This window comes from Enterococcus devriesei (genome assembly GCF_001885905.1).
Classification (GTDB): Bacteria; Bacillota; Bacilli; order Lactobacillales; family Enterococcaceae; genus Enterococcus_A; species Enterococcus_A devriesei.
Map to the genome: position 1 here is coordinate 1 of NZ_JXKM01000001.1, position 57671 is coordinate 57671.

At 38.7% G+C, this 57671-nt stretch carries 46 protein-coding genes and 1 other annotated feature (1 of these 47 running past the window's edge); of the genes, 39 read left to right on the plus strand and 7 right to left on the minus strand.

Features of this window, described 5'->3' with window-relative positions; genetic code table 11:
• Positions 1-372: 372 nt before the first annotated feature.
• The 9 genes from RV00_RS00005 (at position 373) to RV00_RS00045 (ending at position 19271) form a co-directional block, all read left to right on the plus strand.
• Positions 373-3618, plus strand: coding sequence for a SpaA isopeptide-forming pilin-related protein (locus RV00_RS00005; protein ID WP_071860557.1), 3246 nt, complete (start codon positions 373-375; stop codon positions 3616-3618).
• Positions 3619-4314: 696 nt separating this feature from the next.
• Positions 4315-5808: an AcpB/EbpR/MafR family transcriptional regulator gene (locus tag RV00_RS00010; protein ID WP_071860558.1), complete on the plus strand. Its 1494-nt coding sequence runs from the start codon at positions 4315-4317 to the stop codon at positions 5806-5808.
• A gap of 545 nt (positions 5809-6353) precedes the next feature.
• Positions 6354-7046 (plus strand): pilin N-terminal domain-containing protein, encoded by a 693-nt coding sequence (locus tag RV00_RS00015; protein ID WP_071860559.1) that lies wholly within the window; start codon positions 6354-6356, stop codon positions 7044-7046.
• Positions 7047-7057: 11 nt separating this feature from the next.
• Positions 7058-8713, plus strand: coding sequence for a SpaH/EbpB family LPXTG-anchored major pilin (locus RV00_RS00020; RefSeq protein WP_071860560.1), 1656 nt, complete (start codon positions 7058-7060; stop codon positions 8711-8713).
• Between the two features lie 474 nt (positions 8714-9187).
• Positions 9188-13063: a VWA domain-containing protein gene (locus RV00_RS00025; protein ID WP_071860561.1), complete on the plus strand. Its 3876-nt coding sequence runs from the start codon at positions 9188-9190 to the stop codon at positions 13061-13063.
• Positions 13063-13821 (plus strand): hypothetical protein, encoded by a 759-nt coding sequence (locus RV00_RS00030; protein WP_071860562.1) that lies wholly within the window; start codon positions 13063-13065, stop codon positions 13819-13821. The genes RV00_RS00025 and RV00_RS00030 overlap by 1 nt, the downstream gene beginning before the upstream one ends.
• A complete protein-coding gene (locus RV00_RS00035; RefSeq protein WP_071860563.1) occupies positions 13805-15394 on the plus strand; it encodes a SpaH/EbpB family LPXTG-anchored major pilin in 1590 nt (529 codons plus the stop codon). The genes RV00_RS00030 and RV00_RS00035 overlap by 17 nt, the downstream gene beginning before the upstream one ends.
• A 276-nt stretch (positions 15395-15670) precedes the next feature.
• Complete coding sequence (locus tag RV00_RS00040) at positions 15671-17128, plus strand: NAD-dependent succinate-semialdehyde dehydrogenase (protein WP_071860564.1); 1458 nt, start codon at positions 15671-15673, stop codon at positions 17126-17128.
• Positions 17129-17777: 649 nt separating this feature from the next.
• Positions 17778-19271 carry an AcpB/EbpR/MafR family transcriptional regulator gene (locus RV00_RS00045; RefSeq protein ID WP_071860565.1) on the plus strand — a complete coding sequence of 498 codons (1494 nt, stop codon included), beginning with the start codon at positions 17778-17780 and terminating at the stop codon, positions 19269-19271.
• Between the two features lie 413 nt (positions 19272-19684).
• Here RV00_RS00045 and RV00_RS00055 read toward each other — a convergent pair whose 3' ends face one another.
• Positions 19685-20284 (minus strand): hypothetical protein, encoded by a 600-nt coding sequence (locus RV00_RS00055; RefSeq protein ID WP_071860567.1) that lies wholly within the window; start codon positions 20282-20284, stop codon positions 19685-19687.
• A gap of 236 nt (positions 20285-20520) precedes the next feature.
• Here RV00_RS00055 and RV00_RS00060 point away from each other — a divergent pair, with 236 nt between their 5' ends.
• The 10 genes from RV00_RS00060 to RV00_RS00105 all read left to right on the plus strand — a co-directional run bounded on the left by RV00_RS00060 (position 20521) and on the right by RV00_RS00105 (position 30873).
• Positions 20521-21297 (plus strand): TatD family hydrolase, encoded by a 777-nt coding sequence (locus tag RV00_RS00060; protein ID WP_071860568.1) that lies wholly within the window; start codon positions 20521-20523, stop codon positions 21295-21297.
• Positions 21290-21856, plus strand: a complete 567-nt coding sequence (gene rnmV, locus RV00_RS00065) for a ribonuclease M5 (protein WP_071860569.1) — start codon at positions 21290-21292, stop codon at positions 21854-21856. The genes RV00_RS00060 and rnmV overlap by 8 nt, the downstream gene beginning before the upstream one ends.
• Positions 21853-22737: a 16S rRNA (adenine(1518)-N(6)/adenine(1519)-N(6))-dimethyltransferase RsmA gene (gene rsmA, locus RV00_RS00070; protein ID WP_071860570.1), complete on the plus strand. Its 885-nt coding sequence runs from the start codon at positions 21853-21855 to the stop codon at positions 22735-22737. The genes rnmV and rsmA overlap by 4 nt, the downstream gene beginning before the upstream one ends.
• Before the next feature lie 108 nt (positions 22738-22845).
• Positions 22846-24012, plus strand: a complete 1167-nt coding sequence (locus RV00_RS00075) for a DUF3089 domain-containing protein (RefSeq protein WP_071860571.1) — start codon at positions 22846-22848, stop codon at positions 24010-24012.
• 157 nt (positions 24013-24169) lie between these two features.
• Positions 24170-24409 (plus strand) — a binding site (T-box leader).
• A gap of 88 nt (positions 24410-24497) precedes the next feature.
• Positions 24498-25619 (plus strand): 5-methyltetrahydropteroyltriglutamate--homocysteine S-methyltransferase, encoded by a 1122-nt coding sequence (locus RV00_RS00080; RefSeq protein ID WP_071860572.1) that lies wholly within the window; start codon positions 24498-24500, stop codon positions 25617-25619.
• A gap of 108 nt (positions 25620-25727) precedes the next feature.
• The gene (trhO, locus tag RV00_RS00085) at positions 25728-26672 is read left to right on the plus strand and encodes an oxygen-dependent tRNA uridine(34) hydroxylase TrhO (protein ID WP_071860573.1); all 945 of its coding nucleotides are present in this window, start codon (positions 25728-25730) and stop codon (positions 26670-26672) included.
• A gap of 101 nt (positions 26673-26773) precedes the next feature.
• Positions 26774-27385 (plus strand): hypothetical protein, encoded by a 612-nt coding sequence (locus RV00_RS00090; protein ID WP_071860574.1) that lies wholly within the window; start codon positions 26774-26776, stop codon positions 27383-27385.
• Between the two features lie 169 nt (positions 27386-27554).
• Complete coding sequence (locus tag RV00_RS00095; protein ID WP_071860575.1) at positions 27555-28250, plus strand: winged helix-turn-helix domain-containing protein; 696 nt, start codon at positions 27555-27557, stop codon at positions 28248-28250.
• 109 nt (positions 28251-28359) lie between these two features.
• Positions 28360-29526: a glycoside hydrolase family 3 protein gene (locus RV00_RS00100; RefSeq protein WP_211272357.1), complete on the plus strand. Its 1167-nt coding sequence runs from the start codon at positions 28360-28362 to the stop codon at positions 29524-29526.
• Positions 29527-29664: 138 nt separating this feature from the next.
• Positions 29665-30873, plus strand: coding sequence for an MFS transporter (locus RV00_RS00105; protein ID WP_071860576.1), 1209 nt, complete (start codon positions 29665-29667; stop codon positions 30871-30873).
• Between the two features lie 90 nt (positions 30874-30963).
• Here the strand turns inward: RV00_RS00105 and RV00_RS00110 are convergent, their stop codons facing one another.
• Together RV00_RS00110 and RV00_RS00115 are read right to left on the minus strand one after the other, a co-directional pair.
• Entirely contained in the window at positions 30964-32721 is a 1758-nt protein-coding gene (locus RV00_RS00110) for an ABC transporter ATP-binding protein (RefSeq protein ID WP_071860577.1), read from the minus strand.
• Positions 32714-34438 carry an ABC transporter ATP-binding protein gene (locus RV00_RS00115; protein ID WP_071860578.1) on the minus strand — a complete coding sequence of 575 codons (1725 nt, stop codon included), beginning with the start codon at positions 34436-34438 and terminating at the stop codon, positions 32714-32716. Before RV00_RS00115 ends, RV00_RS00110 begins: the two co-directional genes overlap by 8 nt.
• A gap of 194 nt (positions 34439-34632) precedes the next feature.
• On the opposite strand from RV00_RS00115, the gene RV00_RS00120 reads away from it, so the two are divergent.
• Entirely contained in the window at positions 34633-35421 is a 789-nt protein-coding gene (locus RV00_RS00120; RefSeq protein WP_071860579.1) for a putative ABC transporter permease, read from the plus strand.
• Between the two features lie 195 nt (positions 35422-35616).
• Positions 35617-36837: a 3D domain-containing protein gene (locus RV00_RS00125; protein WP_071860580.1), complete on the plus strand. Its 1221-nt coding sequence runs from the start codon at positions 35617-35619 to the stop codon at positions 36835-36837.
• A gap of 89 nt (positions 36838-36926) precedes the next feature.
• Here the strand turns inward: RV00_RS00125 and RV00_RS00130 are convergent, their stop codons facing one another.
• The 4 genes from RV00_RS00130 to ahpC all read right to left on the minus strand — a co-directional run bounded on the left by RV00_RS00130 (position 36927) and on the right by ahpC (position 40827).
• A complete protein-coding gene (locus RV00_RS00130; RefSeq protein WP_071860581.1) occupies positions 36927-37427 on the minus strand; it encodes a DUF2922 family protein in 501 nt (166 codons plus the stop codon).
• Between the two features lie 31 nt (positions 37428-37458).
• The gene (locus RV00_RS00135; protein ID WP_071860582.1) at positions 37459-37842 is read right to left on the minus strand and encodes a hypothetical protein; all 384 of its coding nucleotides are present in this window, start codon (positions 37840-37842) and stop codon (positions 37459-37461) included.
• A gap of 771 nt (positions 37843-38613) precedes the next feature.
• Positions 38614-40149 carry an alkyl hydroperoxide reductase subunit F gene (gene ahpF / locus RV00_RS00140; RefSeq protein WP_071860583.1) on the minus strand — a complete coding sequence of 512 codons (1536 nt, stop codon included), beginning with the start codon at positions 40147-40149 and terminating at the stop codon, positions 38614-38616.
• Between the two features lie 114 nt (positions 40150-40263).
• Entirely contained in the window at positions 40264-40827 is a 564-nt protein-coding gene (gene ahpC / locus RV00_RS00145; RefSeq protein WP_071860584.1) for an alkyl hydroperoxide reductase subunit C, read from the minus strand.
• 248 nt (positions 40828-41075) lie between these two features.
• On the opposite strand from ahpC, the gene RV00_RS16855 reads away from it, so the two are divergent.
• The 18 genes from RV00_RS16855 to RV00_RS00230 form a co-directional block, all read left to right on the plus strand.
• Complete coding sequence (locus RV00_RS16855) at positions 41076-41255, plus strand: LPXTG cell wall anchor domain-containing protein (RefSeq protein ID WP_071860585.1); 180 nt, start codon at positions 41076-41078, stop codon at positions 41253-41255.
• A gap of 751 nt (positions 41256-42006) precedes the next feature.
• Complete coding sequence (locus RV00_RS00155) at positions 42007-42801, plus strand: YveK family protein (protein WP_071860586.1); 795 nt, start codon at positions 42007-42009, stop codon at positions 42799-42801.
• Positions 42802-42810: 9 nt separating this feature from the next.
• Positions 42811-43521 carry a CpsD/CapB family tyrosine-protein kinase gene (locus RV00_RS00160; RefSeq protein ID WP_071860587.1) on the plus strand — a complete coding sequence of 237 codons (711 nt, stop codon included), beginning with the start codon at positions 42811-42813 and terminating at the stop codon, positions 43519-43521.
• Between the two features lie 24 nt (positions 43522-43545).
• Positions 43546-44313, plus strand: a complete 768-nt coding sequence (locus RV00_RS00165) for a tyrosine-protein phosphatase (RefSeq protein WP_071860588.1) — start codon at positions 43546-43548, stop codon at positions 44311-44313.
• 31 nt (positions 44314-44344) lie between these two features.
• Positions 44345-45043: a sugar transferase gene (locus RV00_RS00170; protein ID WP_071861028.1), complete on the plus strand. Its 699-nt coding sequence runs from the start codon at positions 44345-44347 to the stop codon at positions 45041-45043.
• Positions 45044-45057: 14 nt separating this feature from the next.
• Entirely contained in the window at positions 45058-46248 is a 1191-nt protein-coding gene (cps2T, locus tag RV00_RS00175; protein ID WP_379924903.1) for a beta 1-4 rhamnosyltransferase Cps2T, read from the plus strand.
• A gap of 13 nt (positions 46249-46261) precedes the next feature.
• Positions 46262-47347: a glycosyltransferase family 4 protein gene (locus tag RV00_RS00180; RefSeq protein ID WP_071860590.1), complete on the plus strand. Its 1086-nt coding sequence runs from the start codon at positions 46262-46264 to the stop codon at positions 47345-47347.
• Complete coding sequence (locus RV00_RS00185) at positions 47348-48565, plus strand: hypothetical protein (RefSeq protein ID WP_249024038.1); 1218 nt, start codon at positions 47348-47350, stop codon at positions 48563-48565.
• Positions 48566-49690, plus strand: a complete 1125-nt coding sequence (locus tag RV00_RS00190; RefSeq protein ID WP_071860591.1) for a polysaccharide pyruvyl transferase family protein — start codon at positions 48566-48568, stop codon at positions 49688-49690. It abuts the gene before it with no gap.
• On the plus strand, positions 49683-51194 hold the full coding sequence (locus RV00_RS00195; RefSeq protein WP_071860592.1) for a lipopolysaccharide biosynthesis protein: 1512 nt from the start codon (positions 49683-49685) through the stop codon (positions 51192-51194). Before RV00_RS00190 ends, RV00_RS00195 begins: the two co-directional genes overlap by 8 nt.
• A 20-nt stretch (positions 51195-51214) precedes the next feature.
• The gene (locus RV00_RS00200; RefSeq protein WP_071860593.1) at positions 51215-53002 is read left to right on the plus strand and encodes a thiamine pyrophosphate-binding protein; all 1788 of its coding nucleotides are present in this window, start codon (positions 51215-51217) and stop codon (positions 53000-53002) included.
• Positions 53003-53014: 12 nt separating this feature from the next.
• Positions 53015-53842: an SDR family NAD(P)-dependent oxidoreductase gene (locus tag RV00_RS00205; RefSeq protein ID WP_071860594.1), complete on the plus strand. Its 828-nt coding sequence runs from the start codon at positions 53015-53017 to the stop codon at positions 53840-53842.
• A 190-nt stretch (positions 53843-54032) separates the two neighbouring features.
• Positions 54033-54992, plus strand: coding sequence for an LCP family glycopolymer transferase (locus RV00_RS00210; protein WP_071860595.1), 960 nt, complete (start codon positions 54033-54035; stop codon positions 54990-54992).
• A 115-nt stretch (positions 54993-55107) separates the two neighbouring features.
• On the plus strand, positions 55108-55671 hold the full coding sequence (locus RV00_RS00215) for a VanZ family protein (RefSeq protein ID WP_071860596.1): 564 nt from the start codon (positions 55108-55110) through the stop codon (positions 55669-55671).
• 145 nt (positions 55672-55816) lie between these two features.
• Entirely contained in the window at positions 55817-56419 is a 603-nt protein-coding gene (locus RV00_RS00220) for an alpha/beta hydrolase (protein WP_071860597.1), read from the plus strand.
• A 124-nt stretch (positions 56420-56543) separates the two neighbouring features.
• Positions 56544-56864, plus strand: coding sequence for a hypothetical protein (locus tag RV00_RS00225; protein ID WP_071860598.1), 321 nt, complete (start codon positions 56544-56546; stop codon positions 56862-56864).
• A 115-nt stretch (positions 56865-56979) separates the two neighbouring features.
• Entirely contained in the window at positions 56980-57111 is a 132-nt protein-coding gene (locus RV00_RS16920; protein WP_446681999.1) for a DUF2922 family protein, read from the plus strand.
• A gap of 135 nt (positions 57112-57246) precedes the next feature.
• Positions 57247-57671 carry the start of a magnesium transporter CorA family protein gene (locus RV00_RS00230; RefSeq protein ID WP_071860599.1) on the plus strand. It continues 481 nt past the right edge of the window, so 425 of the gene's 906 nt are visible here — the first part of the coding sequence; it begins with the start codon at positions 57247-57249; its stop codon lies off the right edge, out of view.

The following is a 57671-nucleotide window of genomic DNA, read 5'->3' on the forward strand; positions in this document are numbered from 1 at the left end:
TCACACGGGTGGTTTTGATTTGATTTTAATTCATTGTAGAAGGGGGGGCTATGTTCTCAAAGTGTTTAAAAATTATTTCGTATAAAAAAATCAAAGAAAAAGAATACTATTTTGTTTAACAGTCGAAAAGAAATATGAGAACGAATAACGCTTTTGCTTGAATTTGCCTTTTAATATCACTATTTATTCAAATTTCAATAACTTAGCAATACTTTTTAAGTGAAAATGAGTAAAAAATAATATCTGCTATGCTGTCATTATTAATAGATGGTTCAAGAACTTATTCAGATAAAGCAGGTTTTCATTATTTTTTAGTTTCTCAATCATTTACTACAATACTAAGTCAAATTGAATAGTGAGGAGGCTCATGTAATGCGTAAAACCAGTTTGTTGTTGTTTTTAGTATTAGTTCTTTCATTCTTCACAGATGTAGCTCTGCCAACAATGAGTGCTCAAGCAACAACGCTAGAAAAAGAAATTATCAATGAAAAATTTTTGACTCTATCCTATACTTGTGAGTCTAAAAAAGGTTCCAATCGCTGGGAAATAAAAATCGACCGGCAAAGCGAAGAAAAGCTGATGAAGCAACGATTGAAGTTAAAAATAGTAGATGAAAAAAATGAACCGATCGCCTATCCCACAAGTAAAAAAATGATCGAGCAGGATAGTTGGCTAATTGAAAAGGATTATTCTGGCGAGCTGAAAACTCAGCTCTTATTTGAATTGCCTAAGTCAGTTAAAAAGCTGCAACTATTTCTACAGATCGACCAGAAAAGCTCGTTAGATACTGAAGCGAAGATTCAGGAAAACATTTTAGAAAATGAACAACCCTACCTTCTTACAGTTAATCTGAAAGACACAACAGAAGCTAATAGAGTCACTTCTGAAGATCTGAAAACTCCGGTTACTGTCGAATCAAAAGAATTTGTCGGTCCTAAGCGGCTACCTCAGCCAGACGAATCTGTCCAACGTGGGAGAATTACACAAGAAAGTTCAATTTATCGTTCTTTGTATGAGAACAAAGAAACACAATATACAACCGATGCGACAGGAACGTATCCGACAGTGGCTTGGCAGCCGGAAGGACAAACAAATGTCATCAATCATCAAGGCGGATATGAAACACAAGCTGGTTGGGACAATCAAACGAGCTGGAACGTAGAACAAGACACCTATCAGAATTCCTATATAAAATATGGGGATGAGTCCGCCAATCCGAATATCCAATTACGAAAATATGCCCAACAAACCTCAAAACCAGATGAATTCAAGATTAAGTTGAACGTACGGGGAAATCGTCGGCAGAAACCGGGAATCGATATCCTTTTGTTATTAGATAATTCAGGATCGATGTCCCATTCAGTCAATAATACTGGAAAAAGTAAAAAGAAAAGTGCCTCTGATGCAATCGGAAGTTTGATTACAGAGCTCAAGAAAAAGCAGTCTGGTAGCAATATTCGGATTGGTGCGCATATTTTCAGTAGTTATGAAAAGAAGAATATCTATGATGGAGGCCAGTGGCCTGAGAATATGACAACCAAACAATTAACTAGTGATACCTCTGTTTGGGATCAAATCACATCAGATTATGACTCACTTCCGCCAGAGGGAGAAACTTTCACGCAGCGAGCTTTGATGGAAGCTGATAAAATATTTGGCTCAGGAGAGAGCGGCGAACGAGAAAAATTTTTATTTATTTTAACCGATGGATCGCCGAATTTAAGCTATTTGCCGGCCAATCCAGCAGAAGCCAAAAAGTCTAGTGATATCTATATTGATAATGTCTATATTAAAAATTGGAACGCTACTGATGTGGATGATAATTTTAAAAAGGGTGATAGCATTCGTGCGAGTGGATCGAAAACCAATTTTATCGGACCTTGGCAAATTCCTGGAACGAGCTATTATTTAAACAGCCACCTAACACCGGCTAATTCGACTGCATATGATTTGAAAAATAAAGGGATCGAGATTCATACGTTGGCTGTGGATATCAAGCCGATGGTATCAGGAAATTATAGCGATCATACTAAAGCAGAGCTGGCGAGAGGGTTAGCCAAGATGTCTAGCAAGAAGGCCGATGATTCATCTGATGAAAATAGCAACTACTTTTTCTACCATGCTGATAATGTAGACGAGTTAGCTGCAGAGATGCAATCTTGGTATGAGACGATTACTTTGGCTGTAGAAAAAGGGAAAATAAACGATCCTTTAGGAGAGATGGTTGAATTAGTCAAGGAGTCGCCACCCACGGTACGAGTGCTTGAAAACGGTGCTCCAGCGATTCCAGAGAAGCAGCGACCAACTATTGCAGTGACAAATAATCATCGTGAAATCGAAGTGACCAATATCAATTTGACGGATAACCAAGAAATCGAAGTAGAATATACAGTCAGGTTAAAAACGACGGATAAATCATTTGTTTCTGGTCAGTGGTATCCAGCTAACAACACCACAACCTTGGCACCAACACCTGAGCGAACAACGGATCAGCTTGAGTTCGGTATCCCTTCAGTAAAATGGTCAAAAGCAGATTTTGTCATCCCGGTCAAAAAAATATGGGAAGATACTTTCGATGGAACAGCAGATTATTGGAAACTAAGACCAAGTGATCTTACTGTGGCCTTGCAAGAGCAGGTAAACGGTAAATGGCAAACCATTGAAGAAAAAGTATTAAATGAAGCGAATGGTTGGACCAAAAAATTTTCAGCAGTTGCAGGTGGACCGGATAATCATTACCGTGTGATTGAACCAAACCATACGGCTGGCTACAAAGCACCTAAAATTAATCAAATGGACTTCACTTCCGAGACAATCGCGAAGGACGGCATCGAAATCACCAATACGCTGCTGCGAAGCAATCACTCCTTCTGGAAATTCAAAGAGGATGGTCAGACTGTATTTGTCGCCGATCTACCGAAATTCCAAGTGAAACGCAAGGATGGCACGATTTTGGCAACGGATCTTACGCCGGATAAATTTGGAAAGGTTGTGATCAATGATTTCGCCATTGGTGATTACGTTGTGGAGGAGACCTATGTCCCAGTGGGATTTCTGCCGATAGCGGATTTTGAGATCAGCGTCAGGGAAAAGGATTCTTTAGATGCGCTGGTCTTTAAGGTAAATGATAGCAGCGAGGATTTCCATGCATTGAATACGTTAAAGGATTTTACGCTGAGAGTCGAAAAAGTAGGACCAGACGGTAAGCAGCTTTCGGGTGCGACTTTTCGCTTAATAGGTTCTGAATATGACGTGACTAAAAAGGATGGACCGATATTTGACTTTTCTGCTCTTCGTCCGGGTGTATATACCTTGACTGAGGTAGAGAATCCAGAAGGTTACGAAAGAATCGAAGAGCCTATCCAATTTCGAATCACGGTTAGTGGTCTAGTTGAGATCTCGCCTCACGCTCACGTTGCTGGCTCCGGTGGAATCAGCAAAGCGGGTAACACCATTGAACTGACGGTTACGAATAAGAAGATACAAACAGGAACTCTGCCATATACCGGTGAAGGAGGAGTTCGAAAGTTTTTCTTAACCGCTGGTGTTATGATGCTTCTAGGAATGATTTTGAGTCTTGTTTATCTATACGTAAATAGAAGACAGCCACATAATTAAAAAGAACAAGTCAAAAAATAATATGAGAATTTGAAAAGAGCGAAGAGTGAAAACTTTTGGCTCTTTTTGTTTGTAAAAACCAAATGATTTATTCAGCTTTTCCAAAATGAATATTAATAATGTTTACACGCTATAAAAAAAACGAATTGAATAACCTTATATTAGCTTAAGATGCACTGATATTAATATTTTTATGTGAATTTAAATAACCTAAAATAAAAGAATTGTAAAAAAACAAATAAAAATCAGTTTCGATATCATATACATATAGAAGAAAAATAGTAAAAATAAAGGGTTAAAGTTTTTCTAAGCCTATTATTAGATTTCATTTTTATTATATTTTATTCATTGTTTTTCGACCGCATAATCTTTAATAAAAAACGATAAAAATGAAAACGCGATTTAATGATAAATGATTAAAAACCATTTATATTAATGAAATAAAAAAACAGAGAGGTGAAGGATACGACGGGAATAATTAAGCAGCGATGTTTTTCTTTCATTTGAGGATTGTTTTTTGAATCGCCCTTTATAAAGAAATAGACAGCTAGGCAGCTGTCACTGTATTAAGTGTTTTTGAGAGGGAAACCTTAATACAGGTGGTTTGTTGGGAGCTTTATCAAGGGAGATTTTGTCTATTGGCATAGAAATTTTCGCGTCGTTTGACAGAAGGAGTCAAAAAAAGGGGATGATGAAATGGATTTTAGAGAGGTTTTGGGGACGAGCAGTTTGCGGCGTTTACGTTTTGTTGAACTACTTTATGCTAGTCAAGTTGGACTGCCAAGCGATCAACTATTAGAGGAGCTAGAGTGTTCATTGCCGATCTTATTGAAAGACGTCAAGTTGATCAACGATGAGCAGGATGCTTTCCATATTGAGAAATTTAAAGGGCTTTATCAAATTCAAGTCAAACCGCATGTTAGCATCAATCGTTTATACGCTGAGGTACTTCAGCAATCGCCTGAGTTTCAAATCATTGAAGAACTACTTTATGAAAAATGCTCTAGTATCAGTGATTTGGCAGAAAAGCTTTATTTGAGCGCGTCTAATACACAGCGCTATTTAAAGAAAATTGAAAATGCCTTAAAAAAAGTCGGAATCAAATTAGATTATCGTCCGTTGCGGATTGAAGGCAAGGAAAGCGTGGTTCGTCATTTTTACTATCGCTACTTTATTGAAAAGTCTGACAGCTTAGAGACGCTATTTGACGAGCTGAAAGAATACCAAGTAAGGGCCATTTCCGATTTGGTGGATCAATTCATTCAAGTTAATCATTTGGAAAATCGTCATATTTTTAGAAAGCGGGTGAGTTACAATATTTTTATCAGCCTATGGCGAATTAAAAATGGACGTTTTTATCCGCAAAATGAATTGATTAGTCCACTAAGTATGCCGGACAAAGAAACATTGGATTCCTTTGAACGGATGGCGCTAGAAGTTTTCCGGGTACGTCTAACAAACGAACAAGTTAAGGATTGTTTATGGTTATCTTACGCAGATATGTTGGTCTTTAGTGAGGATCAATGGAAATCAGCGATGAAACAAAGTCGTACTTATCGGGATCTTTATCAGAAGCATTATGAGCTAGTAGAAGAATTCAATCGATTGATCGGTCGATCGCTTAGTGAAGATGAGAAAAGTGAATTAACGATTGTCTTAGTTAACGATCAGCGGATGTACTCGCCGAAAGGGCGCTTCATCGATATCTTGTATCGCCAACGGAGCATTTTTCTTGAAAAAATGATGGAGACTCACTACCAAGCGGTTAAGAAGGTCTTGCAGATTGCGGAGCGTTTTGTGAAGCGGTACCGTATTTATCAAGAGAATGATTTTGTTTGGAATTACGCCTATCTTTTAATCACAATGGTTCCGCAAAGCTTGAATTTATTGGCTAGCAATGACAAACCGTTGAAGCTTTTACTGCTGTCGGAATTGTCACCGACCGAGGAAGTTTTTTTAGCGGAACAGATTGAAGAACGAATTTACGGAAATTTTGAAGTTAATTTTGTGGAAGAGCGATCACGGGATGCTCATATTGACCAATACAATTTGGAAAAATACGATGCCTTGATTACTTCAAGCAGTGTTGAGGAAGTTCCATACGATTACCCCACCGTGATTATCGACCCCTTCTTAACCAACCAAAATATTGTTCAGCTACAGCAGCTGATTAGTGATCTGGCTGGCTGATGGACTGAAACGAAATTTAAATGAATTGCCCCCAGTTTAGCTGAGGGCTTTTTTATTGTTGAGGAAGAATGCTAAAGACCTTTAACGAAAGTAGAAATACCCAAAACGCTTTTTTTAATGCAAGCGAATAATTTTTTATAATTTGAAAATAAAATAAAGTAAATGAGTAAAATAACTTTATATTGGAATATAAGCTCAAAATAATGCTTAAAACAGAAAGTATAATAACGCAAATAAAGGATTTTTCGAAAAAACATAGAAAAATAATATCAGTTAAGATGATGTTGAAGTTAACTATCATCAATTAAAAATCAAGGGAGTGATTTGCTAGAAAATCGTATTTGTTTAGTAATTCATTTAAGATTTATTTATTTTTGGTTCTGAGTATTTTTGAAGGCTTGGTAAGTCGAATAGACAGGTTGCACTTTTTTCCTTTTGCTTTGCTGCAAAACTTTTTTGTGATAGCAGATAGTGTGTTGGGTTTTGTCTATTAAGAATACTTTTGACTAAGAATCAGATGATCTTAGTGTAAGGAGGCCTAAAAAATGAAAAAGCAGCTTTTTTTTATTTTAAGTCTGCTTCTAGTGATTAGTTTTTTTGGAACTAAGGCATCGGCGGCGGAGAAGCAAGTCGAGGTCTGGCTGCATACTTGGGAAGAAAATGGAAAAGTCGAGGGGACGGATCAACTGATGTTTGAAGTCTATGATTTAACGGATTGGCGGACGCGACGACCCGAGGATGCGAAAAAGGCGAAGGAATATTTGTTAAATACCTATGCAACAAAGGAAAAAATGGCGGCTTTTGTCAAACACGAACAGCTGACGAAGGTCAATACCGAGGCGCTGATCGTGGATGGCAGTGGGAATCTTTCCTTCGAGCTACCGCGCTATCGTGAAGGCAAAGATGCAGCTTATTTGATTTTAGCTAGTGGAGAGACTGGAGAGCATCATTTGCTGCCGATCATTCTCTATTTGCCGCAAAAACATCCAGAGACGCAAGAAGAGGCGGAGCGCTTATTAATTTATGGAAAATACCAAGTTGATTCGCTCACACAGCCGCAAGACTCTTCTAATAAGGGGGAGAATTCTAACCCACAAAAAAGTTCGGCGGATTCACCGGTTCTTAATGGAGCGGCTTTTCCAGCAACAAATGATCTCATTCGTGATTATACAATCATCGGTCTGCTACTAATGGTGATTGGCTTAATTGGTTTCAAACTAAATAAAAAAAGGAATTAGGGGGAAGAATTATGAAAAAGAGAGGGAAATTAGTGAAGATATTGGCGGCATTCCTTTGTGTATTGCCAATAATGTTTGGAGTGTTCGGAATTTCCGAAGCTGCTTCGGCTGCCGGTGCGACAGTCGATGTCACCTTACACAAAAAGAAAATGGATGAATTTCCAACTAAAGAAATTCAAAATACCGGGGAAGAAATGTCTGAGTTTGATCAGTACAAAGCCTTACCAGGGGTAGAATTTACAGCATGGGACATTACAACAGATTTCTATAAAAAATTGGATGTTGAGTTAGCTAAACTACCAGAAAATCATTCAGATGCTGAATACGATGCGGCTGTAAAGAAGGTCAAACAGGAATTCAAATTAGCTGACGCCAACAATGCCATATCAAAAGGCACCAAAACCACAGATAAGGATGGTCTTGCCACATTTGAGGACCTAGAAGAGCGAGATGCTGGCGGGATTTATAAGGTCTATTTATTTGATGAAACGGAAAAAGAGGGTGTGACGGCCGGTGCTTACCCGCTATTTTTGATCTTACCTGCATTGAAAGAAGACGGAACTCCGATCAAGGATATTCATCTTTATCCTAAAAATAAAGTGAAGCCTGAGGATATCGATAAAGAGATCGTTGACGAGAATGGCAAACCGATCACAGCCCCAACAGAAGGCAGATACGATTATGAAGTAGGAAAGGAAATCTATTATCGAGCGACTTTCACCATTCCAAGTCAAATCGGAGATGAACTGATCGGAGAAGATGGCAGCAAGCAGACACGTTACAGCAAATTGAATTTTACCGATGCAGTGGATAAAACCGGTGTTAAATTTGAAAGTATCAGTAAAATTACCGCAGATGATCAGGAGATTGATCTGACGGAGTTCCAAAAACATGGAACGATCAGCTTGAAAAATACCGAGTCAAATTACGACAAAGATCAATTCGCAGGGTTTGAGATCGTGATGAACTTGAATAATGCGACGAATAAAAATGATGATCCAAACTACCAAATATCACGTGCGACGGCCGATTACTTGAAAAACTATGCTGGTCAAAAACTAGCTATCTACTATGCGGTCTCTTTGACGGATGACACGCCAGTTGATGAATCAGTAGAAAATAGCTTTACCGTTGATTTGAACCATGACAACAGTCAAGAAGATGAGGTACAAACAGTCGTTGACCCGCCGGTAGTGACTACTGGTGGAAGAAAATTCATCAAGGTAGATTCCAAAGAGCTGGATCAAGGGTTAGCCGGTGCTGAATTCGTTGTTATCAAAACAGAGGGTTCAGAGGAATATTTCTTGAAAATTGAAGCCAAAACACGGACTTGGGTGAAAGTGGTGGGTGATGATTACACCGATGCGAAGATCTTTACTTCTAAGGATGATGGAACATTCGAAGTGACGGGGCTAACCTATGGCGATTATTCGCTGCGAGAGATCACCGCTCCTAATGGCTACAGTAAATTGGAAGATGATTTTGATTTTACAATCTCAAAGGATTCTTATACCGATGAAGCAGCTCAATTAAAAATTGCCAACGTTACTAAAGGTGGCTTCTTGCCATCAACTGGTGGAACAGGGATCATCGCCTTCTTGATTATAGGCATGGGCTTGATGACGTACGCATATATCCGTTATCGCAAGCTGAATCAGGACGTCTAAGTTATGCGCTAATTAAATAAACCGATAGAAAGACAAAGAGTCGAATGGCTCTTTGTCTTTTTTATTTCGCATTTTTTCGCGGCTATTTATAGGAGTGGAAGAAAGAAAAATAGACAATAATAAATTGGTTTCACTACTATCAAGGCGCTGGGTGCCTTATTTATTCACTAATTGTATTGGCAGAATTTCCAAAAAAGAGTATTTTTCAAAGTTTCTTAGCAGATTTGTGACGGAAAATTCAAATGACAAATTTTTTTTGCGACATTCAAACTTTATTATTCTTTATCAAAAATAAAGTATCTGAGTTCAATAACGCTTGTGATGATTTTTTCAGCTAAATAAACGAAAAAGATTATATTTAAATAACGAAAAAACGATTAAAATCACTGTAAGCGTAATAAAATTACATAAGATATCATATTGGTACGTGGAAGGACAGTGGGTGAAAAAAGAGCGAAGGGAGGAATGTATGGAATGAAGAAAAAGCACTTGCTCATGTTAGTTGTTCTGCTTTTTTCTTTTATCGTTGAGTCCGTTCCGTCACTGACAAAAGTGTATGCCGAAACAACCAAAACAGAACTAATCAATGAGAATTATCTGCAATTATCCTATGATGTAAAATCGCAGGATGATGCAATCCACTGGCGTATCTCCTTCAAGAGGCAAAGCGAAGACAGTGATACACAACAACGGCTCAAGCTGAAAGTAACTAACGAGAAAGGGGAAGTGATAAATTATCCGAAATTTGAGCAAATGACGAGTGAAAAAGATTGGTTGGTAGAAAACGCGTATTCGTCATCTATGGAAGGACAACTCGTATTTGAGTTGCCTAAGTCTGTCCAAAAGCTCAATTTGGATGTGCAAATGGATCAACAAACCTCATCGAAGGATGGGAAAAAAGAAACAGAAGAAGATATTTTATCCATCAAAAAGCCTTTTGAATTAAAGGTGAAAGAAACAAAAGAAAAGACAGAAATGTCAAGTAAGACAGAAAAATCTGTGAGTAAAAAAAGTGAGGTAACGGTTGATTCTGAAGAATTTATTGGTCCGAAAGTCGAAGAGGTAGTACCAGTACCAGCGACTGCCGTACCGTATAACGGATTACTCAGAATGGACCCGCCAAAGTATACCAACAAAGCGCCACTCTATACAACATCGCCGAGTGAAGGGGTCTATCCTACCTGTAATTGGACACCGACAGGGCAGTCGAATGTAATCAATCATCAAGGTGGATATGAACGAGAAAATGGTTGGGACGGCGTCACTAGCTGGAATCTGGCACAAGATGATTACACAAAATCTTATATTAAATATGGGGTTGAAAAAACCAAACCGAATATTGCTTTACGGAAACTTGCTAGTGAGACGAGCAAAGAAGACGAGTTTGATGTTCAATTAAATGTTCGCGGAAGTACCATCGCAAAACCTGGGGTGGATGTCTGTTTTGTGTTGGATAATTCTTCTTCGATGGTCATGGCCAACGGCTATATTGGTGGGATGTCTAGAAAATCTCTAGCAGTCAATTCATTGCAAAAGTTAGTTAATAAGTTTAAAGCGGCTGGCCCAGAAACCGATAGCTTACGAATTGGTGGGATTATTTATTCGTCTGCTAGTCAGCCATCAGCAAATAAAACAGTTCCTATTACTAGTAATGAGTCGGGCTGGCAAGGATTGGTAAACACGTATAAAAATACCACTTCGGTTGGAGATACTTATACACAAAAAGCGTTGATGGATGCCCAAAAAATGCTGAATAGTGCGCCAGGAACCAATCGTCGTAAAGTTATCTTTCTTTTGACTGATGGTGCACCGAACTTTAGTGTAAAACCAACCAAAGCGATATCAGATTCCAACATCTATTATGATGGTTTAAGAATTACGGAAAATGATAGTGCTTCAATCAATAGTGGGACCCCGTTGCAAGATCCAATACAAGAACCTGGCACTTTCAACACATACTACACAGCAAAAATTCCATTAGGATTTCCAATGAGGGACGGACATTGTATCTACAGTCATTTGACACTGGTGAATTCTACGGCCGCAGATATTAAAGACCAGGGAATGGAGATTAATACCATTGCCATTAATATCAAAAAATCCTTACAAGCGGAACGTCATACGACGGATGAATTACTCAAAGGGCTGTATAAGGTTGCCTCGAAAAAATCTAATGCCACTGGTGATGCAGAAAAAGATTATCAATTCTTCCATGCCAATACGCAAGGAGACTTTGATATTTCCTTCGAAGATTGGTTTACTTCGGTCATTCAGACGGTAGACAAAGGAAAAATTGAAGATCCAATTGGGGATATGTATGAGTTGGTAGGAACGCCGAAAGTCAAAGAATTGAAGAAATCAGGCGTACCAGCAATCGAATCGAATAAATTACCGAATAATCCAGTTGTTGCGAACAACAAGATCACTGTTGACAACATCAATTTATACGGCAATCAAGAGATTCAACTGAATTACACGTTGCGTTTGAAAACAGAACACCCGAATTATGAAGGCGGCAAGTGGTATCAGACGAATGGCAAGACGACGCTGGAGCCAACGCCTGAACGGACGAAGGACAAGCTAGAATTTGGTGTGCCATCTGCACGTGGAAAAACGGAAAAAATCAAGATTCCGGTTGAGAAAAAATGGTCTGATACACATCTTAATACGGAAAATTATTGGGGATTGCGGGCAAATAGTGTCAAAGTCGTTTTACAAAGAAAAAGTGAAAATTCATGGGTAGATGTTGAAACGAAAACACTAAGCGCAGCAAACAATTGGCAGGATTACTTCACAGCAGAAGGCGGCAATAAGAATACGTACAGGGTAGTTGAACCTGCACGAACGACAGGCTATGCAAAGCCAAGCTCTAATGTGGACGAGTTCACCGCCAAAACGGTACCGAGCAAAGGAGTTCAAATCACGAATAAACTGCTGAAGGGTAAGGCAGTTATTTGTAAGTACAAAGAAGATGGCAAGACGCCATTTACTAAAGATTTACCAAGATTTACGGTAAGGCGCAAGTCGGATGGCAAGTTGTTGGCAGCTGATTTAGAACCAGACGCGAATGGACAAGTCACGATTTCCGACATTCCGTTGGGTGACTTTATTGTGGAAGAGACCTATGTGCCTAATGGTTACGCTAAGATGGAGAACATAGACCTTAAAGCGATGGAGAACGGAGCTGGAACAGATCTGATTATTACGATGAATGGTAAGAGTTCACCGTACAAAGTCACAAATAAATTATCTAAAGACTTAAAGATTCCGGTAGAAAAAATCTGGTCGGATGAGTTCAAGGGAACGGATAATTATTGGGGATTACGTCAGATGTATGTGCGTGTAAATCTGCAAAGAAAAAATGGCAATAGCTGGGAGACCATTGAACAAAAAATCTTGACACCTACAACAAATTGGAAAGATACCTTCGCGGGTGTAGAAGGTGGAAACAATGTTTATCGGGTAGTCGAGGAAACACGTGTGGCTGGTTATGCCAAGCCAACGTACAATTATTCGGCTGAATTTACCGCGGCAAATGTACCAACAGGCGGCGTGAAGCTAACGAATAAGCTCTTAAAAGATAAAATCATTTTTTACAAGTATAAGCAAGATGGTAAGACACCATTTGATTCAAATGACTTACCGAAATTTTCAGTGAGACGGAAATCAGATAACAAGCTATTAGCAGAGGATTTGACACCAAATGCCAATGGGGCGGTGACGATTTCGGATATTCCGCTAGGCGAATTTATCTTGGAAGAAACGTATGTGCCAAAGGGCTATCAGAAGATGGCGAATATTGAGATCAGAGCTGTTGAAAATGGCAGCGGGACGGGATTAGTTATCTATTTTGATGGTAAGACCGGTTCTACTAATAAAATCAAGAATGAGTTGGCGGATTTTGCGCTAGTGATCAAAAAAGTTGATCAAGATGGAAATGAACTCAGGGGAGCCAGCTTCCGATTGGTTGGAACAAATTATGATCAGACTCAAACTGGAGGACCGACGTTTGTCTTTGATAGATTACGGCCTGGCGAATATCAATTAACGGAGACAGTCGTTCCTAATGGCTACACTGGTTTGACTAGTTCTGTCAGAATCAGTATTTCACAAGAGGGTGTTGTGACGATTCAAAATAATCCGAATGTCAGCGGGTCTGGCGGTATCGGAAATGACATGAATCAAATTGATCTGACTATCACGAATAAGAAGAAAAGGCCAGGAGCGTTACCAAGCACTGGCGGATCAGGAACAGCGACGATTTTTAAGATTGCAATCGGTGTAATAACGACAGCAGGAGGACTGCTTGGCAGCCTATTCTGGCTTCATACTAAAAGGAGGGGATCGTAATGAAAAAAATGATTCTTCTCTTGGGACTAATTCTGGGAATTTGTAACTGGGGGGTTACTGCTTTTGCAGAGGAAAGTCAGGTGGAAGTTCAGATTGATACACGTCCGAACGAAAAACTTTATGAAGGAACGGAGTCCTTAATACTTGAGGTATACGATTTGACAGAATGGCGGGTTACGCGAGCCAGTGATGAAAAGAGTGACAAAGAATACATTTTGAATACTTATCCAACGAAGGAGAAACGCTTAGCTTTTGTTCAGCAAGAGCAATTGCCGAAAGTCACAGAAGCACCGCTTTTGTTGGATGGGGAGGGCAAGGTATTCTTTAGCATTCCACGATATCAAAACGCACGCGATGCCGCTTACTTAGTGCTTTCAGCGGGTGAAACAGGAAAGTACCAAATGTTGCCAATCGTGATTTATTTGCCGCAAATAGACACAGTGACAAATCAAGAAGGACAAAGTTTACTCATCAACTGTAAGTACGATGAACTTACACCAACAGAACCAACAAAGCCAACAACACCGAGCGAGCCCGAACCACCAATCTCGGACAGCTCTGAACCAAAGAAACAGTGGCCTGTGACACCAGGAACTCCAAATGATGGGGGTCCGGATGACTATATTTCAGGAAAAGAGTTTCCTTCAACAAATGAGTTGATTCGTAATTATTGTATTTTAGGGTTGTTGCTTATGTTTGTCGGTTTTATTGGGCTAAACAGAAAACAAGGGGGAAAAAATTATGAAGAACAAGGGTAAAGGGCTTTCGTTATTAATGGCTTTACTATTTATGGCGCCATTAGTAACAGGATTGTTTGGGTTTGGTAGTGACGCACATGCTGTGGATTCAGTGAACGTTACATTGCACAAGAAAAAAATGGATGAATTTCCTAATAGCAGTCTTGAAAATACCGGTAAGGAAATGACTGAGTTTGATCGGTATGAAGGACTACAAGGGATTACCTTCACGGCATGGGATATCACAGAAGATTTCTATGCAGCATTAGATGCGATCTTAACTGGAAATGAAACTGATGCGGAGTACAACGCAAAAGCAAAACAAATCATGGATGCCTTTGATTTGAATGCTGCGCCAAATGCTGTTGATGCGGGCAATCAAACAACAGATGCAAACGGCGAAGCAAATTTTGCCAACTTGCCTGCTAAAAATGCGGATGGTTCTTATAAAGTCTACTTCTTTGAAGAGCATGACTCTCCAAATGTGGATAAAGGTTCATACAAATTAATCTTAATGTTACCATTAAAAGATGGCGATACAGAGCTTTCTAATATTCATTTATATCCTAAGAATAAAGTTGAAGGCGAAGACCCTGAGAAAGAATTAGTTGATGAAAATGGCGATCCATTGCCGGCACCTAATCCTAGTGGTTATGATTTTGAAGTTGGACAACAAATCCACTACCGCGCAAGCTTTGTGATCCCTAGCCAAATCGGGGAACTTTTACCTAGTGGAGCACCACGTTACGGCAAATTAGAATTCAAAGATGCGGTAGACCAAACTGGCGTGAAATTCGAAGGAATCGATCGGATCGTCGTAAATGGAACTCAAGTGAATTCAGCGGACTTCTTAAGCACTCACGGAACATACACTCCACAAAATGAAACAGCTCCATGGGCAGGCTATGCTGGATTTACTTTAGCGATGAATCTGACAGGTGCCGCTGGTCCTGCGACTGCGAATTACTTGAGTCAATATGCTGGTCAAACAATTGAATTCTTCTACACTGTGTCATTCACAGAAGAAACACCAGTTGATAAAGACATCAACAATGAATTCACTGTAACAATGAACCATGATGGTGGACAAGATGAAAGCAAAACGAACCCACCAATTCCACCAATCAAAACCGGTGGTAAGAAATTCTTCAAATACTCTGGAGCAGCTAAAGAAGCTTTGGAAGGCGCTGAGTTTGTTGTAATCAAAAAAGTCAACGGCGTGGATCACTACTTAACAGCAGGGGCTGATACAATGACTTGGACAGCAGTAGGTGCGAACGAAGATTATGCAACTGCGACCAAATATACTTCTGACGCGAATGGTCTATTTGAAGTAACTGGTTTAGAGTATGGTAACTACTACTTACGTGAAACGAAAGCACCGCACGGCTACCAAAAATTACCAAATGACGTACAGTTCACAGTAGGTGATGGAACGTACGAAGGGGCTACGCCACAAGAAATCGAAAATACGACTAAAGGCGGCACATTACCATCAACCGGTGGTATGGGTATCATCGCTTTCATCGTAATCGGTCTTGGCTTGATGACAGCAGCAATCCTTCGCTACCGCCGCGTACAGTTTGAAGTATAAGAATCGAAGTTAATAAATAAGCCTGAAAGCTAAGCTTTCAGGCTTATTTTACGGTTTAAGACGGTTCCATAGTGAAAGTAATCACTACGAGTAAAGTATTGAAAAAAATTTCTCTTTTTAAAGAACTAATGATTGATAGTAGAGGTTTCGGTTACTTGAACTTGATCGTTTTTTTCACTTTCATCAAAATTTCTATAGGAATAAGCTGATTTTTTGAGCTTTAAGTTCCTTCGTGTTACGGTTTTCTTATACCAAGAAATGGAGGAAATTAGACACATGGCAAAAGAACAGTTACCAGAAGTCGAAACACGTCTCTATATCAATGGAAAATGGCTGGATGGCTCGGAAGATCCGATTGCCATCATTAATCCTGCCACTGGCGACACCTTAGCAAAGGTTCAAGCAGGCGGTGCAAAAGAGGTTAAGTCGGCGATCAAAGCGGCAAATGATGCGTTTTCTGAATGGTCAGAAAAATCACCGGCTGAACGGGCAACCTTAATGAATAAGATGGCTGATTTGGTGGAAGAGGACTCAGAACGATTAGCTAAGATTATGACGATGGAGCAAGGAAAACCTTTGACTCAAGCGAAGGGCGAGATTCAAACAAATGTTGAAAATCTTCGCTGGAATGCGGCAGAAGGGCAGCGTTTGCTAGGGGAGATCGTTCCTTCACCTGCGACGAATCAATGGCAAGTACGCAAGCAAGCAGTTGGAGTAGTAGGCGCGATCACGCCGTGGAATTTCCCATCGAATATGATTATTCGAAAGATTTCACCAGCGATTGCAGCAGGCTGTACCGTGATTTTGAAACCTTCGAAGCAAACACCGTTATCTGCTTTGGCCTTGATGGAATTGTTTGATAAAGCAGGTTTCCCAGCAGGTGTAGTGAATATCGTTTTAGGCGATTCATCTACGATAGGAACAATTTTATCTGAATCTGATGATGTGCAAAAAATTACCTTTACAGGCTCTACCGAAGTTGGTCAAACCTTAAATGAACAAGCGGCCCCTACCTTGAAAAATGTTTCGATGGAATTAGGCGGACACGCACCATACATTATTTTCCCAGATGCGGACATTGAACGGGCAGTGGAAACCTTGATCCAAACGAAATTTATCAATAATGGTCAGGTCTGTACGTCACCAAACCGAATCTTCGTTCATAAAGATATTAAGCAAAAGGTAACGGATCGCATTGTAGAAGCAATCAAAGATGTAACCGTCGGGAATGGCTTAGATGATCCGACCACGGGTCCATTAATCAATCAAGACGGCGTCGAAAAAGTGGTTGATCAGCTGAAGGATGCGACGGATAAGGGTGCGAAAATCTTAGCGGGTGGTCACAAACTGACTGACGGCGAATATGCTGACGGCTTTTTCTTTGAACCAACTGTCTTGGATGGCGTGACAAAGGATATGGATATTTTCTATCAAGAAACGTTTGGTCCAGTCATTCCATTAATTACTTTTGAAGATGAGGAAGCGGTCATCAAAGATGCCAATGATACAGAATTCGGTTTGGCTTCCTACTTTTTTGCAACGAACATCCATACGATCGACAATGTCAGCAATAAGCTGCAATATGGGATGGTAGGCGTCAATGATACGGATATCTCTAATTCAGCGACACCATTTGGCGGCGTAAAACATTCAGGTTTTGGTCGCGAAAATGGGACTTATGGAGTGGAAGAATATGTCGAAGTCAAATTCGTCAATATTCGTACCGCCAAATAAAAATCACTATATTTGGTTACTCAAAAAGACCTTTTTCCTTCGTGGAGAAAGGTCTTTTTTTCTTTGCCGAATATACAGATAGATAAGCAAAAAAAAGATTGTAAAAGTTTTTTTAAGGACTAAATATATATTTTTTTGTTTTTATGCCTTGACAATTAATAGCTAAAGTTATCGGAAAGATTGATAATTCAAACGGCAAAAAAAAAATTCAACAATTAGTTTCTAAAAAAATTTATTTTTATTTTAAAAAGTGAATTAAATAACGGATTTTATTCGAACGAGACAATAGTAGCAACGCAATAGTTGCGTTGGATAACGATGGATATTTGAAAAAGGAGCGGAGCGAGGAAGCTGGATTTCAGTTACCATTATTAATAGTTAGACGGTGGATTAAACCAGAATAGAGTGGGGACTTTTTATTCTTGTTTTTCCTTTTGTTATCATAAAAAAATTGTTTGGCAGGAAAGGAGGAAAGCGGACTTTAAACCAAAAAAGAACTTGAACCATTAAGAACCGGGAAGAAAAGAGCTTTAAACCATACTGGATCAAAAATTAGGGGATTTTTGATCGGTCTTTTTCGTGGTTGGGTTCTCGACGTCAAATGTTGGGTAGAGAGGTTTTACCGGGGTTAGTGAAAAAGGGTGGTTATATGGATTTTAGAAATATTTTAGGGGTAAGTAATTTAAGACATTTGCGATTAGTCGAATTGCTTTATGCTTGTCGTAACGGATTATCTAGTGACCAATTATTAGAGGAATTGGAATGTTCATTATCGGTACTGTTAAAGGATGTGAAGCTGATCAATAGTCAGCAAGATGCGTTTATGATCGTGAAGTTCAAGGGCTTGTATCAGTTGAACATCAAGTCCCACGTCAGCATCAATCGGTTGTATGCGGATACGATCCAACAATCGCCAGAGTTTCAGATCATCGAAGAACTGCTATATGAAAAGTGCGAAAACATCATCGACTTGTCGAAAAAATTGTTTTTAAGTCCGTCAAAGACACAACGGAACTTAAAAAAAATTGAAAGTATTTTGCTGGAAACAGGAGTCACTTTGCATTATCGTCCGTTGCGGCTAGAAGGCAAGGAAAGTGTAATTCGCCACATGTATTATCGCTATTTCATTGAGAAGTCGGATCGTTTGGAATCCTTGTATCGGGAACTGAAGGAATTTCAGATCAAGGCGATCACGGATCTGGTGAATCAATTCATTCAGGTCAATCAATTGGAAGATAACTACATTTCACGTAAGCGGCTGGGCTACAATATTTATATTAGTTTGTGGCGGATCAAAAATGGACATTATTATCCAAAAGAAGAGCTGGGCAGTCATTTGATGCTGCCGGAGAGGAATATTTTGGATGCCTTCAGACGGATGTCGATGGAGGTCTTTCGTTTGAAATTGTCCTCAGAGGAAATCAAGGATTGCCTCTGGTTGTCTTATTCCGATATCGTGGTGTCCAGCAAGATCCAGCTGCACAGCGCTTTGAAAAGAGAAGGGGAATATGCGGATTATTATTATCGTCATTTGGAATTAGTTGAAGAGTTTGATAGCTTGTTGAATTTCTCGCTTGGTCATGAAAAGAAACAGGAAGTGACGATCAACTTGCTGAATGAACATTTGATTTATTCGCCAAACGGAAAACTGATCGATATTTTATTCCGTCAAAGAAAGATTTTTCTTGAAAAATTGTCGGAAACACATGATCAGGCCGTGAAAAAGGTGGCGAAAATCGTAGAAGGCTTCGTTTCGCGCCATCAAATGTATCAGGATAACGATTTTATCTGGAATTACGTGTATCTGTTGATCACGATGGTTCCCCAAAGTTTGACGCTCTTAGCCAGCTGTGACCGTCCGTTAAAATTGTTATTGTTATCGGAGCTGTCACCAACAGAGGAATTTTTCTTAGGAAATCAGATTGAAAGCCAGATTTACGGGAATTTTGAAGTCCATTATGTGGAGAAAAATTTAAGTAGCGTCAATATCAACCGCTCAGAGCTGGAAAAGTATGATGCGCTGATTACTTCCAGCAGTGTGGAAGAGGTACCGGACGAATATCCGACGGTGGTGATCGATCCGTTTTTGACTAATCAAGATGTGTTCCAATTGCAGCAGCTAGTGAGTAAGCTAGCTGGTTGAAAAGAAATGACTTATCCTAAAAGAGGGAGTGGAGTAGACGGCCACAATCTCCCTAAACCAAAAGGCAGCTAGAAGATGCATGCATCCTCTAACTGCCTTATTCGGCTTTATTCAATTAGTCGTTTGTTTTTAGTGTGCACTTTGGTGTGTTGTGTGTTTGTTGCTTTGGACGGAAGCTGATCTAATCGCTGATAAGCTTGGGCGAAGTTTTTGGCTTGGACTTTATCAAAGAACAGTCGGCCTAATTTTTAGAATTCTTTCGCTAATAATTGCTCGTTATCTGGAATCTCATACTTTGAAGTCATTTGAGTCCTTCCTTTCAAAGAAAAGCAAGGGTCTATATATTTTAGCATGTGGAAAGCTTGAGACTAAACCAAAAACCGCGAAGTAATATGAACTTTCGCGGTTTTTATTTAGCGTTTTATTCTAGTGACTTGCTGGGCTGAGCGGAAAGGTCGTTTCAGACGTTTAGGCAGGATCAAAGAGATCAATTCAAAAGGGGTTGCTAGAACGGTCCAAGCGACTTGCCGTACGCTAGGATGGAAATAGTAGACTTGAATCAAGACAAAGTGCAGCAGTAACAGACCTGGCAATAATTGCAGTCCGATTTGCCAGAAGGCTTCCCAATGAGTAAAGTAGCGCAATAGGCTCAAGCCTAGCGGATACAAGTAAAAAAGCGAGGTTACGAGATTTACGCGCCAGCTTTTGGTTAACAACCGCAGATTGAATAAAAAGAAAATAGCGGAGAGCAAGATACCAATCGGCGGAAACAAGCTGACTAAAAAGGAATACAGTGCGCCAAACAGTAAGAGTCCGGGCCCCTTTATTAGAGCTGCTAGAATCATCAAAAGACCGATCGTCAACAGTTGCTGCTTGATCGTTGCGATACATAATAGACTAAAAAGAATCAAGATCCCCCAATGCCAAACACTTTTTAAAGGGTCTCTTTTATCAGGATAGCGCCGCTTTAAATAGCTGGCGAAGTTGGGATAATCTTTTTGGAAATTCGGCATAAAAAAACCTCCTATCAGTTTTCCACCGAGTAGTAGTTAGCTGTCTTGAAAAAATTTGAGTGGATCACTTTCTTCCCTTTTAATTATAGAGGGCATAGACGATGACAGCATCCGACCTGCGACGGATTTTCATAGGGAATGAGAAAATTTAGATTTTGTGCTATGGTAGGCGTACGAAGAAAGTAAATTTAAGTGATACTTCACGCTTAAGCGAAGTATCAGCAGGAGGAATATCAATGATTTTTGATTCTCATACCCATTTGAACGCGGAGCAATTTGACGCAGAAATTCCAGAAACGGTGGAACGTGCTCGGGAATTAGGGGTAACAGAGATGGCAGTCGTAGGTTTTGATACACCGACGATCGAAAAAAGTTTGGCTTTGAACAAAGAATATGACGGAATCTATTCGATCATCGGTTGGCACCCGACGGAAGCGGGGAGTTACACTAAGGCGATCGAGGAGGATTTAATCGAAAAATTGACGTTGCCTAAAGTGGTGGCGTTAGGCGAAATCGGCTTGGATTACCATTGGATGGAAGATCCAAAAGAAGTACAAGACAAAGTCTTTCGTCGTCAGATCGCCATTGCTAAAGAAATGAAGCTGCCGATTAGTATCCATACCCGTGAAGCATTAGAGGATACGTATAAAATCTTAAAAGAGGAAGACATTCGTGAGATTGGCGGGATCATGCACAGTTTCAGCGGTAGCGGTGAATGGGCAGAACGCTTCTTAGATTTAGGAATGCATGTTTCTTTTTCTGGCGTTGTGACCTTTAAGAAAGCCTTGGATGTGCAAGAAGCAGCGACCATTGTACCGATGGATAAATTACTCGTCGAAACCGATGCGCCTTATTTAGCGCCAATGCCTTACCGCGGCAAACGTAATGAACCGGGCTATACACGTTATGTGGTGGAAAAAATCGCCGAATTACGGAACTTGCCGATGGAAGAAGTCGCTCGTCAAACGACCGAGAACGCGCATCGCTTGTTTAGGATCAATGCCCATGACTAAAGAAAGAATTGAAGAAATCATTGTTGTGGAAGGTAAAGATGATACAAAACGCCTAAAGGAAGTTTTTGAAGTCGATACGATCGAAACTCGCGGTTCAGCGATCGATGAAACGATTTTAGAACAGATTGAACATGCCCAAGAGACTCGCGGAGTGATCGTTTTTACCGATCCGGATTTTTCCGGTGAGAAGATTCGCAAGACAATCATGGAAGTTATCCCCGATGCCCAGCACGCTTTCTTATCCAGAAGAATGGCCACCCCGCAAAAACGAGGGGCCAGTCTGGGTGTCGAGCATGCCAGTGACGAAGCCATCGTTGAATCCTTGCGGAAAGTGGTGACCCCGGCAGCTAGTAATGATGACCCAAAAATTGCTAGACAAATGCTGCTGGATTATGGTTTAATAGCGGGAGCTCAAGCCCGTGAACGCCGCGAGCGTTTAGGTGAGGAACTGAAGATTGGCTATACAAACGCGAAACAATTAGAAAAACGGTTGGCGATGTTTCGGATCACCGAAGCCCAGCTCCGTGAGGCCATGAAGAAAGTCGAGGAAACCGCTTGAATAAATATAAAGACATCGCAACGCCTTCTCGAACGCAAGAAATCCTAAAAAAACACGGATTCTCTTTCAAGAAGAGTCTTGGTCAAAATTTTTTGACCGAACCGAATATTTTACAAAAAATCGTCGCTACCGCTGAGATCGATAAAGGTACGAATGTGATCGAAGTTGGTCCCGGAATCGGCGCCTTGACGGAGCATTTGGCTCGGGCTGCCCACCAAGTGTTAGCCTTTGAAATCGATGACCGCTTGATTCCAGTCTTAGCGGATACGTTAAGCCCTTATGACAATGTCAAGGTCGTTCATAATGACATTTTGAAAGTTAATTTACAGCAAGAAACGGCTTATTTTGATCAGGAAGGTCCAATCAAAGTCGTAGCGAACTTGCCTTATTACATTACGACACCCATCATGATGCATATTTTGGCTTCTGATTTAGCAATTGCTGAGATGGTCGTAATGATGCAGCGGGAAGTCGCTGATCGCATCTCTGCTAAACCAGGGACGAAAGCTTATGGCTCGCTGTCAATCGCGGTCCAATATTATATGGAAGCCAGCACAGCCTTTATCGTACCGAAGACGGTCTTCATTCCGCAACCGAATGTGGATTCGGCAATTTTACGTTTGGTTCGCCGGGAGACACCAGCAGTAGCTGTAAAAAATGAAAAAGAATTTTTCAAATTAACTAAGTCAGCTTTTGTTTTACGGCGAAAGACCCTTTGGAATAATTTGTTAAACACGTATGGCAAAGAGGAAGCGACCCGCGCATGGCTGGAGAACAGCCTGCAACAGGCGGAGATCGATCCAAAACGTCGCGGTGAAACACTTTCGTTGGAAGAATTTGCCCGCTTATCAAATGCCCTAGAGTCGAATAAAGAAAAATAAAAAGAGCTGCGGCTCTTTTTGTTTTTTCATTAAATCCACACGAAATTTGTCAAACAAAACCCAACTCACCTATAATAGAAGTAATAAATTTGTTTTTTGGAGGATACGATGAAAAAATTCTTAATTGGATTGTTAGTTGTAGTAGTATTAGGCGCCGGTGGCTATTACGCTTACACTACCATGAATAAAAATGAGGAACCAAAGGAAGAAACACGGAAAACCTCAATTAAAGTCAAAGAACCAGAAAAGGCTGGGGAGACGATCCAAGCCAGCGATTACAGCAAGGCCAATAATTGGTTGGCTGAACCGACAGAGATCACTAGTCAAGCCGACGTTTTCATGCTTTATACGACTGCTTACGCGCAAAAAAATAAAAATACTTCGCCAATTGCTAAAATTGATAACGACAGTATGCGGGCCGGGGCACAAGTTTTCTTAGCCAGTCAAGGCTCTGCCTTTGAAACAAGCGGCAATATTTTTGCTCCTTATTACCGCCAATTAGACGCGAATTGGCTGCTTTCAAAATCGAAAGAAGAACAAAACCAGTATGTGGACGGTGTGCCAAAAGCCGATGTGATGGCCGCCTTTGATTATTACATTAAACACAAAAATAATAATCGTCCCTTTATTTTAGTCGGTCACTCTCAAGGTGCGCGCCTAATCAAGTCGATCATGTATGACTATTTCAAACAGAATCCTGGCGTCAGCAATCGGATGATCGCAGCCTACGTACTAGGCCAATCCGTGACCCAACAAGAAATGAACGATAACCCGCAAGTCAAATTCGCGACTGGACCAGACGATACCGGAGTAGTGGTTTCTTACAATACCGTTGCCCCCGATTTCACTGGAGAGTTGCCTACTTGGGATCAAGGGGCGTTGGCGATTAATCCAATCAATTGGAGAACCGATGCTACACCGGCAACGGCAGCAGAAAATCTTGGCTCTTATATCCGCAATGATTCAGGCGACTATACCAAGGTCATGAATTTTGCTGATGCGACCGTCGATCCAGCTAGAGGCTTAGTTATCAGCTCGATCGCTGATAAAGCCAAATACGAGATGCCTGAAAGCACCCGGAAGCTGTATCCAGCAGGCTCATACTTAAACAATGACATCAGTTTTTATTATTACAACTTGCAACAAAATGCTGAAAATCGTGAAGCCCAATATTTCGCGACCCATCCACAGCAATCAACCCAAACATCAGATGCAAACCAGCCGGTTCAAGAAGACCAGCAAGCCACTGATCCAAACCAACAACCTGTCCAATAAAACAAGGAACCGTCTATCGAAAGATAGGCGGTTCCTTGTTTTTTGACAAGTCGGAAATTGGTAAGCCAAAAATTTTATTCAGAATAAAAAAACAGCCGGTAAAAAAAAGTGTTTGACAAAAGCATATTCGGAGACTATCCTTAACTTAAATAAATATTAAAAAACGATGAGAAAGAAAGTAGAGATAAACCCTTTTCCATCAGAGAGTCTCGGTAGCTGAAAAGAGATGAACAGGATTTATGTTGAAAATGGCTTTTGAGTGGATCTTCTGATTAATTAAGAAGATACGGGATGTTCCGTTAAACAACAGAAGTCTCCCATGTTGGGGTACTTGTCGAGGCAGTGGATCGTGAGGTCGCTGCAAAATAAGGTGGTAACGTATAACTATGCCCTTAGATGTCTAGTCGGATGTCTAAGGGCTTTTTTTATTCACGTAGTTATCAATCAGAATTCTTCTGAAAACTATAAATAAAGGAGCGGATTTCATGAGTAAGATTCCATTTCGTTTTGATCACGTAGGTAGTTTGTTAAGGCCTGAGAGGCTAAAAGAAGCACGAGCGGCATTTAAACAAGGGACGATCACCAAAGAGGCTTTGACCAAGATTGAAGATGAAGCAATCATAAAAGTAATCCAAAAGCAAAAAGAAATTGGTCTGGAAGCTGTAACGGATGGCGAATTTCGTCGGCGTTGGTGGCATTTGGATTTTATTGCCGGTTTGAATAGAATTACCGTGTTTGATTTTGAAACGACGGCTTTTGGGATTACTACCGAGGCGCAAGGGACTTTCGTTAGTGGCAAACTATCCTTCAATTCGCAGCATCCCTTTTTAGAGCATTTCAAATTTACCAACGAGCAAGCTGGAAAAACATTAGCCAAGCAGACGATTCCGGGCCCCAATATGATCTATTTAGATTCGTTTATCTTGTCTAAGCAATACCATGAAAAGCCGATTTATCCCAATAAAGAAGCTTTCATCAAAGACTTGATTGGTACCTATCAAGCGGCGATCCAAGCCTTTTATGATGCGGGTTGCCGCTATCTACAACTGGATGACACCAGCTGGGGTGGGTTGTTTGATGAACGTTTCCGTGGACTAATTGTGGAAAATGGCTATGATCCAGATGCGCTGATCCAGGAATTTGGCGCTATTACCGAGGCCGTCTTAGCCAATAAGCCAGCCGATTTAGCGGTGACCTTTCATTTCTGCAAAGGCAATTTCCAATCTCACTGGCTCTATAATGGTTCCTACGATAAAATCGCCAAATGCTTACTGGCAATCGAAGGATTCAACGGCTTTTTCTTGGAATTCGATGATGAACGTTCTGGTAGCTTCGAGCCGTTAAAAAATATTCACGATCAGCGTATCGTTTTAGGCTTAGTCACCACAAAGACCCCTGAGCTGGAAGCTAAAGCAGAGTTGAAAGCGCGGATCAAGGAAGCGACGCAATTTGTACCCTTAGATCAGCTTTGTCTAAGTCCTCAGTGCGGCTTTTCTTCCACCCATGAAGGCAATAAAGTCACCGAAGAAGATCAATGGGCGAAATTGAAATTAGTTGTTGAGACGGCTAAGGAAGTTTGGCCAGATTTAAACCTTTCTCCCGCTTAATGATTGGCGGGAGTTTTTTCTTGTAAACAATTCCACAAGCATCTAGCTCGAAAAAACGATTTTCTTCTCCTATAGTAGTAAAGAATGAAAGAAACAGGAGGAACTATCATGGATTACCGTGTTTTGCTTTACTATAACTATACAACGATCGCAGATCCTGAAACATTTGCGAAGGAACATTTGGCTTTTTGTCAGGAACTTGGAATCAAAGGCCGAATCTTAGTTGCGCCAGAAGGTATCAATGGGACTTTATCAGGTACGAAAGCAGCAACCGATCAGTATATGGCTATGATGCTAGCGGATCAACGTTTTAAAGATACTTATTTTAAAATTGACGAGAGTGAAGGACATGCTTTCAAAAAATTATTCGTTCGCCCTCGGAGTGAATTAGTCGCTTTAAACTTAGATGAAGACGTCGATCCTCGACAACTGACAGGAAACTATTTAGAGCCGCAAGCGTTTAAGCAAGCATTGCTGGATGAGGAGACTGTAGTAATCGATGCTCGTAATGATTATGAATATGATCTGGGTCATTTTCGCGGAGCGATTCGTCCAGAGATTCATAATTTCCGAGAGCTGCCAGCCTGGATTCGTGAAAACAAAGAGCAACTGATGGATAAAAAAATCGTCACTTATTGTACCGGCGGGATTCGCTGTGAGAAATTCTCCGGCTGGTTATTGCGTGAAGGATATGAAGACGTCGCCCAACTTCATGGTGGAATCGCGGCGTATGGGAAAAATGCGGAAACCAAAGGAGAGCTGTGGGACGGCAAAATGTATGTCTTTGATGAGCGAATTAGTGTCGAGATCAATCAAGTAGATAAGACGATCGTCGGCAAGGAATGGTTCGACGGAACGCCGTGCGAGCGCTATATCAATTGCAGCAATCCTGAATGCAATCGTCAAATGTTAGTTTCTGAAGAAAATGAGGCTAAATATTTAGGTGCGTGTTCATTGGCCTGTGCCAAGCACGTAAAAAATCGTTACGTTAAAAAACATTCGCTAACCGAAGGAGAACGCTTGGAACGATTAGCAATAATTGAAAAGCAATAGAAAATTTTCAAAAAAGTTCCGTCCTTGTGTCTTGACACTTTCCATGATATGCACTAAACTAAAGAACGAATAAAGTGTCTTGACAGTTCAGGGAGGATAAAATGAAAAATAATTCAGTTAGAAATTTAACGATTTCAGCGTTGTTGATTGGTCTAGGAATCTTAATTCCAATGGTTATGCCGAAGATCATGATTCCACCAGCTTCATTTACATTGGCGAGTCATGTCCCGGTTTTTATTGCGATGTTCTTCTCGCCATTAGTTGCAGTTGCGGTCGTATTAGGGACTACCTTAGGATTTTTTATCTCAACGACACCAATTATTGCTTTACGGGCATTCTCTCACATTATTTTCGCAGTGATTGGTGCAAAATATCTGCAAGCTCATCCTGAAATCGTATTGAAGGATGGGAAATTCACTTTAGCTAATGGTCGTTTCCAAGTCTTTAACTTAGTGATTGGTATTATTCATGCGGTGGCCGAAATGCTAGTCGTCTCAGCCTTTTATTTTATGGGCAATATGCCGGATACGTTCTATTCACAAGGCTATCTATATACTATTTTCATATTGATGGGTGTCGGAGGATTGATCCACAGTTTGGTTGATTTTAACATCGCCTACTTTGTGGCAGGTGCATTATACAAACAATTCAACTTACCGATTTTTGAAAAAGCGGTGAAGCAAACAAAAGAATTAAATAAGGTTACAGCTTAAACCGTGATGATAAATCACGGTTTTTCTTTATTCTAAAAATAAAAAAACGAAATAGTTAGGAATGTTCATAATTTTATTTAATATACGTTAAAAAAAGACCTTTTTTTCGCTTAAATTTAAGTTATATTTTATTTATAGGCATTATTTAGTAGAAAATGAGGGCGGATAGATGGTTCGAGTATTAGTTTTGACTAAAAATATATTGGCAGAAGAAGTAATTACTAAAAAATTACAGCATCTAAATTATGAGGTTTTTTGTTCTACTAGTATTCTGGAAGAATTGCAGTCAACTGGACATATGTCTGAGTTAGTCAATTATTTTCCAATCATTATTATTGGTGAAACAATCTCCAGCTATGAATTGGAAATAATGTTGCCAAAGCTTAAAAAACAGGGGCAGCGAATTTTACGTGAGATGGATCATCCGCTCAGCGAAGATGAAAAAGGCCAATTACTAAATCACGGACTAAGCGGCTACGTTCAAAGTAATGACTCTATTGAATCATTACGAGAAAACCTAGCAGAGGTCATGGCCAGTTATCAAAATCATGAGCCAGGTGAAGTTGAGGCGTATCTTGAAGAAGAACCGCGAGGCATTTCAGCGATCACCTTGATCAATTTATCTACGTTGGAACTGCAAGTGTTAGAAAAATTACGCAGCAAACCGGGAGAGATTATTTCTCGTGACGAGTTATGCATGACTCTTTGGGGAAATGTTTCTCAATCACGCTTAGCACAGCTTTCATCGTTAGTGAAAAACATCAAATTAAAATTAGAAATGCTTGAAATAGACAAAGAAGTGATCCAGACCATTTGGGGTAAAGGTTACCGAGTGATGCAGGATTCAATTGTGCAAAATAAATAGTGAAGTGTTGAGAAAGAAGCGGCCGCTTCTTTCTCAACACTTTTTGCATTTTTAGGGAATGAAACTATGCTAAAATGAACATTAGATACTTATTTAAGGAGCGGAAATCGTGAAAAAAAGAATTTTTATGAGTGTACTAATGTTGTCTGCTATAGTTACGATGGCTGCTTGCGGCGGTTCAGATACGCAAAATTCCACTGGAAGTGACGCTAAGAAAACAACGGAGACTTCTTCAAAAAAGGAGCAGACGAATAACACTGACAAAAAAAGCTCAGTGGAAACGAAGGTCGATAAATTGATGGAAAAAATGACACTAGAAGAAAAAGTTGGACAATTATTTTTAGCTCGTGTTCCTGAGCAAAATCAAATCGCAGATATTGAGAACTATCATTTAGGCGGTTATTTATTATTCGATCGAGATATGGAAGGTAAGGGTCAGAGTGATTTAAAACAAACGATCGCAAGCTATCAAGCTGCCAGTAAGACCCCGATGTTTATTGCTTCAGATGAAGAGGGCGGGACGGTCAGCCGTTTGAGCCGCAACCAAATCGTGACCCCGGCTTTTGCCAGTCCCCAGGCGATCTATCAGAAGGATGGCTGGGACGGGATCACTAAAGATATTGAGCGCAAAGCTCAAATCTTCAAAGAACTAGGGATTCAATTAGGTATGTTTCCCGATGCAGATGTGTCCACCGATCCTCAATCTTTTATTTATGATCGGACGATCGGAATGGATGCGGAAGGGACTAGCAAATATGTAAGCCTGAGTGTCGAAGAAATGAAGAAACAAAAAGTTGGCTCTACCTTGAAACATTTTCCGGGATACGGCAATAATCGTGATTCTCATGTAGAGATCGTGACGGATGATCGCCCAATCGATGAACTGCGGAAAAATGATTTTGTGCCTTTTGAAGCGGGAATCAAAGCAGGGGCCGATAGTATCATGGTTTCGCATAATATTATCCAGGCTATCGATGGTAATCGTCCAGCCTCTATTTCAAAGCCCGTTCATGACACGATCCGGAACGAACTTGGCTTTAAAGGGGTCATTATGACCGATGACATGGACATGGCTGGTCTGGCGGATTTCATTTCTCAAGATGAAGCAGGCTTGCAGGCATTACAGGCGGGGAATGACTTGGTGTTATCTTCTAGCTACAGTACGCAAATTCCTTATATTTTAAATGCTATTAAAAAAGGGGAATACAGTGAACAACAGCTAGATCAATCATTAGAACGCTTATTAACGTGGAAAGCTGAACTTGGTGTCATTTAAACATCAAATTCTTTCAAAAAAAATTTTAGGAGGTTTTTCTATGTGTGCATCCATGCGGTTGAAATTATTCGCGCTAACGAACTAATTAACGTTTGATGAAGCTGCTTGTTTTGTCAGACGACAAACAAAGGAGAGTTTATGGAAAAGCAGCAATGGCGAAAAAAATATTTAACGATCTTATCGGGACAGACAGTCTCTTTAATTGGCAGCTCCGCAGTTCAATTTTCACTGATTTGGTGGCTGACGAATGAATCAAAATCAGCGATCATGTTGTCTTTAGCAGGATTATTTGCTTTTCTGCCACAAATGTTCTTAGGACCTTTTGTAGGCGTGTGGCTGGATCGTTTGAAACGCAAGTACGTGGTGATTTGCGCAGATCTATTTATGGGCTTGGTAGCCTTAGTATTATCTTTATGGTTCTTAATCGGCAACCCGGGCTTTGTGGTAGTGATCGTCGCGCTGTTCTTGCGCTCATTGGCGAACGTCTTTCATACACCATCAATTCAAGCAATCGTTCCGCTATTAGTGCCGGAAGAGGAGTTAGTAAAAGCCAATAGTTGGAATCAATTTTTGCAATCTGGTGCCTTTATGCTGGGACCTGTTTTAGGAGCTGCGATGTTTGCGGTACTGCCTCTATGGGTAATTTTATTGACGGATTTGATTGGCGCACTGGCGGCCTCTTTTACATTATGGATCGTCGACGTACCGAACATTCCCCGCAGTGAAGAAAGTATGCAGCATTATTTTCAAGAATTGAAGGACGGCTTTGCAGTCTTTAAAGCTGATCCGCCGTTACTTGTAGTGATGCTCTTTTCATTCTTTATTATGGCTTTTTATTTACCGCTAGGAACCTTGTTTCCGTTAATGACCAATGTACATTTTGAATTGTCGGCGTGGTTTGCCAGTGTTGTTGAATTTTCTTATGCGGTGGGCATGATGATCAGCGCCTTTTTGATTGGTATGAAGAAAACTTGGCGGGAGAAACTGTTAGCTGCTCAGCTTTCGGTTGTCGGACTTGGCATCACCTTTATCGGCAGCGGCTTAGCTCCTGCAACAATCACCGGCTATTGGATTTTTGTTTTTTTCTGTATTTTAATGGGCGCCATGGGGAATTTATACAATATTCCCTTTACTGCTTATTTACAAGAAACGATCGCTCCAGAAAAATTAGGCAGAGTCTTTTCGCTGTTTGGTAGTGTGATGTCCGCGGCGATGCCTGTCGGCTTGATTATCGCAGGGCCGATGTCAGAAAAATTAGGGATCGCGATGTGGTTCTTACTTTCGGGCATCTTCGTGGTGATACTAAGTGGACTGAGTTTGATCTTTTATCAACGAGCAAAAAAATAAAAACAGTAGGTTCGTTTAACACGAGCCTACTGTTTTTTTATAAGAAAAGCTGAGGATATCAGTTTTAACTATATTCGTTTTCGAAAGTTCTTAACTTTTGGAAAACTGTGCTTCGTATAGTTGCTTGTAAAATCCATCTTTTTGCAATAGCTCTTGATGGCTGCCGATCTCAACGATTTGTCCGTGATCCAAAACAAGGATCTGATCGGCATTTTGAATTGTTGATAGGCGATGGGCGATCACGAAACTGGTGTGATCCTTCATCATGGCTAAAAAGGCACTTTGAATTTTTCGTTCTGTCAAAGTATCTACCGAACTAGTCGCCTCATCAAGAATCAACATGGGCGGACGACTAATCATGGTACGAGCGATCGTCAATAGTTGTCGTTGTCCGTCAGAAAGTTTGACACCGGCCTCACCGACGATGGTATCTAATTTGTCGGGTAGTCGCATGACGAATTCATACATGTAAGCATCTTTTAGCGCAGCGTAAATTTCTTCATCGGTGGCTGATTTGCGACCGTAACGCAAGTTAGCCCGCAAACTACTATCCATTAACCACGTTTCTTGCAAGACCATCCCGAATTGCTGCCGCAAACTATCGCGGGTCAGGTGGCGGATGTCAATGCCGTCAATCGTAATCCGACCATCATCGACTTCGTAAAAGCGCATCAGTAAATTGACTAAAGTTGATTTGCCGGCGCCGGTCTTGCCGACAATAGCAATCGTTTCGCCTGGTTGAACCAACAAATTAAAGTTTTCGATCAAGGGCTGATCTTTTTGATAGCTAAAAGCCACATGATCAAAAACGACTTTTCCGTACGTATCTTTCAAAACGACGGCATCTGAATCGTCTGGTTCTTCCACTGGTTCACGCAATAATTCAAAAGAGCGATCCAAGCCGGCAATAGCGGTTTGGAGTTGGATCGTGATGCCGGATAGTTCGATAAACGGTTTGGTAAATTGACTCGAATAAATCGTAAAGCTGGAAATGATTCCAATCGTGACCCCGCTATTGGTTTTCAACGCTAATAGTCCGCCAACTAAGCCCACCATCAAGTAAGCCAAGTGGTCAACAAAGCGGGAAGAGGGATTCGTTAAAGAAGAAGCGAATTGCGCTTTTTGTCCTCGAACATACAGTTCTTGATTCAACGCTTCAAAGTTTTTTTGGTTTTGCTCTTCACGTTGAAAGGCTTTGACGATTTTTTGATTGCCGACCATTTCTGTGATGAAACCGGAAATTGAACCAACGAGCTTTTGCTGGCTGGTAAAGTATTGCTGTGAAGTCTTGGCTACAATATAAGTCAACAAAAAAATGATCGGTGTTGCGACCAAAACGACTAAGGTCAGTAATGGACTCAGGTAAAGCATAAAGATTAACGCGACTAAGACGACGGTCATGCCGGAGAAGACTTGGTTGAAGACCGCTGAGATCGCAGTCGAAATATTATCCATATCATTGGTGAACCGACTGACGATATCGCCCTTTGAACTTTGATCGTAATAGCTTAGTGGCAGTTTGTTCAAATGAGTGAATGTTTCATCCCGCAGTTTCGCCACAGAATCAAAGGCGACTTTATTACCGAGGCGCTGAATAAAGTATTGGCTAATTACAGTGACTAAAAAGATCCCGACAAATAATTGGAGAATTTGAAATAGACGGGGAAAATCGACTGCACCTTGATTCACCATTTGATCCACTGCGACCCCGATGTAATAAGTCATCATGACCGAAGTAATCCCGCTAGCGATCCCCAAAATCACAGCCGCGATCAATTGTTTAGGATAAGCGGCTAGATACGGAACAAACAGTTTTAATGAATGAAAAAAATTCTTTTGTTTAAGCATGCACTGCACCCTCCTCCTGCGAAGCCACCAGCTCTTGGTAGAGTTGAGAGTCCTTTAATAAAGATTCATGGCTGCCTTGTGCGGCCAGCCGGCCATTATCCATTAAAAGGATCGTTTCTGCATCTTGGATCGAGCGCAGCCGCTGGGAAATAATAATGATTCCACAGTTCAGCTCACGTTTCATGGCTTGTCGCAGCTCTAAATCGGTTTGATAATCAAGGGCGGATAAAGAATCGTCTAAGATTAATAATTTGGGTTTGCGAATCAACGCACGGGCGATCGTTAACCGCTGTCGTTGTCCACCTGAAAAGTTTTTGCCATTTTCCAAGATGGGCGTGTCCAATCCTTTGGAAAGACTTTGAACGAATTCACTGGCTTGTGCAGTTGCTAAGGCTTGCCAGCATTCGTCGTCGGTGGCATCGGGTTTGCCCCATTGGAGATTTTCGCGAATCGTTCCACTGAATAGGACCGCTGTTTGCGGTACTAAGGCAATCTCAGACCGTAATTGTTCCAACGACCACGCACGTACATTGACACCAAAAAAATCCACCGTGCCTGAGGTAGCATCATAAAAACGTGGGATCAAATTAATCAGCGTCGATTTTCCGCTACCAGTCGCTCCCGTGATCCCTAAGACTTGGTTGTCTGCTAAGCTGAAAGAGATATTTTGTAAAGCTAAACCAGATTTTTCCGTATAACGAAAATCAACCTTTTTAAATTCAACTAGCGGTGCCTGTTGATCAATTTTGACCGATTGTTTTTCAGCGGTCAAAGTTGGTTCTGTGGCAAAAACTTCATTGATCCGATTGGCAGAAGCCGCCGCCCGCGTAAAGAGTACCACGAGATTGGAAACGACGATTAAGGCCAGCAACATTTGGTTCATGTAGTTAATCAACGCTAAGACTTGGCCTTGCTCCAAACCACCGACATTTACTTTAAAGCCGCCGAAATAAAGCAAAGCAACGATCCCGACGTTCATAATCAACGTCGTGCTGGGAGACAGCAAGGCGGAAATATTCGCAACCTTTTGATTCAGCTTTGAAAGATCATCCGTTTGTTCTTTAAAGTGAGCCGTTTCAGTTTTAGTTCGAGCAAAGGCGCGAATCACCCGCACCCCACTCAAGTTCTGGGTCACTAGCTGGTTCAATTGATCTAGCTGATGTTGAATCGTTTTATACAATGGAACGGAAAAATGAATGATCAAAAAAAGAATGATACAAAACAAAGGCAAGAGGATCAAAAAGATCAAGCCCATCTGCCAATCAATATAAAAGGCCATAATCACCGAACCAACACTTAAAAAAGGGGCGCGGACGACTAGCCGGATCAGCATGGCTAAAGCACCTTGCATCTGATTGATATCATTAGTCATCCGGGTGATCAAGGTATCTGTACCAAACCGGTTCAATTCTTTATGGGAAAAACTGTTGATTTTTTCCATCAGCCGATTCCGCAAAACTGTTCCAAAGCCTTGCGAGGCAATCGAAGCATAATACTGACAGACCAGTGCGCAGAGCAAACCAACGATGGAAAGTCCCAGCATCGCTAAAGCCATCTCAATGACTTTGCCTTGATCATGCTTGGCGATCCCTTCATCGACTAAACGAGCCATAAACAAAGGCAAAATCAGTTCGAAGACGGCTTCTAAAAATTTAAAAAATGGGCCTAAGATAATCTGCTTGCGATAATCTTTGGCATAACGCAATAGTTGAAACATGAAACGTCCTCCAATATATAAAGTAGATAGAATGTAAAAATAGTATCGGTTATATTGTACCGTATTTGTCAAAAGAGACAGAATGATTTCCCCTGAAAATTTTGACATAAGGACATTCAGACAGATCAAACTAGCATTTTATGCCTATCCATGGAATAATAAAATCAATTCTATGGATAACTAGGGAGGAAAAAATGGAACGTATTTTTACATTAGTTGTGCTCTTATTTTTTTGCTATTCATTTATTGGCTGGCTGTGGGAAACGATCTATTGCTCAATCAAGGCCAAGCATTTTGTGTATCGCGGTTTTTTACTTGGGCCGATCACACCGATTTATGGCTTTGGCGTCGTGGGGGTCTTGTATTTAATCGAGCCTTATCAGCAAAATATCGTCTTGCTCTTTTGTTTGTCGCTAATTTTGGTCACACTGTTGGAGTATCTGACGAGTTTTCTTTTAGAAAAGATTTTTCACTTAACTTTGTGGGATTATAAAGATGTGCCACTCAACATCAATGGCCGGGTGGCTGTGCCCGTTTCGATTTTTTGGGGCTTAGCCTGTGTCTTCATCGTGCGGATACTGAACCCCTACTTAATGACGGTGGTGGAAGGCTGGCAGCAGCGTTTCAGCATTTTTTTGCCACTGATTTTATTGATGTTGACCAGTTTCGATCTAGGCTTTACGTTGGCTAACCTGTCTTCGCTACGTCGTGCAATGAAGACGATGAGCGCGACGATCCAAGAGAAAAAGGATCAGTTGCAAACCAATTTGGATGAGTTGAAGACCGCTGCGGAGGAACGTTATCAAAGTCGTAGAAGCTGGTTAGCGGAAATTAAAGAGCAGCCGGAGTGGCGTAAGCAGTTACCGAAGTTGAATTTCCAAGAACGCCGTTTCTTAAATAGTTTCCCTAATATGAAATCGCAGGAAATAAAAAGTCCTTTAACGGAGATCCGTCAGTTATCTAAAGAGCTACGGAAAAAATAATATTACAAAAATATGACAAGTTTTAGCCCTTTCGATCCTTGAAGGGGCTATCTTTTTTATGGAAAATGATAAAAATAAAACGAATGTTACTTAAACTCCATTTGTTTTGTAATGAAATGTAATCTCCTTGAAACAAAAAGCCCCCTTTTTTTTCGTATAATAGCGAAGGGTAAAATAGAAAGGTGGACTTTTTAAGTGAAAAAGAAAACGTTTGGGTTTGTTGCCACAGCAATTTTAGGTGTGAACATACTTTTACCAGTCTTTGCACACGCAGAGTCACTGAATGAGTTAGATAAAAAAGAAACGGCGATTACACGCCAAAGCGATAAAATCAGCGGAGAGCTACAACTTGCGTTGAACGATGTCAACGAAAAATATCAAGAGGTCAATGACATTCGGACAAAGATCAGTCAAAACGAGGCGACCTTGGCTAAGACAAAAACCGAGATCGTTGAGACAGAACAAAAAATTGATGAACGTAAGTCCGCTATCGCTGAACGAATGAAAGAAGTCCAAGTCAGCGGCATGACGGATCGTTCGATCAATGCACTCTTAGAATCAAAAGACCTTGGGGAATTTCTAAACCGCGCTTTTGCTATGTCAGTCATTCAAAATGCTGAAAAAACCAAAGTCGCAAGTCTTGGCGAAGCGAAAGACCGCTTAACCGAATTAAAAGCGACACAAGAAAAAACACAAGCCCAATTAAAACAAGATAGCCAAAATCTTGAAGCTGAATCAACTAAGCTTGATGTTAAAATGGCGAATTTAAAACAAGAGCTAGCTGAAAATAAGACTAGCTTAGAAAAAATCAGTCAAGCCAAAGAAGTCGAAACGGCTCGTGAGGCCGCTGAAAAAGCACAGCAGGAACAAGCCGCGAAAGAAGAAAAAGCAGCGAAGGCAGCTCAAGCGGAAGCTGCTAAAAAAGCTGAGGCCGAAGCGAAAGCACAAGCTGAAAAAACGGTTGCTTCGACTAAAGCGCAAAATTCGCAATCTAGTCCGGCATCCTCTGCGGTTCAATCAACACAGCCGGCAGAATCTTCGTCAACGACGAACCAACAATCGACACAACCAGCTGAACAGCCAAAGCCTGAAACACCTAAACCGGCTGAACCAAGTACGCCGACAACATCAGGCAAAACAATGCAAATGCAATCAACTGCCTATTCATGTGCGGAATCAGTCAATACCTTCTTTACGGCGATGGGGATCGACTTACGTCAGAACCCACAAGTCGTTGCTGTTGATCCAAGCGTCATTCCATTAGGATCGATGGTAGAAGTATCTGGTTATGGCATCGCCATCGCAGGCGATACTGGCGGCGCGATCAAAGGCAACATCATTGACTGCCATTTTTCAACCGTAGAGCAATGTATTCAATGGGGCCGTCGTTCAGTAACGGTTACAGTGATCAGCTAAATCAATATAATATATCAATGATGGATCAGAGAGTGCGCTCTCTGATCTTTTTTGTTCACTAAGAGGCTCGTTTAGCTGAATAGCTATTTTCAAGGAATTTTTTCCTGATATTTTTTCTTTAATCCTCTACCAAATAGGGAACTTTGGATTGTTTTTTTGGCTGGGTTGATTATGTTGCCAGTATGTTGCGATTGTTCGAATGATTTTGAAGGTTCCGTAAAACCTTTAAATGGACGCAGAAAAGCGGTCATGATTGTGCTAGTTCTATCTGGAATGGTGGGTATTTCAGTCTGATGTACTTCTAAATCAGACTCTTCACTGTAAGTTTCCGGGCAGCTTGTTTCAGGTAAGACATCCTCTTTAGGATCAAAAAGGGTTGTCTCAATCGTTTCGACATATTTGGCGGTGATCACTTCTTCAAAGGGATTCACACCATCTTGGTTAAAAATGTCTAATAACGTCAATAATTCTAATGTGTCCTTGATTTCTTCGGCGGATTTATCGGTTGTTGGATTTTTGTAGGTAAAGTGAGAGGTTTCCCCTGTACTAGATTTATAGGTCGCGACTAATTTTCTTGATTGTTTCTTCATGGTAAGCTCCTTTCTATGTGTTCATGATTTGTCAAGGAATTTCTAATAAGGTTGTTTGTTGATTCGCTTTGCGATTTTTAAAGGCTTTGATTAGTCTTTGAGCGTATTGGCGAGCAGGAAAGCAACGGATCAATAAGTACTTCCATTCTTTGGAAGGAAAATACTCTTGGAAATAAAAGAAGAATTTCTTTAATGTCTTAGTCACTTTCCGTTCCTTAAATAAATGATGGACAAGATCAGATAAAACCAGTTCGAATTCGTCATCACCCAACTGTTTTCGAATTAGTAATGTCATCAAATATTGGATAGTCGTTTCACTATCACCGGAAAGGTTGTAGTATGAGAGAATTCGTTTTTCCAATGTAGCCTTTTTTAAGCCAAATAACTGTTGATGAGTAAAGGGCTGTTTCTTCATGAAATTTTCCTCCTTGGTTTAAGTAAGATGGACGGGTGGCAACTAATGGATAAGGTTTGGCAAACTAGGTCTTTTTTTAATATCTGTTGGTATGTCTCTTAGTTAACGTAAATATTTATTGGGAAAAGCTCTAGAAGCTTGATTTTTTTAGTTATTAATTTTTAATGTCGGTCTGACAAAAGTTATTCTTGCCGCAAATAAAGAATAACGGAAAGTTATCTTCAAAAACAATAGCTGAATTTCGCAGGAAACCTGCGAATTTCGCCAATTACAATAAATAAGAATATTGATATAGCAGTGTTCCTATCCATTGAATGATAGGAAAAAATGCTAAATTGAGGGGTAAAAATTTATTTTGTAGAATGAAAGAAGAAAAATACGATATTTAATTTTCATTCTTTTGTCAACAAGAATATTGAGCCACGAGTTTAGTTAAAAATTATCAATATTATAAACAAGAAGATTTATAGTTTGTTAATTAGCCAAAAAAATTCGCTTTATGTAGAAATTATTAGAAAGTACTCTTGTTGAAATAAATATTATTTATAGTTATAAAAAGAGACTTTACTAGGAGAGGAGAGCGACTATTTTCTGATACAAAATAGAAAGATCAGCTTAATTCTTTTCTGTATTTAGATTTATAGTAAAAAATCTGCTTACGAATCTGAATATAAATAAATCCCCATTTTCTTCTTTTTGGTTACTAGGAAGAAAATAGGGATTATTTTTGAGTAGTATTTTCTGAAAATTGTTTCTATTAAGTCGAATTATCTATTCTATTCGGCGGATCAAGTAATCAAAGGCGCCAAGGGCGGCAGTAGCGCCAGAACCCATTGAGATAATAATCTGCTTATAGGCGCTGTCGGTACAATCCCCTGCAGCGAAAATACCTTCAATGTTGGTTGCGCCATGTTTATCAACGAGAATTTCTCCCCGCGAAGTCAATTCGACAGAATCCTTCAGCCATTCGGTGTTTGGCATCAACCCGATTAAGATGAAGACTCCTTCGACAACTAAAGTATGTTCTTCGTTGGTTAAGCGATCGACGTAAGTTAAGGCCTCTACTTGAGTTGAACCGGTGATCTCCTTGGTCGCGGCATTCGTGATGACCGTGACATTTGGCAGTGCATGCAATTTTTTTTGTAACACTTGGTCGGCCTTGAGCTCCGGCAAAAATTCCAAAATATAAATATGCTTCGCAAGACCGGCTAAATCAATCGCCGCTTCGATCCCCGAATTGCCACCGCCGATGACAACCACCTCTTTGTCTTTAAATAGTGGACCATCACAATGTGGACAGTAGGCGATGCCTTTATTTTTGAATTCTTTTTCACCGGGAACATTGATCGCACGCCAGCGAGCACCGGTTGCTAGAATTGCGGTCTTGGTCTTCAGCTGTGCGCCGTTGGCTAATTCGACTTCGATCATTTCCTTTTTCTGAATGGCTCTCGCACGTTGGCCTTTCATGACATCGACCCCGTATTGATTCACGTGCTCTTCGACTTGACACATCAATTGTGGCCCTTCTATGTACGGCGTTCCGATCACATTTTCGATCCCTAAAGTTTCAAGGACTTGCCCGCCGAAAGTCTCAACCACCATGCCAGTTTTGATTCCCTTACGAGCCGCATAAATCGCTGAGCTGGCACCCGCTGGTCCGCCGCCGATGACTAAAACATCAAAGGGGTCTTTATCGGCGAATTCATTGGCGCTTAAAGGTCCACTGACTTTTTCGACCAATTCTTCGATCGTCATACGGCCGCTGCCGAATTCTTCATCGTTTAGGAAAACCGTCGGAACAGCCATCACTTTTTTAGCATCGACTTCTGCTTGATACATGCCGCCTTCGATCATGGTGTGGCTAATGTTGGGATTCAGTACCGCCATAATATTCAAGGCTTGGACAACGTCAGGACAGTTATGACAAGTCAAGCTAACATAGGTCTCAAAATGCAAAGGTCGATCAATGGCCTGAATTTGTTTGATCAAGGCATCATCGATTTTGGGCGCCCGCCCGCTAACTTGCAGCAAAGCCAAAATGAAGGAAGTGAATTCGTGGCCCATCGGTAGCCCCGCAAAGGCGACCCCGCTAGCGCCGGCCTCTTTTTGATTGATCTCAAAGCTAGGTGTCCGCTTTAGTTTCAGCGGTTCGATCGTGACCCGACTCGTCATCTCCGCCACTTCAGTTAAAAATTCGGTCACTTTTTTCGAATCTTCGGAATCATCTAAACTAACCGAAAAAACGAGCTCAGCTTCCAGTAAATCAAGGTATTGTTTCAGTTGTGTTTTAGTTTCATTGTCTAACATAAGAGGCTCCTTGGTTTTGTGACTTGATTTTTATTTTGCAGAAAAAAGCCCGCACCATCTGATTAAGTTGTTAAAGCAGATAGCGGCAGGCGCTGGTTTTGTTAAAAAGGACGACTAGATCTTGCCGACTAAATCAAAACTTGGCTTCAAGGTCGCACCATCTTCTTTCCATTTTGCTGGACAAACTTCTCCAGGGTGACTGCGGACATATTGGCCGGCACGAATTTTATCGATCAAGCTGCTGGCATCGCGGCCGATACCATCTGCGTTGATCTCCATCGCTTGGACAATGCCATCTGGATCGATAACGAAAGTTCCACGTTGAGCTAACCCCGCTTCTTCGTCTAACACATCGAAAATACGAGAAATCTGATGTGAAGGATCACCAATCATAGTGTATTCGATTTTTCCAATAGCATCAGAGGTATCATGCCATGCTTTGTGAGTAAAGTGGGTGTCAGTAGAGCATGAATAAACTTCCACGCCTAGATCTTTCAAGGTCGTGTATTGTTCTTGTAAATCTTCTAACTCAGTGGGGCAAACAAAAGTGAAATCAGCTGGATAGAAACAAACAACGTTCCATTTTCCATTAAACTCTTCATTTGAAATCTCGACAAACTTTCCTTGACGATAGGCTTGGGCGTGAAACGCCTCAACTTGTTTTCCAATTAATGACATGAATGAACCCTCCTGTAAAATATTGAGAAAATTTTCTCTTAATTGATAAAAGAAAGCCAAATAAACGAAGCGTTTTTGGTTTTCTATTTATAATTATTATAAACAAAAGAATAGGCGATTGTAAATCTTTTTTTGAAGAAATTTGAAAAAATGTCCTGTTTTGGTTCTCTTGAAAAATCTTTCTTTTCGAGCTGATGGATTTCTCAGGTTTAGTTTGCTTAATGGAATTGTTTCCTATTAGATCTTAAATGTCGAATGCATCCAATAAGCCAAACAAGCCAGCTTCACCCAAGAAACCACATACACCGAAACAAGGGTTCTATCCGAAGACTGGTGAGGAAAGAAATTCTCTGCTCCTTATTATTGGTGGCTTCATAGTTGTTCTGGCAGCAGCTTTCTATCTAATCAAAAGACATAAGAGTAAATAGAGAATAGAACTGAGCTGAAAACCGATACTTCAAGTTAGGTATTTACCTAACTTGAAGTATCGGCTTATTTATTAGTTTAAGAAGAAACGCCTAGAATATATCTTATTTTAAAAATGAAGGGATTTAATAGACAGTCATTTTAGCAATCTTTTTAAACTAAATTGCTCTAATTATTAATGAAAAATAATTTGCTAGTTAAATAAATTAATTATCGGAAGGATCAAACAATTATCTTTTTTTTGGTTTTTGAATAAATTAATAATAATATAAGGAAAACAACAAAAAATAACAGATTAATAGAAATCTTAGAAGAAGTAGCAATCGCTTTTTTATATTTCGTGAAAAAGGCATTTAAATTGTTAAAAGAAGGAGAGTATAAAAAAACATTGATATAACAAGGTGTTTCAACTATAATGGTAACGGTAAAACTGTTTTTTTTTAATTAATGTGGGGGACATAAGTAAGATAGTAGATAACTAATCAATGGTATCTGATGGTTCTTTAGTGAAAAGATGCAAACGATCTATAAGAGAAGTTTGATTTTAACTGACATTATGTTAAAGAGTACATCACTAATAATAAAGCACATTATTTGGATAAATCGTTCTTTTTCTTTATTTAAAGTGTCAAAAAAAGAATACATATTTTTTTACACTTTGTTTGAAGTATGTATTTTTTTGATATACTGTTTCTGCTATCGTTAGGGAGTTTGAATCAGATTATTAAAGTAAATTAGGAAGTTGAGGAGTTTATGGAAGAGACAATTAGTATCAAACAATTATTTGAACTACTGAGAAAACGATTAGGGTTGATTGTAGTAGGAGGCCTTGTAGGTGTTTTAATTGCCGGGCTGCTTGCTTTTTTCATTTTAACACCAAAATACAGTTCGCAGGCCCAATTGGTCGTAACCTTGCCCCAAACAGAAACAACTAATGCAAATGATGTGAATACGAACTTGCAGATGATCAATACGTATAAAGACATTATTACCGGTGACTTAGTAACAAATGAAGTTGCTGATAAATTGAACGCTGATTATGGGATTAAAATGAGTGCGGGTGGTTTGAAAGAGGCCATCCAAGTCGAACAAAATCAAAATTCACAAATGTTTTCGATTATTGCTACTAGCACAAGTCCAAGAGCGGCTGCGAACATTTCAAATGTTACAGCTGAAATTTTTAAAGAAAACGCTAAAGATGTCTTAAATGTTGATCGTATCTCGATTATTTCTAAAGCTGTAGCAGGTAATCAACCGGTATTTCCAAATAAAAAATTAACATTAGCAGTGGGCTTGCTACTTGGTCTGATGTTGGGCGTACTTTTAGCGATAGTCCTTGAACTACTGGATCGAACAGTCAAAGAGAGCCGTACATTGACGGATGAATTTGGTTTGACCATTCTAGGAAATGTTCCAGCGATGACACAAAAGGAATTAAACGCTAAGCTTCGTCGTGAACCAATCTCAACAATTAATCGAAAAGCATCTGATAGAAAAGCGGCAGAACCGTCAACCAACGTTGAACGTCGCCGCCGTAATCGGGTTTAGGAGGCACTTATGAGTAAGAAAGAAAGAAAGAAACGATCAGAAATACCTGAAGCAGTTAGTCTAATTACATTGGTAGATAAATCTTCTCCTGTATCAGAAAGATATCGCACGGTTCGAACGAATATTCAATTTGCTTCCTCCGCAGATCGCCAAATCAAAACGTTAGTAGTTACATCTTCCGGACCGGGCGAAGGTAAATCAACAACATCAGCTAACTTAGCCGTTGTTTTTGCAAATTCAGGTCAGAGCGTCTTATTAGTAGATGCAGATATGCGAAAGTCTACAGTACACAAAACTTTCCAATTAACCAATAACGTTGGACTAAGTAATGTCTTAAGTTCGGATATGGGTGTTAAAGAAGCCGTTCAACGAAGTGTAGTACCTAATCTTTATGTAATGACTAGTGGCCCTAAAGCACCGAACCCTTCTGAATTACTCGGATCTACTAGAATGGATCAACTGATTATGGAACTTAGGGATTCTTATGACTTTATTATTTTTGACATGCCACCAATTGTAGCTGTGACGGATGCACAGATTATGGCTTCTAAAGCGGATGGAACGCTGCTGGTTGTACGGGAAAATGTTACACGGAAAGATTCCTTACAAAAGGCACGAGAGTTGCTATCAATGGTGAATGCCAATGTCTTAGGGGCAGTATTCAATGGCAGCACAGATGAAAACGATCAAGGATATTATTATTACGGCACCGATAATTAAGAATAAAACTAAGAAGGTGAGCAGATGATTGATTTACATTGTCATATTTTACCCGGAGTGGATGATGGAGCTCGCGCGTTAGATGATAGTCTTGCGATGGCTGAAAAAGCAATCAGTCAAGGCATTACCCATCTAATGTGCACCCCCCATCATAACAATGGGAAATACTCAAATCCAGCGAATCAAGTCATTGAACAAGTTGCGCGATTACAACAAGAGTTGGATCAGCGTAACTTGAATCTCACTTTATTAGAAGGTCAAGAAGTTCGGATTACAGGGACACTTTTAGAAGACATTGCCAAAGGTGAAATCCTGTTTACTGATCTTGATGACACATACATATTAATTGAATTTCCAACAGGAGAGGTGCCTGCTTATACAGAACAACTATTCTTTCAGTTATTAAGCCAAGGTCATACACCTGTGATCGTTCATCCTGAAAGAAACGCTGTTTTTCGTAAAGATCCTAATGAGCTGATCCCATTTTTAGAAATGGGGGTTCTTACGCAGTTGACTGCACCAAGCATTGTCGGGATATTTGGGAAAGAGATCCAAAAAACAGCGAAGCAAATGTTAAAACATAATATGTTGTATATGGTAGCCTCGGATGCTCACAATCTTCGACAAAGGGGCTTCTATCTGAAAGAATCTTGTGAAATAATTCGAAAAGAATATGGGCAATCAAAAGTGGATGAAATGATGCAAATGGCCAAAGATTTGGTCAATGGAGATGTAGTTAAACATCCAGAGTTTGGGGAGATTAAGGACAAGAAGTTTAAATTCTTTAGTTAAGGAGAGGGCTTTGTTGGTAGAAGAAAAAGTACTGAGTTGTGTGGATGTGAATGAAGCAAAAAAATATTATGCAGATCAATATGATAAACTTGTTTGGATTGATCAAGAAAAAATTCGACAACAAAAAGGTTATGATTTTTTTAAAAGGGCGATTGATATTGTAGGTAGTTTTTCTGGATTGATTATTACATTACCAATAACGCTTTGGGTTACCTATAAAATTAGACAAGAAGAACCAGGATGTCCTGTGATTTTTAAACAAACACGCGTTGGACGTAATGGGAAGCTATTTACGATGTACAAGTTTCGCTCAATGTGTATAGATGCTGAAAATAAACTAGATGAGCTTTTAACTAAAAACGAAGTTGATGGCGCAATGTTTAAGATGAAGAATGATCCTCGTGTAACGAAGATTGGGAAATTCATTCGGAAAACTAGTTTGGATGAATTACCGCAACTTTTGAATGTACTAAAAGGGAATATGAGCTTAGTTGGACCACGACCACCTCTAGAGCGTGAAGTGAGAGAATATACTCCCCACGATAAGCAACGTCTCATGGTAAAACCAGGTTGTTCGGGATTGTGGCAGATTAGTGGTCGAAATGATGTGGGATTTGATGAGATGGTTGACTTTGATATTGAATATATTAAGAATAGAAGTATAAATAATGATTTAAAAATTATTTGGAAAACTGCAAAAATAATGATTAAGCCAAATGGAGCATATTAAGGAGTTTTATTGTAGTGGAAAAGAAGCAGCATGTTTATATTATTGGATCAAAGGGAATTCCGGCCAAATATGGTGGATTTGAAACATTTGTTGAAAAGTTGACTGAACACCAAGTTGATAAAAATATCCAATATCATGTGGCGTGTATGACTGAAAATTCAGCTAAATCGGGAATTACTGATAAGCACTTTGAGCATAATGGCGCCAATTGTTTTAATATTGACGTTCCCAATGTCGGACCGGCTAAAGCCATTTATTATGATATTGCAGCCTTAAAATATGCAATAAAGTTAGCGGAAAAAAATAAAGATAAGCACCCAATTTTTTATGTTTTGGCTTGCAGAATTGGACCATTTATTGGCAGCTTAAAAAATAAAATAAAAGAATTAGATGGAAAACTATATGTAAATCCAGATGGACATGAATGGATGCGATCAAAATGGAGCTATCCAGTCCGTAGATATTGGAAATATTCTGAACAATTAATGGTAAAACACGCAGACCTATTGATTTGTGATAGTAAAAATATTGAAAAATATATCCGAGAAGATTATGTCAAATATAATCCTAAAACTGCTTATATTGCTTATGGAACGGATTTAGAAAAATCAAAACTTACTACGTTTAGTCAAGAAGTTATTCAATGGTTTCAAGCAAAGAAAGTGCAACCCAATAATTATTATTTAGTTGTTGGTAGATTTGTACCAGAAAATAATTTTGAGACAATGATCCGTGAATTTATGAAGTCTAATAGTAAAAAAGATTTAGTTTTGATTACGAATGTCGAAAACAATAAGTTCTATGATAAATTGAAAGACGAGACAAACTTTGAACAAGATTCTAGAATAAAATTTGTTGGTACAGTTTACGATCAGGAATTATTAAAATACATACGAGAGAAATCTTTCGCTTATATTCATGGTCACGAAGTTGGGGGAACTAATCCATCTTTGTTGGAGGCTTTAGCATCAACAAAATTAAGTTTACTATTAGGTGTTGGATTTAATAGGGAAGTTGCGGGAAATGGCGCGATATATTGGCAAAAGAATACATTAAAAAATGTAATTAATAATGTAGAAAAAATTTCGTTGAAAGAAAAAGAGAATTATTATAACTTGTCTTTAAATAGAATGAAAGGTCAATACAGTTGGAATAAAATTTGTACAGATTATGAAATCATTTTCGTACAATCCCACCAACGATAAACGTGGAGGAATAATGAAAAAAATTTTATTGCTTTCAAATATGTATCCGTCAGATGAATTTCCACATTATGGTGTTTTTGTACAGAATACTGAAAAAATTTTAAAAGAATGTGATGTCAATATAAAGAAAATAGTGATTAAAAAAAAGAAGAATAAGGTAAAAAAATTTTTTACATATATTAACTTTTTTTTAAAATCATTATTTTACTTAATATTAAAAAAATTCGATTTTGTATATGTGCATTATCCGGCAATTTCTGGGATTCCACTATTAATAAGTAGCTTTTTAAAAAAACAAAAAATAATTATAAACATTCATGGTAATGATTTAGTACCAGAGTCTAGAAAAGATATGGCTTTAATAAAAATTACTCTTAAATTATTAGATAATTCACACAAGATTATCGTTCCATCTGAATATTTCAAGCAGGAATTATTAAGGCAAAATCCAAAAGTAATTGATAAAATCCATGTCTTTCCATCTGGGGGTATTAATAAAAAAGTTTTTTACAAAGTTAATAGAGCAGAAGTAATCGAAAGTCTAAAGATTGATAAAGAATATATGTATATTGGTTACATCAGTAGAATTGAAAAATCAAAGGGGTGGGATATATTTCTAAAGATGATAAGTCAAATGTCGGATCCTAGAATAAAATTTATTGTGGTCGGCTCGGGAGCTGAACAACCGCAGTTTGATAAAATGGTAGATGAGTTAAATATAAGTGATAAGATTATCAAGTATGACTTTCTTTCGCAGAAGGAAATGAATTATGTTTTTAACGCTTTAGAAATTTTTGTCTTTCCTACATATAGAAAAAGTGAGAGTTTAGGATTGGTTGGTTTGGAATCAATGTGTACTAATAGTATTTTATTAGCGGCAAATAATTATGGACCGATTAGCTACGTTGAAGACGAAAAAAATGGTTTTCTGTTTAAAAGCAGAGATGTAGATGATTTAATAGATAAGATTAAAAAAATTCTTTTTTTAACTAAGGATGAAAAAAAGAGAATACATGAAAAGGCAATTGAAACTACAGAAAATTATTCTAGTGATAAGTTGGCGAGTGAAATAAAATCTGTTTTTGAGGTGGACAATTAGATGATAAAAACCAATTCCTTAACAACTTCACTACTGTTCATTTCTATCCTAGCTAGTGTGGCTTCAAATTATATTGATGTATTATCATCTTTAGATGAAATAATAACGATTATATATCTTTTTTTTGTCATATACATTTTTTTCAGAAATAAAAATATCAGTTCATTATATCGATATATAGTTGTAATGATCATGGTAATATCCATTATTGGTCTAGTATCCAATATTATTATGGGATTTAATCAACCTCTTTTTCCAATTATCGTGGATATTGTAATGAGTATGAAATTATTCATCACTTTTGCTTTTTACTACGGAATTAGTTTTCAGGATACTATGGATTATATAAATGATAAACTTAGTTATTTTTCTAAGTTAAGTTTGTTGATACTATTTTTGATTGGGACGATTTCTCAATTCGTACCTAATAGTATGGTACTGTCGGAAAAGAGATATGGATTAAGTCCCTTTAGTTTTGTATATGTATTTCCTGGTGATACAGGTTTTTTAGTTATTTCTTTGATGCTTATAATTTTAATTAAAGCTAATAGTTTAAAAGCAAACGATTACTTCTTTATATTACTGGGTTCCATAATAATCATGGAGACAACAAAAATACAAGTTATGGTATTTCCTCTAGCTTTAATAGGGATGAGCGTATTTAGAAAATTTAAACTAAAAATTAATGTGTTTGCTTTTTCTGCCATTGGTTGTTTGTTTTTGTTATTCGGCTATTCTCAGTTATACGATTATTTTTTAGATGTTACGCATTATTCCCCCAGGAAAATTATGCTATTAGATTCAGTAAGATTGGCAAATGCCTATTTTCCTGGCGGTACTGGATTTGGGCTATTCGGTTCAGAGATGGCTGCTCGATACTATTCTCCAGTTTATTATTTGTTAGGTTACAATAAATTATATGGTTTAGATGGAGACTTACGATTTTCTACTTTGAATGATAATTATTTAGCTATGGTTCTAGGTCAGTTTGGGTGGATTGGTGGAGCACTATATTATTCTGTATTTTTTATTATAATTAGGATTTCCATGAAAATGAAAAATGAAAGAAAAAAAATAGTTTCGTTATCAGTAGCTATAACATATCTAATCGCTTCAATAGGAAGTGGTAGCATTAAATCAAGTGCTGGAGTTATCGGTTTCGGTTTGCTAGGTTTAATACTTTCAGATAAAAAATATATCAGAAGAAAGGTATCATAAATGGAAAAAATAGGAATAGTAACTTTGCCTGGGAACTTTAATTATGGAAATAGATTACAGAATTATGCTTTGCAAACAATTTTGGAAAAAAGAGGATACCAGGTGGAAACGCTAGAAATACCATTCTCAAGAAAGAGTAGAGTAAAAAAAATGTTTGATGCGTTTGTAAGGATTTGTATAAGTCCAAAGCTCATTAAGTTACTCTTCTATAAAAGAGAATATGGTGGAGATTATGCTGAAATGGCAAAAATGAAGACTCCTAAAGTACGTCCCTTTACAGAAAAATATTTAAAAACTAGAACTGTACAAAAATCTGAACTAAAAAATATTTCAATACAATATGATATGTTTATTGTTGGAAGTGATCAAGTATGGAATCAATCTTCAATAAGTGATTCAACCTTCTTTTTGGATTTTGTTCCTTATAAAAAAAGGTATTCCTATGCCGCTAGTTTTGGTAAATCCGAAATAATAAGTGCTGATAAAAAATACTACCAAAAGAATCTCAATGGTATGAGAAAAATTTCTGTTAGAGAATCTCAAGGAGAAGATATTGTAAAAGGATTAACGACTAAAGATGTATTTGTACATGTTGATCCGACAATGTTATTAACTCCTTATGAATGGAGAGTTCTGGCATCAAGAGAGAATTCCAACTGGATTTCATCTGAAAAATTTGTTTTAGTATATGCTCTTAGAGGATTGTCAGATAAAAAAAGACAAGAAATTGAAAAATTCTCTAGAAAAAATGGTTATAAAATTATTACGTTAATGGGTGATTCAATTGAAAAGAATAGCGTAATTCTAACTGTTACGCAATTTATTCAAGCAATTGATTATGCGGAATTTGTAGTAACAGATTCTTTTCACGGAACAGTCTTTTCTATACTGTTCAATACTCCCTTTCAAGTATTAGAGCGTTCAACTGGAAATATGAATTCCAGATTAGATAATCTATTAGAAAAATTTGATTTTCAAAAAAATTCAAGTAAGAGTAATATAAAAATTGAGGATCTAATTGATACAGAGTTTTCTAAGGTCGAAGGAATTTTGAGCATGGAAAGGAAAAAATCTGCAGACTATTTTGATACTTTTCTTAAATTAAGGGAGTCTGATAATGGATAGAAGTTCTGAACGGCAATTTGCTGTGGTTTTATCTTATGTAAATATTATATTAAAAAATTTGATTGCTTTTCTCTATACTCCTTTTCTACTAAAATATCTTGGTCAATCTGAGTATGGTATCTATCAGATGACCAATTCTGTTATTATGGGACTAAGTGTTTTATCTATGGGATTTTCAGGTTCGTATGTAAGATTTTATATGAAGTTTAAAACTGCTAAAGATAAAAAATCGATTGATAGTTTAAACGGCATGTACTTACTGCTTTTTCTAGGTATGGCTTTATTGAGCCTAATATTAGGTTCAATATTAGTACTAAATACAAAAAAATTCTTTGGTTCTTCTTTTACAGCTAGGGAAGTTGAAACAACCAAAATTTTGATGGGAATATTGTTATTAAATATTGTTTTAACTTTTCCTTCTGCGGTGTTTGATTGTAATATTTTAGCTAATGAAAAATTGAAATATCAGCAATTAAGACAAATTGCTCAAACAATAATGGTCCCTATTATCAGCATTCCTCTGATACTGTTAGGATTCGGATCAGTTGTAATTGTAATTACTCAAACTGTTACTACGTTTTTACTATTGCTGTTAAATATTAAATTTTCTATTACTAGACTAAATATGAGGTTTAGTTTCTCTGATATTCCGTTAATCTTATTAAAAGAGGTAATAATATTTTCGCTCTTTGTTCTTTTATCTCAGGTTATAGACATGGTAAATAATAATGTACCTAGCTTTATTGTTGGAATGTTTCTTGGGGCTAAAGAGGTCGCAATATATTCTGTAGCTTCACAAATAAAGAATCTATTTTTTATGCTCTCGGTGGGATTATCTGGAGTATATGTTCCTTATATTAATGAATTAGTTAGTAATGGGACTTCCCAAAAAAATTTGTTGAACTTAATGATTAAAGTAGGTCGCATTCAATTAATTGTTTTGACGTTTATATTAGGAGGATTTATTGCAATTGGCAAATATTTCATTATCATATGGGCAGGGTCTGATAATATTCAGGCCTATTATCTTGTAATCTTAATGATTTTACCTGTATTGGTACCCCTTAGTCAAAATGTGGGAATCGAAATACAAAAAGCGATGAATATGCATTATTTTAGGTCAACAGTTTACTCTATTTTTGCAATAATCAATATTGGGGTGACTATTTTTTCTGTAATCAAATTTGGTGTTATAGGTTCAATTTCTGGGTATGTTGTCGCTACGGTATGTGCCAATGGTTTTGTGATGAACTGGTATTATCAAAAGAAAATGGGGTTAAGTATGGGATCTTTTTGGAAAAGTGTTGCAAATATTTTTATTCCTTTTTTCGTGGGAACTACTACTATATTGATAGTATCTAATTATATAAATGATGTAACTTTAATCACTTTTTTAGTTCTTGGATCGGTTTATTCTGCAATTTACATAGTTCTGTATTTGTTCATAAGTGCAACTGATTTGGAATTGAGCAGTATAAAAAAATTAGTGAGAAAAAAAAACTAATAGGTTTTCAGGAGGAAATTATGGAAAAATATTATACTGATGAAAAAAATGCTCAGATTGTACTTGCTCTTTTAAAAGAGCATGGAATCAATCAAATTATTGCTTCACCTGGTACAACTAATATTCCTATTGTTGGTAGTGTTCAAAATGATCCTTTTTTTAAAGTTTATTCTTCTGTTGATGAACGCTCGGCTGCATACATGGCGTGTGGCTTAGCACGGGAAAGTGGAAGACCCGTGGTGTTAACTTGTACAGGCGCTACTGCTTCTAGGAACTACTTACCTGGGCTAACTGAAGCGTATTATAGCAAAATTCCTGTGATTGCCATAACATCTCTTAATGATATCCAAGACGTAGGAAATTTGAAACCTCAAAATATTGATAGAAGTCAACTTCCTAAGGATGCTGCTAAAATTTCCGTAAACCTTCCAGTTGTTAATTCCTCACAGGACTACTGGTTTGTAAATCATCAAGTAAATAAAGCTATTTTAGAAACTTATAGGCATGGGGGAGGACCTGTTCATATTAACTTAAATACTAATTATATGGCAACATTTACTACTAAAAACCTTCCAAAGGTTAATTATGTAGAAAGATTTTTTTACTATACAAAGAAATTACCTTCTATTCCATCAGATGCTAAAATTGGTATATTTATTGGAAGACATAAAAATTTCAGCAAAGAAGAAGAAAGCTTAATTGATAAATTTTGCGAACAATACAATGGAGCAGTTTTTGGTGATAGAACTAATGGTTATAATGGGAAGTATAAATTGAATTCTTCCTTAGGTGGGGTAAATTTAACTAGAAAGCATACAAATTTTGATAATTATGCTCCATCAGTAATAATACATTTAGGAGAAGTAACTGGTGACTATTCTAGTATGGATACGTTTAATAAGAGTACGGCTCCTGTTTGGAGAGTTTCTGAAGATGGGGAAATGAGAGATACTTTTAAAAGACTCTCTCATATATTCGAAATGCAAGAGCTAGATTTTTTTGATAGATATATTGAAAAAGATACTGATAGAAAAAATATTTCTTTTTTTGAATCATGGAAGATGTATCTTGTATCTTTACGTACTTCAATTCCTGATTTGCCCTTTGCTAGTTCTTGGATTGCGCAAAAAACTATACCACAACTTCCAAAAGGTTCATTTCTAAATTTAGGTATTTTAAACTCGTTAAGAAATTGGAATTTCTACCCTATAGATCCGTCCATTCAAGTAGAGTCCAATGTTGGTGGCTTCGGCATTGATGGACTACTTTCTACAACACTAGGGGCGTCTTTAGTTGATGAAAATAGATTATATTTTGTTGTTTTGGGAGATTTAGCTTTTTTTTATGATGTAAATAGTTTGGGAAATAGACATGTTGGAAAAAATCTGAGAATATTATTGATTAATAATGGAACAGGAACTGAATTTAGAAACTCTTCCCACATAGGCTCACAATTTGGAGATCAATCGGATGACTACATAGCTGCTGGGGGACATTTTAAGCCAAGATTTAAAATAAATTCCCAAGATTCTTCTTTAGCTAAATCGTGGACATCTGCTTTAGGATTTAAATACTACTCTGCGTGTTCAAAGGAAGAGTATTTAGATGTTCTACCTAAATTTATGAATTCTGATATTACTGAACCAATACTTGTAGAGGTTTTTACTAATTCAGAGGATGAATCGAATTCTCTGGAGAAAATGGTAAGTTTAGATAATAATTATTCTTTAAAAGGAAAAATTTATAATTTTTCTGAAAGTATTTTACCTATGGAAAGTTTAAAAAAATTAAGGAGAAGATTTAAATAAAGGAGATAAAAAATGTTATTAAGAAAAATAAAAAAATTTTTCTTGTCTATGAGACAAAAGCAAAAAATACCGATCATTAAGAATACTGACAAAGGTGATTTATTGAAAGATAGAACTGCTATTATAACTGGAGGTGCAGGTGCTATAGGGCAGGCAATTGCAACTTCATTTATTGAAAGTGGTGCAAAAGTTATTGTAGTTGGAAGAAATAAAGATAAATTGGAATTAGTTTCTGAAAAACTTGGAGATAATTGTTCTTATTTTCAAATGGATATTACAAACGTAAAGAAAATGAACGATGAAGTTAATGAGCTGATGAGAATAACAGATTGTAATATAGATATTTTAGTTAATAGTGCAGGTATTCTCACAAAAGAGCAGTTTGGACATGTCTCTGAAGAAACTTGGGATAGGGTTATTGATACTAATTTGAAAGGTTCTTTCTTTTTGAGCCAGTGTATTTCTAACTTTTGGAAAAAAAATGGTATTAAGGGAAATGTTCTTAATATATCCTCTGGTAGTGGTTTAAAGCCAGGATGGACGCCATATCAAATCTCAAAAAATGCTTTGGATTCAGCGACTATAGGAATGGCTCAGTTCTTAATTCCTTATAATATTGTGGTAAATTCAATAGCTCCTGGCCCCGTGTTTTCAAATATGCAAAATACATCTGACATGGATTCTATTGAAACATTAGACAATCCTACAGGTAGATTAATCACTCCCAGTGAAATTGGAGAGTGGGCTGTCTATATGGTGTCTCCTATGGGTCAGTATGCTGTTGGGACCAATCTGCATCTAACTGGTGGAAATGGGATATTTCAATTTGAAGAAAGATGATAAGACGGATGATTACTAGAATTGGATTTCAATAATCATTAGAAGCGTTGAACGAATATATTATAGAATAAATGGATATGTTTTTTATAAAATGAAGTTTATGAACAAGTTTATTGAAAGCGATGAAGATATTTTATTTCAACAAAGATTCTAATCGGACAATAAATTAAGACGAAACGAGTTGAACTGAATGGCTGAAAAAAGAAAACGCAAGCGTAAAGGTGTCAAAAAAGCAAGCACTTCTAAAAAAATTCTATTAACTTTACTTGGGATTTTGTTAGCAATCGTGCTTGTCGTAGTTGGTGTTGGTGCAAAAATGTATCATGATGTAAAGTCAACGGCCAATGAAGCCTATGAGTCAGTGGATCGCAAAGAAGGCAGCACGACGAAGCGTCAGGTGAAATTATCAGAACAGGAGCCTTTTAGTATTTTACTTTTAGGGGTGGATACAGGAGCACTTGGACGAACAGAGCAAGGTCGTTCGGATACGATGATGGTGGCGACGGTCAATCCTTCAAAGGATGAGTCGTTATTGGTAAGTTTACCGCGGGATACATATACGGAGATCGTTGGCCATAATACACAGGATAAGATGAACCACGCCTATGCGTTTGGTGGTGCAGCGATGTCGATGGATACGGTGGAGAAGTTATTAGATATTCCAATCAATCACTATATCACTATCAATATGCAAGGAATCGAATCTTTAGTAGACGCAGTTGGCGGAGTAGAGGTTAATAATCCATTTGAGTTTACGTATGAGGGAAAGACTTTTCCTAAGGGCAAACAGGAGCTGGATGGCGATTTAGCTTTGAAATACTCGCGGATGCGCTATGATGATCCGAATGGAGATTATGGTCGTCAGGAGCGGCAGCGTCAAATTATCACCGGAGTTGCGAAGAAAGTTTTGAGTACGCAAGGTCTGACGAATTATCAATCGATCTTAACGACGATGGGTGAGAATGTGAAGACGGATCTTTCCTTTGATGATATGCGAACATTGATGGGGGATTATCGTGGGGCTTTTGGACATATCAAGTCGGATCAGATGAAGGGTGAAGGCTTCATGCAAGATGGTGTCTCTTATCAACGAATTGATCCAACTGAATTAAAACGCGTCCAAGACGAATTAAAAACACAATTGAAGTAAGTCAATGAAGCCAAGGGAAAATGTTCCTTTGGTTTTTTTGTTTAAACTTTTCTTGTGCGGGCTGACATCTGGGAATGGTTGGGGTAAGCTAATAGAGTGGATCGGAGGGAATCAAATGAAGAAAATCATTGCCGGCATCGGCTCGTTGATCGTGAGCTATGGACTGGTTTATTATTTGGTACTGCCAACGTTGTTCAATTATCCTCGCTTGGAGCGGATGACGCAGCGTTTTGAATATACCGACGAGGCCCTTTGGCTCTTTATTTTCTTGAGTCTTTGGTTATTCTATTGGCAATGGGCGCAACGAAAATTTTGGAATGTCTACTTTTACCTTTTTTATAGCTGCTATTTTCTTTTATTATTTATCATGCTGTTCACGAAGGCGCGGGCCTATCATTCTTTTAATTTGAATCCTTTTGAGTTGTATTTGAATAATGGTCAGCAGATCAGTGAATTAATTTTGAATGTCGGCTATTTTATTCCGTTGGGCTGTCTTTATGGTTTCCGAGCCAGCAAAGTGGAGGCTGTGGTAATTGCTTTGACGACGATTCTAGGAATCGAAACGATCCAATATGTGTTCTATCTCGGAACCTTTGATATTTGGGATATCATTACTAATTTTGTCGGCTGTGCGATTGGCTATCAGCTTTGCGGTTTGATCAAACGGTGGATGATATGAGCTAAAATGAATAGAATAAAGTATGCAGCGATGATTCGGCTGCATGCTTTTTTTGTTGAGGTATAGGGAGAAAGCAAACAGATTAGTTGTTTGTTTCAATGCTTCATGATAACTTACAATTAGTAAGTTAAATGAGGTGGAGGAAATGAAATACATTTATCAAGCAGGCAAACCAGATGGAAAGAAATTTATTTTGCTGCATGGAACTGGCGGCGATGAACATTCTTTGGTGGAGTTAGTCAACCTTTTAGACGAGGAAGCGACGATTCTTTCGTTTCGCGGCGGGATTCAGGAAAATGGGATGAATCGGTTCTTTCGCCGACACGGCTTGAATCAATTTGATTTTGCTAGTTTAGAAAAAGAAACCGACACACTGTTAAAAGAAATTCGTGAGATCAGTGCAGAAAAGGGGATTCCATTATCGGAGTGGATTCTGGTGGGCTATTCGAATGGGGCGAATATCGCGGCGCATTTGTTGTTAGAGCGTGAAACAGAATTGGCTCACGGCATCTTTTTCCATCCCATGTCATTGGAGGTTCATACGCAAACCTTTCCATTAGAAAGTAAGAAAATTTGGGTTTCTTATGGCGGGGAGCAAGATCCAATCGTAAGCACGGCATCTTTTACTGAACTGGTTGAGGTGTTTCGTAAGCGGCAAGGGAAGGTAGACGTATTTGAGTCAACTTATGGTCATCAGTTGACGATGGAGGAAGTTCAAGCGGCTCGTACGTGGTTGAAGGAGTTATAAACGGATCACGTTTTCCACGGCCCCCGTTTTACTAAATAAAGAATTTTATTCGATTGTTTCTAATGAAACGAATCCGCCTAGCCTTTTTAAGATATGGTAAACTATTGTTTGAAGGGGTGGCGTGATGACAGATTCATTTGAATTTAAGGGTTTGACTTTGACATTGACTGATTTGGCGTTCAACGATCAAGAATTACAGAAATTATTGACCTTTGAAGGAGCGATTACGCATGAGCGTTTGAAGGGCTTTAATTTCCACTATTTCTTGATGCCGGAGTACGATTTGAATGCTTTATTGGCAAAGCTGGGTGACGCTGAACGCAAAGCGAAGCGGATTTATCACATCAAGGGGCAGCTGGTTTCCAGTGATTTGAAAAATATGTCGGTGGATGGTTATTATATGCCTACTAATTGGGGCTTCATGCATGTGGAGAGTCATAAATAAGTAAAGAGATTGGGACAGAAGTGGTGGGTTTATTTCTGAAGAAGCTACTTCTGTCACATCGTTTACTCGTAAAATGGAGTTTGGATAGAACTTTTGTGATCCAAACTAGGACCTAATAGCGCCGGAAGTTCGCGAACAATTGGAAAAATTATGCGAACTGGAGCTCTTTTCAAAAGAAGGGGTTCAATTATTCAAGCGAGCAACTAGCGCGAAGTTGGTAGAAACCATCGAAACAGAACTATTTTAACTAAGTGCAAAGCCTGACGTTGTGAAAGACGTCAGGTTTTTTGTTGATATTTTAGGGTCGAAAGAGGTACATTTGGCGGGTTCTATGATAGAATGCAAACGGATATTATCGTTGAGATCGTTAGGAGCTAGTGGAATGTATACAAAAGAAGTATTTAACAATCAAATGAGTAGCTGGATCAATATCGATGCGGAAAATACGGAGGAATTAAAGAATCTTTACCGCGATTATGGGATCGATAGTGAATTCGTTGATTATTCTTTGGACCGTAATGAACGGGCACATTTAGATTACGATAAGGCGACTGACGTACTATTGCTGATTTTCAATGCGCCTAATCGTCGCAAGATCGACAATCACTATGAAACGGTGCCTATGACCTTCATCGTCGTGAACCGCACCTTGATCACCGTGACCAATCAGCACAGCAAATACGTCTACTTTGAGATCAAAAATTATTTAGATAAAAATCCGAATAGCAGTCTGTTCGAAGTATTGTTTAACAGTCTCTTTATTATTTCTGATCAGTATTTTCCCTTTGTTGAGGGGATGGATCGTGA

Coding starts and splice junctions, on each gene's coding strand:
- RV00_RS00005 (WP_071860557.1), top strand. CDS start 373: ATGCGTAAAACCAGTTTGTTGTTGTTTTTAGTATTAGTTCTTTCATTC.
- RV00_RS00010 (WP_071860558.1), top strand. CDS start 4,315: ATGGATTTTAGAGAGGTTTTGGGGACGAGCAGTTTGCGGCGTTTACGT.
- RV00_RS00015 (WP_071860559.1), top strand. CDS start 6,354: ATGAAAAAGCAGCTTTTTTTTATTTTAAGTCTGCTTCTAGTGATTAGT.
- RV00_RS00020 (WP_071860560.1), top strand. CDS start 7,058: ATGAAAAAGAGAGGGAAATTAGTGAAGATATTGGCGGCATTCCTTTGT.
- RV00_RS00025 (WP_071860561.1), top strand. CDS start 9,188: ATGAAGAAAAAGCACTTGCTCATGTTAGTTGTTCTGCTTTTTTCTTTT.
- RV00_RS00030 (WP_071860562.1), top strand. CDS start 13,063: ATGAAAAAAATGATTCTTCTCTTGGGACTAATTCTGGGAATTTGTAAC.
- RV00_RS00035 (WP_071860563.1), top strand. CDS start 13,805: ATGAAGAACAAGGGTAAAGGGCTTTCGTTATTAATGGCTTTACTATTT.
- RV00_RS00040 (WP_071860564.1), top strand. CDS start 15,671: ATGGCAAAAGAACAGTTACCAGAAGTCGAAACACGTCTCTATATCAAT.
- RV00_RS00045 (WP_071860565.1), top strand. CDS start 17,778: ATGGATTTTAGAAATATTTTAGGGGTAAGTAATTTAAGACATTTGCGA.
- RV00_RS00055 (WP_071860567.1), bottom strand. CDS start 20,284: ATGCCGAATTTCCAAAAAGATTATCCCAACTTCGCCAGCTATTTAAAG.
- RV00_RS00060 (WP_071860568.1), top strand. CDS start 20,521: ATGATTTTTGATTCTCATACCCATTTGAACGCGGAGCAATTTGACGCA.
- rnmV (WP_071860569.1), top strand. CDS start 21,290: ATGACTAAAGAAAGAATTGAAGAAATCATTGTTGTGGAAGGTAAAGAT.
- RV00_RS00075 (WP_071860571.1), top strand. CDS start 22,846: ATGAAAAAATTCTTAATTGGATTGTTAGTTGTAGTAGTATTAGGCGCC.
- RV00_RS00080 (WP_071860572.1), top strand. CDS start 24,498: ATGAGTAAGATTCCATTTCGTTTTGATCACGTAGGTAGTTTGTTAAGG.
- trhO (WP_071860573.1), top strand. CDS start 25,728: ATGGATTACCGTGTTTTGCTTTACTATAACTATACAACGATCGCAGAT.
- RV00_RS00090 (WP_071860574.1), top strand. CDS start 26,774: ATGAAAAATAATTCAGTTAGAAATTTAACGATTTCAGCGTTGTTGATT.
- RV00_RS00095 (WP_071860575.1), top strand. CDS start 27,555: ATGGTTCGAGTATTAGTTTTGACTAAAAATATATTGGCAGAAGAAGTA.
- RV00_RS00105 (WP_071860576.1), top strand. CDS start 29,665: ATGGAAAAGCAGCAATGGCGAAAAAAATATTTAACGATCTTATCGGGA.
- RV00_RS00110 (WP_071860577.1), bottom strand. CDS start 32,721: ATGCTTAAACAAAAGAATTTTTTTCATTCATTAAAACTGTTTGTTCCG.
- RV00_RS00115 (WP_071860578.1), bottom strand. CDS start 34,438: ATGTTTCAACTATTGCGTTATGCCAAAGATTATCGCAAGCAGATTATC.
- RV00_RS00120 (WP_071860579.1), top strand. CDS start 34,633: ATGGAACGTATTTTTACATTAGTTGTGCTCTTATTTTTTTGCTATTCA.
- RV00_RS00130 (WP_071860581.1), bottom strand. CDS start 37,427: ATGAAGAAACAATCAAGAAAATTAGTCGCGACCTATAAATCTAGTACA.
- RV00_RS00135 (WP_071860582.1), bottom strand. CDS start 37,842: ATGAAGAAACAGCCCTTTACTCATCAACAGTTATTTGGCTTAAAAAAG.
- ahpF (WP_071860583.1), bottom strand. CDS start 40,149: ATGTTAGACAATGAAACTAAAACACAACTGAAACAATACCTTGATTTA.
- ahpC (WP_071860584.1), bottom strand. CDS start 40,827: ATGTCATTAATTGGAAAACAAGTTGAGGCGTTTCACGCCCAAGCCTAT.
- RV00_RS16855 (WP_071860585.1), top strand. CDS start 41,076: ATGTCGAATGCATCCAATAAGCCAAACAAGCCAGCTTCACCCAAGAAA.
- RV00_RS00155 (WP_071860586.1), top strand. CDS start 42,007: ATGGAAGAGACAATTAGTATCAAACAATTATTTGAACTACTGAGAAAA.
- RV00_RS00160 (WP_071860587.1), top strand. CDS start 42,811: ATGAGTAAGAAAGAAAGAAAGAAACGATCAGAAATACCTGAAGCAGTT.
- RV00_RS00165 (WP_071860588.1), top strand. CDS start 43,546: ATGATTGATTTACATTGTCATATTTTACCCGGAGTGGATGATGGAGCT.
- RV00_RS00180 (WP_071860590.1), top strand. CDS start 46,262: ATGAAAAAAATTTTATTGCTTTCAAATATGTATCCGTCAGATGAATTT.
- RV00_RS00185 (WP_249024038.1), top strand. CDS start 47,348: ATGATAAAAACCAATTCCTTAACAACTTCACTACTGTTCATTTCTATC.
- RV00_RS00190 (WP_071860591.1), top strand. CDS start 48,566: ATGGAAAAAATAGGAATAGTAACTTTGCCTGGGAACTTTAATTATGGA.
- RV00_RS00195 (WP_071860592.1), top strand. CDS start 49,683: ATGGATAGAAGTTCTGAACGGCAATTTGCTGTGGTTTTATCTTATGTA.
- RV00_RS00200 (WP_071860593.1), top strand. CDS start 51,215: ATGGAAAAATATTATACTGATGAAAAAAATGCTCAGATTGTACTTGCT.
- RV00_RS00205 (WP_071860594.1), top strand. CDS start 53,015: ATGTTATTAAGAAAAATAAAAAAATTTTTCTTGTCTATGAGACAAAAG.
- RV00_RS00210 (WP_071860595.1), top strand. CDS start 54,033: ATGGCTGAAAAAAGAAAACGCAAGCGTAAAGGTGTCAAAAAAGCAAGC.
- RV00_RS00215 (WP_071860596.1), top strand. CDS start 55,108: ATGAAGAAAATCATTGCCGGCATCGGCTCGTTGATCGTGAGCTATGGA.
- RV00_RS00220 (WP_071860597.1), top strand. CDS start 55,817: ATGAAATACATTTATCAAGCAGGCAAACCAGATGGAAAGAAATTTATT.
- RV00_RS00225 (WP_071860598.1), top strand. CDS start 56,544: ATGACAGATTCATTTGAATTTAAGGGTTTGACTTTGACATTGACTGAT.